The organism is Ruegeria sp. AN6 (assembly GCF_056540425.1).
Genome location: NZ_JBQFWR010000007.1, coordinates 170,541 through 219,386, shown reverse-complemented (window position 1 = coordinate 219,386; position 48,846 = coordinate 170,541). Strand labels below are relative to the sequence as shown.

Genomic DNA, 48,846 nt, shown 5'->3' with positions numbered 1-48,846 from the left:
CCGCCGCTCTTAGCGAGTGGCGTCAACTTTGTTCCGGATAGGTTCGCGGTTTCCGCGGCTAACTGAGACTGGTTCGAATTCGTCTGACAGCGCCACCCGATCAGCATGTCGGACTTTTTCTCGTTCGAGATCGAAAGTGAGCAGACAGTGTTCTACGCTGCTGAAGAACTGACCAAGAACGGCAAGGGCGGGCTGTCGCTGTGGCAGGTGGGATCAAACCTGCATGCGCGCGCGATGATGATCTTACAGGAGACCTATGATTTTGGCGCCGACACAGGGCGGGTGATGTATGGCCATGAGGTGGAAGAGGGCGGCGTCGTGATCTCGGGCCGGGTCGAGGTTACGGTGGGCGATCAACGCAAGGTTCTGGGGCCGGTCGATGCCTATTACTTCAACAGTCGCACGCTGCAACGGTTCCGGAAGGTCGGCCCCGTAGTCTGCCGGATCATCAGCGCCTGCACACCGCCAACTTTCTGAGCATTTGGAGTGAAAAATAAGCACTATGCATCATAGTGTTGCAGGCCCCGCCGGAATGAGCCACAGTATGATGCATAGTGCGGGAAATTCCTGCATGTCACTTAGGGCGACCGTCGCCCAATTCGGAGAGGACCGGAATGATGAAGAAGCCTGCCACTCTGCCCCGTGGCTATCGTACCTGCACCGCGTCGCTTGCCGTTGGTGACGTACCCGCAGCGCTGCAGTTCTACGAAAGCGCCTTTGGTGCGAAGGTTCAGGCCTGCGATGTGGAAGAGGCTCCGGGATTTGCCACCATCAAGATCGGCAATTCGATGCTGTTTGTCACCGCCGGTTGGGGTGCGCATGGTCCCGCCGTTTCGGGCACGGTCACACCGGTTGGACATCACATGTATGTCGAAGACACTGACGCGACCCTCGCGACCGCGCTGGAAAATGGCGCCCGCCTGATTGCCGAGGCGACCGATACCTATTGGGGTGAACGCTGCTCTACAATCGCCGATCCCTTCGGCCATGTCTGGACGCTTGCGACCCGTATCGAAAACCTCAAACCGGCGGAGATCAGTGAACGGCGCAAGGCGCTGCTCGACGCCGTACAGACCGAGGCTGCATGAGCGTCGCACCGTTCCCAACATTCACTATCCGTCAAAACGATCTGGCGATTCTTGCGGCTGAAAACCGCATCGGAGATTACCCTGTCGCCGTGCGCACGGCGCGCGAGGTGGTCAGCGGCGGCTTTGCCAACCACTCGACGCATCCCAACACCTGGACGGTGTATTTTCTGGTCGATGGCCAATGGGCGTTGGTCGAATCCACCCGCGGTCTTCGGCGGGAATGGTCCAGCCTGGACCGCCTTGAAAAATGGCTGCGCAGTTGTGGCTTTCGGTTCTTCTGGGTCCGCAACGATATCGACTTTGTGGAAACACTGACAGAGGATGCAGCCGAGGAAGAGGCTCAATGACGCCGGAATCTTCCAAAACAATTCGCCTGAGGACAGCAGGCTTGCGTGAATACACGATTTTGTGTTCCGATGAAGAGCGCCGGATCATAGCGGCGGTCGCAATCGGCGAGAAAATGAGAAGAAACGAAATATGACCCCCTTTGCAATAACCGGAATCCAGATGCATGTCGGCGCGCTGCAGTCGAATGTCGACGCTATGTTGCATCGGATCGACATCATGATGGCTCGGTTCCCCTGGACCCAGATGGCCTTGTTCAGCGAGCTGGCGCCTCATGGTCCGCTCGACCGGTTTGCCCAACCCTTTCCCAATGACGACCTGTCGCGCTTTCAGGACGCGGCGCGGCGTTACGGGATCTGGCTGATCCCTGGCTCGATGTTCGAGAAACGCGAGGATGGGCGGATTTGTAACACTTCCGTGGTGATCAACCCGGATGGTGAGATCGTTTCTAAATACTCCAAGATGTTCCCGTTCAAGCCTTATGAACAAAACATCGCCTCAGGCACCGAGTTCTGCATATTCGACGTGCCGGAAGTGGGCCGGTTTGGCCTGTCGATCTGCTATGATATCTGGTTTCCCGAAACAACTCGGCACCTGACTTCTCAGGGGGTTGAGGTTCTTTTGCATCCGGTCCTGACCGGCACAACCGACCGCGAGGCCGAGCTATCGATTGCCAAGGCGACCGCCGCGCAGTTCCAATGCTATGTGTTCGATGTGAACGGGCTGGCCGCTGGGGGCGTTGGCCGCTCGCTGGTCGTTGATCCTTCGGCCACTGTGTTGCACCAGTCAGCAGGGCAAGAAGATATCTTCCCCATCGAGATCGATCTCGATCAGGTGCGCCGCCAGCGCGAGGTTGGACTGAAAGGTCTGGGGCAGGTTCTCAAGAGTTTCCGTGACCGCAAGGCGGACTTCCCGGTTTATGACCGTACCAGCGGGGCGGATGCTTATCTGCATACGCTGGGCCCACTGCGTATTCCGCAAAAAGGCGACGTTGCAGGTGTCGCTGCATCCGACCCCAGAACGGCGCTGGGATATAACGAAGACGCCGCGACCAAGCCCGACAATCTGTATCTCTACAAAGGGCGCTCCGGCACAGACTGATACCAGCCCAACTTTTTGGTATCGGCAGAAAGGAAAAATTTCATGCACGGCATTTCCGATAGCGAAAAGCTCCACACTATCTCGGACTACTACAGCGCCTCACAGCTGAGAGCAGACCGATGGAGCGCGCTGCGGGAAACGGCCGAATCTCTGGATCAGGGCGGTAGCGAAAAAGATCGGGACCGGGCACGGCAATTGTTGCAGGCGCTGGCCCCGATCGAAGTGTATTTTGCGTTTCCGGGCGGTTCTGCATTCGATTATCTGCGCCGGTTGTTGGATCATGGCAACTTTGGCGATTTTTCAACCGCCGTGCGCCGGGTGTCGCGTGCGCTTACATCGGGGGCGTATCGTCGCCGCTCGATCCCCCTGATCGCGGATGAAACCGAAGGCGATGAGTTCGAGGACGAAGCGGCCCAAAGCCACGAGGCCCGTGCACTGGGTCGGCCTTACTTCGAAGTGATGATCGTCGATAATGTCAACGAACATCAAGAACGGTTCCTGCAATCCAGCCTGCAACGGATGCGCCGCAGCGAAGACCAGTTCATATATGAAACCGTCGTGGTTCCTAGTGTCGAGGACGCGTTGATCGGGGTTCTGTTCAACCAGAACGTTCAGGCTGTGATCGTCCGCCCGGGCCTGAGCCTGAAATCCAAGAACGAAACCAATGTTTTGGGCCGCTATATCAGCCTTTATGGCGAGGGCGCCGATCTAGATGCGCTGTCGCCCTCGGAATACGGACCAGAAACCTGCCGCCGGATCGGCATGCTTCGTCCCGAGTTGGATGCCTATTTGATCACCGACCGCTCGGCAGAAGATATCGCCGGTCTTGATCTCGGCCTGTGCCGGCGGGTGTTCTACAATCAGGAAGACTTTCTGGAACTGCACCTGAACATCCTGCGGGGGGTGCAAAGAAGGTACAAGACGCCGTTCTTCACAGCGCTCAAGGAATACTCCAAACAGCCCACAGGCGTGTTTCACGCAATGCCAATTAGCCGGGGTAAATCCATCAGCCGCAGCCATTGGATTCAGGACATGGGGGCGTTCTACGGATCGAACATCTTCATGGCTGAAACTTCTGCCACCTCGGGTGGGCTGGATTCGCTGCTGGAACCCAAAGGTCCGATAAAGGAGGCGCAAGAAGCCGCCGCTCGCGCCTTTGGATCTAAACAGACCTTCTTTGCCACCAACGGAACATCGACCTGCAACAAGATCGTGGTGCAGGCGCTGGTCCGGCCCGGTGACATCGTGCTGGTCGACCGTGACTGCCATAAATCACACCATTACGGTATGGTGCTGGCGGGGGCGAGCGTGGTCTACATGGACAGCTATCCGCTGCACGATTACTCAATGTACGGCGCGGTACCGATCCGTGAAATCAAACATAAACTGCTGGCCCTGCGCGCTGAAGGCAAACTGGACCGGGTGCGCATGGTGCTGCTGACCAACTGCACCTTTGACGGCATCGTCTATAACGTCCAGCGGGTGATGCAGGAATGTCTGGCGATCAAGAAAGACCTTGTGTTCCTGTGGGATGAGGCGTGGTTTGGTTACGCCCGCTTTGCGCCCAATACCCGCGTACGCACCGCGATGCGTTCGGCCAATATTCTGCGAGAAGAGTTCCGCACCACCGAACACGCCGAGGCCTATGCGGCACAGCAAAAGGAACTGGAGGGCAAGGGAGATGACGCGTGGCTCGATACGCGCCTGATCGCACCACCGGACGCAAGGGTAAGGGTCTATGCCACGCAATCAACGCATAAAACGCTGACCGCGCTACGGCAGGGCTCGATGATCCACGTCAATGACCAGCAGTTCAAAGGCGCTGTCGAAGAAGCCTTTCACGAGGCTTACATGACCCATACCTCGACCTCGCCCAACTACCAGATCATTGCATCGCTGGACGTGGGCCGCAGGCAGGTCGAGATCGAAGGGTATGAGTTCGTCCAGCGGCAGGTCGAAAGCGCCATGGCAATCCGCCGGGCGGTGACGACGCACCCATTGCTCAAGAAATACTTCCGGCTGGTCACCGCAGGCGACATGATCCCCGAGCAATATCGCGAAAGCGGCATGACCAGCTATTTCGACCCGGATCAGGGTTGGGCCGATGTCTGGGATTGCTGGGCAAAGGATGAGTTCGTTCTGGATGCCACGCGTATCACGCTCCATGTGGGCGCGACCGGCTGGGATGGCGATACCTTCAAGACCAAGATCCTGATGGACAAATACGGCATCCAGATCAACAAAACCTCGCGCAACACCGTGCTGTTCATGACCAATATCGGTACCACGCGCAGTTCGGTCGCCTATCTGATCGAAGTGCTGGTCGAGATCGCCAAGGAACTCGACGATCTGATGGACGATGCGTCCAAGATGGAAAAACGGGCCTTTGAGAAGCGCGTCAGGAACCTGAGCGAACACGTCCCGCCGCTGCCGGATTTCAGCCGGTTCCATGATGCTTTCCGCTGCGAAAAAGGTACCGAGGCGGGGGACATCCGTACCGCGTTCTTCCTGTCTTACGACGAAGACAATTGCGATTATGTGGAGCCGGACAAGGAGATGCTGGACCGGCTGGAGGCCGGGGAAGAAATGGTCTCAGCCACCTTCGTGATCCCTTATCCGCCGGGCTTTCCGATACTGGTGCCGGGGCAGGTGATCAGCCCCGAAATCCTAAAATTCATGCAGGAACTGGACGTCTCGGAAATCCATGGATTCCGCGCCGATCTGGGCCTGCGCATATTTACCGAAGACGCTTTGAAAACAATCAAGAAATCATAAGGGACTGGGAGGACCATATGCCAAAGAAGGTGCTGAAAAACATCTCGGAAATCCGCCGGTATTTTCATACCAACAAGGACCCGATCTACTTTGTATCGGCGACCAATTTCAACTTGTTGGGGCTGGATGAATGGGTGATGAACTTTACCTATATCTGCTACATGGATTGCTTTGACGGTCGACATCCGAACGTGTTCGTCCCTTCCGAGATGCCGCATGACGAATTCCAGTCGATCGAAGACATCAATAACTATCTGTTGCAGCACAAAGAGGTCATTGATCTGATCAAACGGCGCGGCGGCAAGCCCAAGTTTGTCTTCTTGATGTTTGACGAAACCACCGAGGCGCTGGTTAAGGAGTTGGGTGGCCAGCTATGGTTTCCTAAGGCAAAGCTGCGCACCAAATGCGACAACAAGATCGAAACAGTTCGCATCGGCAATAAAGCGGGTGTACCTTCGGTGCCAAACACCCTGAGTGTGGTCAAAAGCTACGATCACCTGCGGAAAATCTGCGACAAGGCGGGTCTGGGCCACGATCTGGTGCTGCAATCGGCCTTTGGCGACAGTGGCCACACGACTTTTTTCATCAAGTCCGAGACCGATTTCAAAAAGCATGAGCACGAGATCGTCGGGGAAGGCGAGATCAAGATCATGAAACGGATCGATTGTCGTGGTGCGGCGATCGAGGCCTGCGCGACGTCCGAAGGCACCATCGTCGGCCCGCTGATGACCGAGCTTGTGGGCTTCAAGGACCTCACCCCCTATCGCGGCGGCTGGTGCGGGAATGAGATTTTCTCGACCGCCTTCCCACCCAAGGCCCGCGAACAGGCGCGGCAGTTGACCTTCCAGTTCGGAGAAGAACTGCGCAAATCCGGTTATCGCGGGTATTTCGAGCTTGACTTCCTGATCGACAAGAAAACCGATGAGCTTTGGTTAGGCGAATTGAACCCCCGCATCACCGGCGCCAGTTCGATGACCAACCACGCAGCCTTTGCTCATGCCGATGCGCCACTGTTCCTGTTCCACCTGCTGGAGTTTTCGAAGAAACCGTTCGAACTGGATGTCGAGGAACTGAATGCCCGCTGGGCTGACCCGGACATGATCGACAGTTGGTCACAGATGGTGATCAAACATACCGATGATAGTGTCGACCGCATCACGCAGGCCCCGCAATCGGGGATCTACAAGATGCTGGAAGACGGGCGTGTGGTGTTTGACCGGTTCGACTATCACCGCCGCGCCGTGGGCGAAAATGAGGCGTTTTTCCTGCGCATCTCGAATGTTGGCGATTACCGCTATGAAGGGGCTGATCTGGGCATTCTGGTGACGCGCGGGCGGTCGATGACCAAAGGTTTCAAACTGACTGACAAGTCGAAAAAGTGGATCCACGGGATCACTTCGGCTTATACGGCTGAACCTCTGCCCGCGGCGCAACCGATGGAAGACCCCGCGTTCAAAATCATGTAGAAAGTCCTATGACGCTTGTTTTTCGTTCCATCGACGAGGCGCAGCCCGGTCCTAAGCTGGCCGGGCTGTTTGCCGAATACTGGCCCGCCTACCGCAAATGGTGGGCGCAAGAGGGGTATTCGGCCCGCCCCACTTATCGCGAATGTCTGCGCGCGCTGGAACGGCATATGCCCGAGATCATGCCGCTGTATGAAGAGGTGGTTGAACTGGTCGGCGGCAGCGACAGCCAAGCGCGGTTTCTCAGCTTTTACTGCCCGCCGAAATACCTGTCGGGGTGCAGTCAGGCGGTCTGGCGCGGCAAGACACCTATTCTGGTGCGAAACTATGATTACCACCCCAAGACCTTCGATGCCGCCTTGCTTAGAACCCGCTGGGGTGAGCGTGGCGTGATCGGGATGAGTGATGGCGTACTTGGCCTGCTCGACGGGATAAACGATACCGGTCTGACGGTGTCGCTGACGTTTGGCGGACGGCGCGAGGTGGGTGATGGGTTCGGCGTTCCACTGATCCTGCGCTATGTTCTGCAAACCTGCGAAACAACCGCTGAAGCGGTTGAATGCCTAAGTCGTATTCCCTGCCACATGAGCTATAACGTCACCGTTTTGGACGCAAAGTACAATCATGGCACGGTGTTTCTGGCCCCCGACCGGCATCCGCAAATCTCTGACGTGCCGGTGGCGACCAACCACCAGGGCCAGGTGGAATGGTCGAAACATGCACGCTTTACCGCAACGCTCGAGCGGGAACGGTTCCTGCTGAACCGTCTCAACCAGCACCCCGAAAGCGAAAAGCGGTTTATCGACGCTTTCCTGCGTCCGCCTCTCTATTCCACGGCATTCAGCTCGGGGTTCGGAACGCTCTATACTGCTGTCTACCGACCAGCAACAAAGCAATTGCAACTGGTATGGCCAGGGACGAGCTGGGATCTGTCGTTTAGTAACTTCAGCGAAGGAAAGGTCAGCCTGATGTTGCCGAAGGCGGAGGCTGAGGTCACATACTAGCCCGGGTCTTGTCAGAAGAACTTGGCTTGAGGCGGGCAGGGGTGTTGCGTAGCTTTTGCCCATGACCAGACCTGCCTCTTTCAAGTGTTTTAGTCCAGCCCCGAGATCTTCCGCCTTGCGGTGATGCTGTACATCTGTTTCCCGCTCTCGCTTCGAAATGTCGAAGATCTGTTGCATGAGCGAGGCATCGACGTGAGCCACGAAACTGTCCGGTATTGGTGGAACAGGTTTGGTCCGGTGTTTGCTTCCGAGAGCCGAAGAAAGCGTGTTCAACAGCTGAGCGCATTCTCCAAACGGAAGTGGTACGTGGATGAGGTACTTGTGAAGGTGAATGGCAAGAGGCACTACCTCTGGCGGGCCGTGGATCATGAGGGCGAAGTGTTGGAAGCAGTTGTCAACAAACGTCGAAACAAAGCTGCAGCACTGGGATTCCTCAGGAAATTGACGAAGCGATACGATAAAGCGGAAAACGTCGTCACGGACCGCTTCACCTCATACAGAGCCGTGCTCAGAGAGCTGGGCGCCAATGAAAAACAGCAGACCGGCAGGTGGTTCAAAAACCGCGTCGAGAATTCACATCTTCCTTTCCGACGGCGTGAACGCACGATGCTACGTTTCAAGCGCATGCGAAATCGGCAGAAGTTCGCTGCCGTTCATTCCTTTGTCTAGAACCACATCATTTAGGAAAGATCGCTGGTCAACGGGGGTGTATTCAAATTGACGGGCACGGTCGTTCATCCAGATCGCGCGATCTTCGCGTTTCTTAAAGGATAGCCCTATTGGTCTAGCTGAGGCTGGTTCGAATTTGGCTGACGCACCCGCATGCTTGCGGGACATGTCCACATTTTTGTTGACAGCAAGTCCTGTGCTCGGGCAGCGTTTTGGGCATGGAAAAGAGCAAGAGCGGCCAAACATGGCGCAAATCATGATTGCAAAACTGGGACGCCGGGAAACCGGCTGTGATCTGGTCGTCTAAACTAACGCTGGTAATGAACCGATTTGGCTTTTGCTGGACCGGGCGTCCTCATCTCTTCTGCCTCTCCTGATTTTCTGGTTTTTCTAGATGCACAACAAGAACGGGTTGCGCCTTGCCGTTGATATTGGCGGTACATTTACCGATACGGTTTTGGTCCATGGGCAAGGTCATATCCTTGCCACTGCCAAAACACCGACCACCCCGAAAAACCCGACACTTGGGGCGCTTGCGGGTGCTAAATACGTGTTGGTCAAATCCGGGGCGGACTGGCCTCAGATCAGCGGCTTTATCCATGGCACGACACTGGCCACCAATGCGTTGATCGAGCGCCGCGGGGCAGTTGTGGCGACTGTGACGAGCGAAGGGTTTCGTGACATTCTCGAGATCGCCTATGAGCGCCGCTACAACCAATATGAGATCAATCTTGTTAAGCCTGATCTGATCCTGCCGCGTGCGCGCGCTTTTACGATTAAAGGCCGAATGGACGCGCGCGGGCAGGAGTTGCAGCCGTTCGATGATGGGGCTGTTTCCCAACTGGCTGAAGAGCTTTCTGCTTGCGGCGCTGAGGCCGTGGCCATTTGCCTTATGCATGCCTATGCCAACCCGACACATGAGTTGCGGCTGCGAGAACTTCTGCAGGCGGCGCTACCCGATCTAACGATTTCGCTATCGCACGAGGTCAGCCCCGAGGCGCGCGAGTTCGACCGGCTCTCAACTACCATAGCCAACGCTTATATCCAGCCTCAGATGGAAAGCTACCTGGCCGATTTCCAAGCGCGGTTTAGCGATGAGGGGTTGCAATGCCCGATCCTGATGATGACTGCGGGTGGGGGCATGACCACGACGCAAACCGCCGCGCGCCTGCCGATACGACTTGTAGAATCCGGTCCTGCAGGGGGCGCCATTCTGGCTGCGCGCATCGCCGCCGAGACCGGCGAGCGCGAAGTGCTGAGTTTCGACATGGGCGGTACGACTGCCAAGCTGTGCCTGATCGACCAATATCGCCCGCAGACAGCCCGAAAATTCGAAATCGCGCGTGCGGCGCGTTTCATCAAGGGTTCGGGTATGCCTGTACGTATTCCGGTGATCGAAATGATCGAGATTGGAGCAGGTGGCGGTTCGATCGCGCATGTGGATCGGTTAGGCCGCTTGCAGGTCGGGCCCGAAAGTGCGGGATCCGAGCCCGGACCCGCCGCCTTTGCCAAGGGTGGAACCAATCCGACGGTAACAGATGCCGATGTGGTGCAGGGGCTGATTGAACCCGGGCGATTTGCTGAGGGACGGCTTGGGATCGATACGGACGCGGCTGAAACTGCGCTTGCGTCGGGGATCGGGCAGGCGCTGGAGCTAAACAGCGCACAGGTCGCCCATGGGGTCAGCGAGATCGTGGATGAGAACATGGCTGCCGCAGGGCGGATGCATGCGGTGGAATCTGGCAAGGATCTGGGCGCTCGGTTGATGATCGCTTTTGGTGGCAATGGCCCCCTGCACGCCACAAGGGTGGCGCGGCGTGCACAAGTCGATCGCATTCTGGTCCCGCGTGATCCAGGGGTAGGTTCGGCGGTGGGGTTCCTATTTGCTCCGGTCTCGTTTGAAATCATCCGCTCGCGCTATTGCACCCTTGAGGCGCTCGACCTTGAGGGGCTTAATGCCTTCTTCGACGCAATGATCAGTGAGGCTGAGGCCGTTGTGAGGGCTGGCGCACCAGAAGGGCAACTAACCCGGCAAAGGCAGGCTTTCATGCGCTATCACGGGCAAGGGCACGAGATTGAAATCACGCTACCTGACCGGGCCTTGAAAGAGGCGGACATTCCTGCACTTCGCAAGACGTTCGAGGAGGAATACAGCCGCCAATTCAGCCGCGCAGTGCCAGGCATGATTATCGAGGTTCTGAATTGGGCGCTGGAGGTAACATCAGAGCCACCCGCGCTGGAGCATTACCCTGAGACGCTTGAGAAAAATCCTGCGCGGCCAGATGGGCAGCGGCGCATCCTGTGTGATGTCACCGGTGAGTGGCGCGAGGCGGAGATCCACGAGCGCGCAGCGCTCAGGCCCGGCGACCAAGTGAGCGGGCCTGCCCTGATTATCGAGCCGCAGACCACGACATTCGTCAGCGCAGATTTCTCAGCCCATTTGGATGGCGGCAGTAACATTTGGCTCATGCGCAAACGGGAGGGCAACCGATGAGCACGTCGAATACTCGCCTGCAGGTCATGTGGAATCGGCTATTGGCCGTGGTAGAGGAACAAGGTCAGGCGCTGATACGCGCAGCTTTCAGCCCCATCGTGCGCGAATGCGGTGACATTTCCGCTGGCATATTCGATCTACAGGGCCGAATGCTGGCCCAGGCCGTGACCGGCACGCCCGGTCATATCAATACCATGGCTGAAGCAGTCAAAACACTGCGCAGCCGCTTCCAGCTTCAGGATATGAGGCCCGGCGACATTTACTTAACGAATGATCCATGGATAGCCTCTGGGCACCTGAACGATTTCCTGTTGATGATGCCGGTGTTTTTTCGGGATCAGGTGGTCGGGTTTACCTCCTGCACCTCGCATTTAGTCGATCTGGGCGGGCTGGGAATGGGGCCAGAGGGCGCTGACATCTTTGACGAGGGGCTGCTCATTCCTCCTTGTAAGCTAGTGGATACGGGCAATCTAAACACACTTCTGATGGAGATAGTCAAAGCCAACTCTCGCGAACCCGTCGCCAATGAAGGCGATATCTATGCGCTGATCGCGTGTTGCGAGACTGGTGCCGCGCGACTTGCCGGCATGATGGATGAGTTCGGTATCGACCATCTGGACGAGCTGGCCGACTACATCATCGACACTTCATATCGTGGCACCGTTGAGGCCATTGCCCAGCTTCCCGAGGGGACGTGGCACACTGTGCTGAAGGTAGACGGGTATGAGCAGGAGATTGATCTTCATGCGACCCTGACCATCGGTGAAGATTACGTTAATCTGGATTTCAGCGGCACTTCCGGCCTGTCAAAAAAGGGTATCAACGTGCCGCTCAATTATGCCACCGCATATTCGGTGTTTGCCCTTCGCTGTATTATCGGGCCGGACATTCCCAACAATGCGGGCTCGCTTGAGCCATTCCACGTTACGGGGCCAAAGAACTGTATTCTGAACGCCCAGGCACCCGCACCGGTCGCCATGCGCCATACACTGGGGCAGATGACACCCGATTTGGTCTATGGCTGCCTGTCGCAGGCGCTGCCGGATTCCGTTCCGGCCGAGGGGGCATCATGCATGTATGACCTGCCGCTGCGCCATACACCCGAGGCGGTGTCTCGCGGGGATGAGCAGTTTGCGCTGGAGCTTGTATTCAGCGGTGGAACCGGGGCGCGGCCTGATCTGGATGGGCTCTCGGCTACCGCCTTTCCGTCGGGTGTCTGGGGAAGTCAGGTGGAAACGACCGAAGCGGTCGCGCCTGTCCTGATCACACGGCGCGAGCTCATTCCGGACAGCGGCGGACCCGGGCGAACACGCGGCGGCTTAGGTCAACATATTGAAGTACGCTCGTCGCAGGACGAAGAATTCATGGTGTTTCTTTCGGTCGAGCGTGTCTTAAACCCTGCGCGCGGGCGTCAGGGAGGAGGTCCTGGCGCACCGGGGCGCATCCGCATCGGCCATGACGGACCAGATCTGCCTGGAAAAGGAGAGGTTCGGGTGAAGGCAGGAGAAACCTTGCTTTTCGAAACACCGGGTGGTGGCGGTTTTGGAGATCCGCATGAGCGTAGTTGGAACGACGTTCGATGCGATCTCGACGAAGGCCTGATCAGTCAAGAGGCTGCGCGCGATATCTATGGGTACAAACCATGATCCGTTCGGTTGGGCATATATCCGCGATGTCACCTTATGCGCTGGCTCAGCTTGATGCACCGAAGGGGAAGCCCCTGATTTCGCTCTCTCAAAATGAAAGCCTACGCCCTCCCAGTCCCCTCGCGATTGACGCGGCTGCAAAAGCGCTGGAAGCCGGAAATCTCTACCCCGACCCAGACTGGGGGGAGCTTCGCGCAGCGTTGTCGAGGCTCCATGGTATCCCTGCCGATGGCATCCTGTGTGGCTGTGGCTCGATGGAGCTGATCTCATGCATCACACAAGCGTTTGCGGATGAGCACAATTCGGTGCTGGCCCCGGCGCATGCCTACCCGTTTTTCCGAACTGCCGCGCAGATAGCACGAGCGCGCTATGACGACGCCCCGGAAGAAGACAAGCGCGTTTCAGTCGATGCGTTGCTTGCAGCTATCCGGGACGACACCCGTATCGTCTTCGTTGCCAATCCCGGCAATCCTACTGGCACCCGCATCCCGCGCGCCGAACTGGTACGTCTGCGCGAAGGCTTGCCGCGCGATACCCTACTGGTGGTCGACGAAGCATATGCCGAGTTCACAGATCATATAAGAGAGCCCGTGTTCGATCTGGTCGAACGCGGCGATACGGTGGTTCTGCGTACCTTCTCTAAGGCGTATGGTCTGGCCGGGATGCGCGTAGGTTGGGGCTTGTTTCCACTTGAAATCGCCCGAGAGCTTCGCAAGGTGATGAACCCCAACAACATCACGATAGCCGGCCAGGCGGCTGCAAAAGCTGCGCTCTTGGATCAAGGCTACATGCGCGAAACCTGTCGGGAAACGGCGAGATTGCGCGACGGATTGCGCCAACGGCTGCTTCAGGCCGGGCTAAACGTGCCTGAAAGTTTTACCAATTTCGTCCTGATCCATTTGGAAAGCCCTGAAGCGGCGCACCACGCCGATCATGCCCTTCGCGCAGAGGGCGTGTTTTTGCGCCCGCAAGCCGGAGCTGGGCTTGCCGATTGCCTACGTGTAACCATCAGTTTCGCGGATCAAATCGAAATTGCAGCGAGCCTTCTGGAGCGCCTGGTAAAGGAGGGATTATCATGACGAATTCTCGTGGGCGTGCCCGATTTGGTGTTCTGGTGCCTTTCACCAATACAAATCTCGAACCCGACATGACACTGTTGCGCCCCGATGGCGTGTCGATGCATTTCGCCCGTATGGGGGGCTATGATCAGGACAAGGTCCCCGATGCAGACCAGATGCACGGGCTGGGCGCAGCGGATTTGGACGAGTCGCTGCATCTGTTGCAGGGTGTACGTCCGGATGTGATCCTTTATGGCTGTACTTCGGCTACGCTTACGCACGGCCCGGTATTTGACCGAGGGCTTGCTGAACGGATCAAAGCCACGAGTGGCGCCCAAACTGTGACAGCAGCAGGCGCTTTGGTACATGCGCTGACCACACTGGGGGTGGGGCGTATCGGCTTTGCCTCGCCCTATGTGCCTGCGATCAATGACATGGCCGTCGGATTTTTAGCACAAATGGGTGTTGAAACCTTGATCCGCTCAGAGGTGGACAGTGATTTGGACAACTACGGACAGGGCGAACTGGACCCGCAGGCGGTGTTCGATCTGGGCCTTGCCGCCAACCATCCCGAGGCCGATGCGATTGTGCTGTCCTGCACTGATATGCGCAGCGTCGAGATCATCGCCCATTTAGAGCAAGCAGTGGGCAAACCAGTAATCACGTCTAATCAAGCAATGGCTTTTCGAGCGATGCAGCTTGCTGGAATCGGCGAATCCTTGCCGGGGTTCGGTCAGCTTTTGGAAAGAGAGCGGCTATGAGTTTCGATCGGGTCGCTGAGCTCTCGCTCGCATGCCAGGACATGCTGCGAGGTGCTCTCAACTTGGGCGTAGCGCTGCTGATCGACACGGTTCGCATGGTAGCCGCTGCAACAGGTGTGATGGCAGGGCGAGTCACTGTGGATTGTGCCTTTGGCACTCGCGGCACCGCGAAAGATGCCAGGGCGGTTGATGCGGCCTGAGACCAAATTTAGTGAAATGGAACAGCATGTCCGTGCTCCCGTGGAGGAAAACCATGTCTGACACCCCGCGTATCATTCTGCACAACAGCGACACGGCACCGCTTGCCGAAAGCTTGTGCGCCGCATTCCCAAAAGCAGATTATCGTGAATGCAACAGCTATGAGGGTCTTCCTACGCTGATCGACAGCTATAAGCCCGAGGTCGTCTATTCGGTTCGTTTCGCGGGCACGCCTGGCTATCCGCGCGACGCGCTGTTTGGCCCGCAAGGCCCAAGTTGGATTGCCAATGGTGGGGCGGGTACTGATCATTACGGCCAGTGGGACCCTCAAAGGACTATCGTGACCAATGCTGCGGGTGTGGCCGCTGGGATGATGGCGGAATATATCTTTGGCGGGTTTTTGCATTTTACCCTGGATGTGCCTGGTCTGCAGAAAGACAAGGCTGCGCGGCACTGGAACGCGCGTACGGTCAGGCCGTTGGCGGGCAAAACACTCCTGATCATCGGGCTGGGTCATACCGGTCAGGCGGTGGCGGCGCGCGCCAAGGCCTTTGGAATGAAAGTCTTGGGAACCCGTGCCCGCCCCAAGCCGATGAAAAATGTCGATGAGGTGCACGCAGCGGATGAACTGCATGACCTTCTGCCATTTGCGGATTTCATTGCAGTCTCGACCCCACTAATTCCAGCGACACGTGGCTTGATCGGTGCGCGAGAGATTGCGGCGATGAAGCAAGGCGTCATCCTCGCGGATGTTTCACGCGGCGGTGTAGTGGATCAAGCTGCCCTTCACGTAGCACTGAGTGCAGGTCATGTGGCGGCGGCGGTACTGGACGTGTTCGAAACCGAGCCTCTTCCCGAAACAAGCCCGCTCTGGGCTCTTGAGAACGTGGTCATCTCACCGCATTGCTCATCGGTTTATGCCGAATGGGAACAGGCTTCTTTTGAGCTGTTTATTCAGAACCTGGATCGCTGGATACGCGGCGAGAGATTGGTCAATATCGTGAACCCTGTGCGTGGATACTAAAGAAAATGACCTGACCTGTAGCCTGTTTGGTTCGGAGCGCATGTTTTCTTCCGGATCAAATTTCAAGCCAAGCTAAATAGCGGCTCTTGCCAAGCGGCGCGGTTTCTGCACGGCACAAGGGACAATCATCGGAACCGGTCTGGCAGCTTCAACATAAGTGATTGTTATGCTGCCAGCTGTTTCGGCTGGGTGATACGGTGTCTGGCTTGGATTGCAGGCGTCACATCATCAACGCTTTTTCAACAAGCGCCTGTTTGTCCGGATACAGGGACACGTCCACACCGTGCTCAGCCAGCGCGTCGCTTAGCTCTTGCGTGCTCAAGTTTTCGATTGCTGCGGTCGTCATTCTCAGGAAGTTTATCCGGCGCTTTAGCTGTCCGTTCGTTTCACCAAAAATGTGCCGATCCTGGAAAGCGAATTCTTCGGCGTATTTTGTCATGAAGTATGACAGGAACGTGTTGAGGCTAATCCGCACGCGTGGATCATCTGTGAGCAGGTCCGCAGAGGCATCCAACGTCTGTCTCATCAGGTTGGCCCAGCGTTCTGCCCCCTTGTCATTCATCAGAGCAATAGCGTTATGCTCGTGATGAAAGTTCAACCGAAACTCAGCGCCGTGGTAATAGGGGCCACCCCCCATGACATCGATCCACATGGATGCCTGGGTCGCAACATGGTGGTGCAATCCCCCAACCCTTACGAAGACGGATGTGAACCAAGGCTCATCGGCAAACACGCGTTCATAGAATCTGGTGACTACGCCAACAATTGCATCTTGTCCCAAGACAGAGAATAGCTGCCAGAACTGAATCGGCTTTGAGGTGTCGCCCGGTGCAGTTAGCGAAACAACCTCTGCCATGCGGTGGGCGTCAGCGGGCAGCAGTCCATTTTCGATCGCAGCTGTGATATATGCCTGCTGAACGCGCTCACTCATATACCCGTGGCTCGTTGGAAATTTCGGAAGGTCGACACGTGTCATCAGTTTATGTCCTGGCAGTCTCTTGTCGGGAGGTGAATTGTGGGGCATTCAGCCCATCCTATCGCCCGAACGCCTTGCGATACTTCGAAATAAAAAGGTCTTTTCCCTTCAGTTGGCGCGTGACCCAATCGCCAACAGTCGCAAATAGCCAGCTGTTCCCGATTTTGGGACCAAGGGGCAGTAAGATCGGGGCTTTTTTCCATGGCACATATGGCTTTAGATCCTCGATCGCCTGGCCTTTCAGTGCTTGTTTCAAGGTTTTGATTAGCCACGGATTCTGTCGGGATATTGCCACAATGGTCATACCGTCACCGATATCGGCAATGTCCCCTGCGATGAAGACGTTCGGGTGCTTGGAAGGACGTAACCATTTGTCGGTTTGTATCCGGCCAGAAGGTGCCGTGGCGACCCCGGAAAGCGTTTGCGCCAAAGCCGTATTTGGCCGGGATCCGATCACAGGAAACACCAGATCAGCACTAATCACCCGGCCATCGGTCAATTTGACCGACCCGGCATAGGGTCTGTCCAAGCGTAGCAAGTTTTCCGCTCTTTGGCCCAGAACGATGTTCACGCCTGCGCGTTCCAGCTTGCGTTTCAACTGCGCGCCCAACTTTGCCGGGTACATTGGAAACAAAGTGTTATCTGAAGAAACCAATGTTATGTCCTTGTCGGGTTGAGCTGCGGCGATTTCCCCTGCCAACTCGGTGCCGACCGCACCTGCTCCGATGATGACAACCGACTTTGCTGACGCCAATTGCAAACTAACCTCAGCACTCGCCTCGCGAAAATCCTTAATGCTGTTGCCTTCAGGTTTGAAAGGCGCAGCATAGGACGAACCTGTTGCCAGGACGATGTAATCGGCGGGATAGATGGTTCCGTCTTCTAACGTAATTTCGGATTGTGTAACCCTTGAGGCCCGACCGCGAATGACGCGTCCGCGCATCAGTAAACGATCATAGGGCAGAATGATCTGATCCAACAATTCGGGCTGCAAAAGTGCACGAATGGTCGCTGGCGGCTGCACAAAGGCTTCGCGTTGCTCGATCAGCGTGACATCAGCGTATCCATCCAGTGCTTTGGCGACCTCAAAGCCAACATATCCACCGCCGACAATCACAACTTTCTTCTGGGTCATCTTCTTCCTCGTTGCGTTCCGTAAGCCTGAGGCGTAGTTAAAAATACAAGATCAAAACGACAAGTACGGTCACATAGGATACCGCTATGGGAACGCTCGAACCAGATGAAAACTGTCTGATTGAGCCACTGATCGAGGCGATCTCGGGTAAGTGGAAACTCTTGATCATCTATTGGCTGGCGCAGGAAACCTCACGGTTCAATCAGCTTCAGCGCAACCTCGGTAGCATCACCCACCGCACGCTTACCCGACAACTTGTTGAGCTGCAGGATGCTGGCTTTGTGTCCCGCAAGGACTTTCGGACTATCCCTCCACATGTGGAGTACAGTCTGACATCATTGGGGCAAAGCCTGATCCCTTTGTTGCAGGTCATGCATGAATGGGCGGCCGCAAACGCGGGCAAAATGGCACATCCGAAAGACAGCAAGGAGCGCATTTAGTTGCGTACGTTCCTGCAGTAATTGCATCCTTCCAACAGTTGCTTTCGGGACACTGAAGCCCGGTATCGAACGGGTCGGCCAATGTCTGGTCTGGACCACTTGCCTCAACAACGTTTTGTAGAGTTGCGAACAACGAGTTGTGTGAACAGCTCTTCGGATTTGGGCGCCTGATGAGATGTGATCCAGTTGGCAAGCGCGTCCGCTGCGCGTTCACCCATCTGAGAAACCGGTAAATGTACGCTTGTCAGTGGCGGAACGGTTACAGACGAAGTTGGAAGATCGTCAACCCCGACCATGGAAATTTGGTCCGGGACGATGATATTTTGTGCCTGAAGACCAAGCAAAACCCCCAGGGCGACGACGTCGGATAGACATAGAATTGCCGTTGGCTTGGTGCTTAGATTGCCCAAGTGTTTTGCAGCGTCTGCGCCGCCCTGATGGCTGATCTCGGTCTCGAAGGTTGAGAGCTTTCCGTCGAAGGGAAAGGCTTTGAGGCCGGTTAGGCGCGCTCGGGTACGGTCATTATCGTTAACGGGGCCATGCACGACCGCAATGTCTTGGTGTCCGAGTTCAACAAGGTGTTTTAGGGCAAGTTGCGCCGCAGCCGCGTTATCATACCCGATGGTCGGCAGCGGATTTTCCGGATTAAAGAAAGACGTGACGATCGTTGGCAACGACGCCCGTTCGATCAGTTCGTGAAACGCCGGGCTGTGGGTAATGCCAGTGATGATCAGTCCTTCTGCCCCGATATCCAGCAGGCTTTTGGCTTTCTCGGCTTCAATCTCTAGGCTCGCCTCGGTTGTCGCAACGATCAGAGACAACTGATGGTCTGATAGCTTACGCTCCAGAGCAGCAAGGAATCGGGCAAAGATCGCATTGTCCAGCGTAGGGACCAAAGCCCCAACAAAGCGGGTGCGACCAGAATTGATTGCCCTGGCAGCCGCGCTAGGAACGAATTTTAGGTCGGAAATAGCGGTCTGAACTTTTTCGAGCGTTTCCTTCTTCACCACGGTCGGTTCATTCAGCACCCTGGACACCGTTGCGACGGACACGCCCGCTGCTTTTGCTACATCTCTGAGATTTGAGCGTTTTTTAGGCTCGGGGGTTTTCTGCGTCACTGATTTTAGGGCCCGTCTTGCCGATTTCTAAGTAAAGAGTTGACATATGTAACTGGTTTCATCAAGCTCTGTAACTAGTTACATTTAGGGAATCTGGCTGCGCCATGCACGGATCTACGGTTTTACATACTTTTACTAACACGGGGTACGACGGCCCCGGTCGCCGGTTCCCGGGCTTCCCAAATGCCCTTGACGCACGCACGCATGTCCTGTCTCCGCGCGAGGCGGTGAAGCTGTCGATCAAACCCGGAGATTTGCTGTCAGTAGAAGGGGCTGGTTCACTGCAGCCATTGGATCTTGCTGCTTTGGCAGAGGGTGGGCAGCCGATGCTTGCGGCACTTGGGCTGAGCCAAACCGGGTTGGTTGAATGGGACGGTTTTGACAGTGCCCAGTTCTCGGGTTGGATAGCAGCGCGGGATGGGGATCAGCGGGTTCCCTGTTACAGATTTGATCAATCATCCGAGCCAGTGATTATACGTGCCAGTCAGACGATGACGGTCTGGTTGATCCGACCCGTCGGAGTTGCCGGGCTAATCGAAGGCTCAGGCGCCGGAAATGTGACGGTTCTGCACAAACCCGCAGCCAAACGTGATGTGCAATTGCCCCCTTTGCTGGGTGATATACGAGACGAATTCACCGTCCCTCGCGGCAGCGCCATGGCGTATGAGCTTAAAGCTGGCGAATTCGTTCAAATCATCGATGTTGAAGGCCAGCAATGTTCCGATTTCATGGCGTTGCGGGCTGATGGCCTGGATCGTGGCGAGGAATGGATGATCGACTCCACTGCCACTCGGTCCATGGTTAGACGGGCTTTTCCCGGTCCCGGTTTGCTGGATAAATTCTTTGATCGCGATATGCGCCCGTTACTGAATGTGGTTCAGGACACTTGTGGTCAACACGATACATTCGGTCTGGCGTGCACAGCTCGTGGTTACGAAGAGAGAGGCTTTCCCGGCCATCTAAACTGTTCCGACAACATGACCAATGCTCTAGTGCCCTACGGTGTCAAAAAGCGGACCGCTTGGCCCGCAATCAATTTCTTCTGGAGCACGTGGGTTGACCCGGCTTCGCATCATATCCTGACTGAAGAATCCCGTTCGCGACCCGGTGATTATGTTGCCATGCGAGCGTTGGAGGATCTGGTCTGCACCTCGACCGCCTGTCCAGACGACATTGATCCGATCAACGGCTGGAACCCGACGGATGTGCATGTACGTATCTACCGCCCTGAAACACCGATCCGCCGTGCGGTTGCCTATCGCGAAAAGGAAGACGCCCTCATGTCGATCAGCCAGGAGTCCGCTTTTCATGACCGTCTGGCCCCGTTGACCCAGCATTTTGCGCCAGCGCGTGATCTATGGGCACCGGTCAGTTACCCGGCCCATGGTACTTTGGGTGAATATTGGGCCTGCCGCGAAGCTGTGACAGTGCAGGACATGAGCGGTCTGCGCAAATTCGACATCGTCGGCCCGGATGCCGAGGCGCTGCTGCAACTGGCCACCACTCGAAACGTGGCGAAACTGCCGGTTTGGCGTGGATCTTACACGCCGATGTGCGACGAAAGTGGATCGGTCATTGACGATGGCACCTTGTTCCGTCTGGCGCCCGAGATTTTCCGTTGGTGCTGTGGGTCCGAGGAAAGCGGGCGGGTGTTGCAGGAACTGGCAGACGCGCGCGGCTTGCAAGTGCGGGTCCACGCATTGCGCGGAACGATGCCAAACCTGGCTATTCAAGGGCCGAAATCGCGCGACTTGCTACGCAAGATCGCTTTTACCCAACCGCATGTACCCAGCCTGGATCATCTAAAATGGTTCGGTGTCACCGTCGCACGGCTGAACGATCGCGAAGGTGCGCCGTTCATGCTGTCGCGATCGGGCTATACCGGCGAATTAGGGTATGAAGTTTTCTGCTCAAAATCCGATGCTGTCGCGATCTGGGATGCGGTAATGGCAGCCGGCGAAGAGTTCGGGATCGCCCCAATGGGTTCAGCCGCACTAGACATCATCCGGATTGAGGCAGGTCTGGCCGCCGCAAACGCCGAATTCGTACCGGGCGTCGATGCGTTCGAGGCTGGATTGGGCTTTGCGGTCGATCTGACCAAGTCTGACTTCACCGGCAAGTCGGCTCTGCAACGCAACGCACGCGACCCGCGCCGGGTGCTCAAAGGGCTGCTGATCGGTTGCGATGACGTGCCAGCCCGCGGTGCCCCGGTCTACGCGGGAGAACGGCAGGTGGGTGTGGTGACCTCGGCTATACGTTCACCGATGCTGGAGCATGCGATTGCGATGGCCCGATTGTCGGTCGAGCAGGCGGAAAACGGCACTCAATTGGAGATCGGACAGCTCGACGGACGGATGAAACGCCTGTGCGCGACGGTCTCGGACATTCCATTCATAGACCCGCAACGCAAGCGGGCGCGCGCCTGATGGCGCATGCAACTCAACGAAACGGGAGAATTAATATGAAAAAAGGAATGCTAACAGCAGCATTGACCCTGACTTTGGGCGCGACAACCGCGATCGCGCAGGACAAAGTGATGGTCGGTGAACCCAGCTGGCCCGGTGCCAAGATTATGAGCCGCGTCATTGGTCAGGTTGTCGAAACACGTCTAGGCGGCGAGGTTGGCTATGCGCCTGGCGCCAATGCGGTGATCTTTGCAGCGATGGATGGCGGGCGTGGAGATATCGACGTGCACCCGGATGTCTGGCTGCCGAACCAGTCGTCATTCACCGACGAGTATGTCGATCAGAAGGGCACCGTCGCGCTGTCTTCTGGCAGCTACGAGGGGCGCGCCGGCATCTGCGTGCCGAACTATATGGTTGAGGATCACAACATTCGTTCAATCTACGATCTGGCCACCCCGATGGCGCAAGAGCTCTTCGACTCGGATGGTGACGGCATGGGTGAGGTTTGGGTTGGTGCTTCGGGCTGGGCTTCAACCAACACATTCAAAGTGCGGGTGCGGGACTATGGGATCGAGACCTTCCTGACACCAACGACCGAGGATGAAACCGTGTTCTATTCACGCTTGAAGGACCAGGTTGACCAACAGAAGGGTGCGGCTTTCTACTGCTATGCGCCGCATTACGTGCATGCTTTGTATGATGTGACAATTCTGGAAGAACCCGATCATGATGCGACCACCTACAAGATGGTGCAGCCCGATCAGGACGCGGATTGGTTCAACAAGTCCCATATCAGCACCGGTGAACCGGTCAAGACCGTGACCGTCGCCCATTCCAAATCGCTTGAGCAGCGCAACCCTGCAGCGGCGTCCTTTTTGGCCAATATCGACATGGATGCCGGTGAACTAAGCGGCCTGACTTACGAGGTCGTCGTCAAAGGGCGTGACACAGACGAGGTCGTGGCCGAGTGGATCGCCGCCAATGGCGATACCGTCGACAGCTGGCTTGGTTTGACCACCAACTAAAACCTGTGCGCCCCCGATGATTTCGGGGGCGTTGCTCGATTCATGCAACTGCGGTGGGGTCAGTATGACAGCGGATATCGCAATCGACGCAAAAGGCGTTTGGAAGGTTTTTGGTGCGCGGTCGCAGGAAGCTTTGCAAGCCATCCACAGCGAGGGGCTGAGCAAGGCCGAAGTGCTGGAGCGCTTCAACTGCGTTGTCGGCGTCGCCGATGCAAGTTTCGAAATCGAGCGGGGTGAGTTGTTCTGCGTCATGGGCTTATCGGGTTCGGGCAAGTCGACCCTTGTGCGCCATGTGAATCGCCTGTTGGAGCCCACTGACGGCCATATCTATCTGGATGGCGAGGACGTGATGGGCCTGAATGATGAGGGCCTGCGCGACCTGCGCAACCGGCGCGTCGCTATGGTGTTCCAGAACTTCGGCCTGATGCCCCACCGTACTGTCCGTGACAACGTAGCGATGCCGCTGGAAATCCGAGGCACCGGCAAGGCGCGCCGCTGGGAAGAAGCGGACCGGGTGCTGGAACTAGTCGAGCTCAACGGTTGGGAAGACAAATATGCGCATGAGCTGTCGGGCGGTATGCAGCAACGTGTGGGTCTGGCCCGTGCCATCGCCGCCGACCCCGAGATATTGCTGATGGACGAGCCGTTCTCGGCCCTCGACCCGCTGATCCGAAAGCAGTTGCAGGACCAGTTCATGGATCTCAGCCACAAGCTGAACAAAACCACGATGTTCATCACCCACGATCTAGATGAAGCGATCCGCATCGGCCATCGTATCGCGATCATGAAGGATGGGCGCATTGTGCAGATCGGTACGCCGGAAGAGATCATCCTCAACCCCGCCGATGACTATGTGGCCGACTTTGTGGCAGGGATTTCCAAACTCAACATGATCTTCGCCCATGCGGTGATGAAATCGGTCGAAGAGTTCGAGGCGCATCACGGCGAAGTGCCCGAAGATGCCAAAGAGGCGCATCCGGACATGGATTTGTCCGATCTGATGGACCTCTGCGTTGATGGTCATGGAGTTGTAGTCGTCACTCAGGATGGCAAGACCGTGGGTGTTATCAACCGAGCGGGTCTGATCCGCGCGATTCAGGACAGTCAAGCCTAAGGGGACCGCTATGAAACATGTTGATACACAACAGATCCAACCGGAAACCGCCGACCGCCTGAATGGCTTGATCGGAGATTTCGTGGGACAGGGGCAGTCCTATTACCAAAAGACCTTTGCCTACATGATGCAGGCCCCCGGCTACCGCTTTACGCTGAACAAGGCCGCTGCAATTTTGGGTCCGATATGGTTCGGGGCGCGGGGGCTGTGGTCGTGGTTCCTTGGGTTTTTGGTGCTGGAAACGCTTGCCTATATCCAAATCGGTCTGGGCTTGTTCGGTGATCTGGGCCGTGAGTTTCGGGAACGCGCGGAACAGATTGAGCAGACATTGGAGCTGCGCCGCCAGCAAATTGCAGCGGCAGAGCAATCCGGTTCAACCACTTTGGAGTCATTGAAGCGCGCCGCGGAATCGCTTGAGGGTGCTTTGGCAGGCGCGCAGGAGGCCGCACGTTCGGCGGATTCGACAGGATTCACCTATCTGGTTATCGGGATCGTCCTTTTACTGGCGTTTAAGTTCCTGGCCGCCTCGTTGGCCAACTGGACGCTTGAAGGGCAGTTCGCGCGCTGGCGTTCGGACCCGAGCGTAGCGCATGGCTGGTCGCTGCCTCGAGTAGTCGTCGCGACGGCGCTGACTGCCGTGGTAGTAATTTTGTCGATGATCAAGTTTGCGCAACCCGATGCGCTAGCAGTACTCAAAACTTTCCCAACCAACCGGGACTGGCGTTTGAACGTCGGCGATGGCGTACAAGCAGTGTTTGAATGGACCAAAACCGCCGGGCGCGGCTTCTTCGATGGGCTGACCTATGGGATGCGCACCCTGTTGGACTGGATTGAGGTAGTACTGGTCGATACGCCGTGGCCGGTCGTGGCACTGGTGATTATCATGCTGGCCTATCTCTCTGCCGGACCGCGCGTGGCAATCTTCACCGGTGCGGCGCTGGCCTATCTGGGCCTGTTGGATTTCTGGGAAAAAGCGATGACCACGATTGCCCTGCTGGGCGCTGCGGCGTTGATCTCGATCACGCTAGGTATCCCGCTGGGCATCTATTGTGCGCGCCGCCCGCGGGCGTTTGCAATCGTGCGACCGATTTTGGATTTCATGCAGTCGATGCCGTCCTTCGTCTACTTGATCCCGGTCGTGGCCTTTATCGGATCAGGCAAGCCAGCGGGCGTGGTCGCAACAATGATCTTTGGCAGCCCCCCGGTGATCCGTTTTACCGTTCTTGGCCTGCAGCAAGTCCCCGAAACCGTGCGGGAGGCCGCCTTGGCCTTCGGAGCGACGCCCCGGTATCTGCTATGGAGGGTAGATCTGCCCCTGGCGCACAAGACTATCATGGCGGGTGTGAATCAGACTATCCTGATGTCTCTTGCGATGGTGGTCGTCGCCTCGCTGATCGGTGCAAAAGGCTTGGGCGAGGACGTGCTGGAGGCACTTCAATATGCCGCTGCAGGACAAGGAATTTTGGCTGGATTGGCGATCCTGTTCTGCGCGCTCATCCTGGATCGGATTGTGGCTGGAAGAAAATGACGAATACGTCAAGCGCACGATCACTCGACAGTATTTCGAGGTGGGCGATGCAGATTTGTTCGCAGATGTCACGGTCTCGTTTGAACCCTTAGTTTGAGCAAGCTCACTGGCCCGGGCATGTGGGTGGCGCAGGCACCTACAAGGTGACAGGCTATGTTGTTCTACTAATCTGATTGAAGCTGGTTCGAATTGTTTTCCAACCCGGTGGCAGCGCAGATCCAGTGCCGCATATGTAGGATTGATGTTTGAACCCAGATCGCCGGACTATTAATCGCATTCGCCACCCAGTAAGGCTTCATTCAATTAGTAGGCTGATCCGGTCGCGTGCAGTCACTTCGTTTATCACGAGGTCAACGCACGTCAGGCCGTGTTTGTCGTAGCGCCATGAACGAGGGTTTTCGAACTTGATCTTGCTCGGCTCAGTTGGGATCGAACCCAACTGATCCTTCTGGTACAACAATCGTGTGCTCGGGTTTCCAGCTCAGCCATATTTCGCCACCTTCGGGCAAATCCGGGATGTCCTGATCGCGCGCAATGACTTTGAAGGTGTTGTCGTTGTGTTTCAGGACGCAGGTCGCCATCGCTCCGGCGAAGATGCGACGGACCAGCGTGGCGGGGAGTTTTGAGGTCTCGTCGCCGTCAGGCTCTGAGATAGATATGCTCATGTTCTCGGGTCTGACGGCCAGGGTCGACTGCGGTGTCGCTCCGTGTGGTAATTTGATATCCGCACCGCCAGAATTCAGAGCCAAGCCGCTTTGACCTGTCAGAATATTGGCTTCGCCCAGGAATTCGGCGGTAAAGACGTCGACGGGATTGTTGTAGACTTCGCGTGGCGGGCCAGCCTGTATCATCGTTCCCTGTCTGAGGATGCCGATCTTGTCTGACAAAGTAAGGGCTTCTTCCTGATCATGGGTCACAAAGATCGTTGTAATGCCAATCTCACGCTGAATACGCTTCAATTCTATCTGCATGTCGACGCGCAAGGATTTGTCCAAGGCCGACAGCGGCTCGTCCAATAGAAGCACCTTTGGATTAGTGACAATAGCCCGTGCCAATGCCACGCGCTGTCGTTGACCACCAGACAATTGATGAGGCTTGCGGTCGCCCAGTTGCCCAAGCTGTACCAATTCTAGCGCTTCACTCACGCGGCGGCGTTCCTCGGCGGCACCTACTTTGCGTACACGCAAGCCAAAACCCACATTGTCGGCGACGGTCATATTGGGAAACAGAGCATAGTTCTGGAACATCATTCCGATGTCACGCTTTTCGACGGGAATGTGCTCGACCGACTGATCACCGATATGGATCGAACCACTGTCCGCAAAGATGAATCCGGCAATGGCACGCAGCAACGTCGTCTTACCGCTGCCTGATGGACCGAGCAGGGCAAAAAAACCGCCATCCGAAAAGTGCATGGTGACGTCATTCAAAGCCTTGAGTGACCCGAATGTTTTGGTGACGTTTTGGACAGAAACATCGGCCATCAGCGTTCTCCTCCGAAATTTGAGAACCGGGCTGCAAACAGCATCACGGCCATCGAGATTACGATAATGATTGTCGAGATTGCATTGATTTCCGGCGTGAAGCCTTTGCGGATCGAGGTGTAGATCAAAACCGGCAGCGTGCTGTCTCCGGGTTCGGAGAGGAAGTACGACACAACGAACTGGTCAAAGCTGACCGCAAAAGCGAACAGAGCACCGGCAATGATCCCCGAAGCGATCCAGGGCAGGGTAACGCGGCGGGTCACGGTCCAGCTGTCGGCGCCCATGGACCTTGCGGCCTCTTCCAGTGTGGGATCAAATGTCGCCAAGCGGGCGCTGACGACGACGATCACGTAAGGCAGGGCCAGGGCGACATGGCCGATCAGAACCGACGGTGTGCCGCGGCCAAGACCGACGCCATAGAAAAAGATCAGCATCGCCGTGCCGGTGATCAGCCATGGAATTGCGATCGGCGGGAACAGCATCACCTGCAGGAAGCGCTTGCCACGGAACTCGAACCGGAACAGGGCCAGCGAGGCGGCTGTGCCCAAGACGGTGGCAATCACTGTTGTGGCCAGCGCGATCAGAATTGAGCGGGTCGCGGCATTCAGAATTTCAGTATTCTGGCCCAGTTTTTCGTACCATTTTAGCGAAAACTCGAAGGGCAGTTGATAATACTGTGACGCGTTGAAGGACATGAATGCCATGACGATGATCGGGGCGTAAAGAAAGAACAGGATCAGGCCAAGCCAAGCCTTACCTGCCCAGACCAGATAGGTATTCCTCATGTCTGTGCCCTCCGCAATGCCGGGCTGGCGGTTGCCAGGATCACCAAAACCACCGCAAGCAGGATAAAGGACAAGGCAGCCCCTAAGGGCCAATTGAACACGGCCACGAACTGATCCTCGATCACAGTGCCAAAATAAGTTCCAACACGACCACCTAATATGCGTGGTTCCATGAAAGAGCCGACGACAGGGACAAAAATCAATACCGCACCGGCCAGCAGCCCGGGCAAGGACAAAGGCAGGATGACGCGCCAGAGGATGGTCAGTTTGTTCGCCCCCATTGACCGCGCGGCGTCGATCAGATTGTCGTCGATGGCCTGTAAGGCCAGATACGAAGTCAAGATCACGTAAGGCAGGTAAGAGTGGACCAGGCCGATAACGATCGCAGAGGTCGAGAACATCAGGTTCACATCGACCTCGAACGGCAGGATCGCGTTGAGGCCGAGCTCTAGCACTCCATTTCCGCGCAGAACGATGGCCCAGGAAAATATCCGGACCAGAGAATTCGACCAGAAGGGCAGGATGACTAGAAGGAATAGTGCTTCGCGCGACTTACCCTTAATCGCCTTAGCCAGAACATAGGCGCAGGGAAAGCCAACCAGCACCGAAATCACCGTCACAGTCAAGCCGAGCTTTATGGATTTCCAAAGCAGCGTTGCGTAAGTCGAGGTCTGGAAGAAGGCCTGATAGTTTTCAGACGTATAGTGCCATTCGGCATCGCCAAAAGGCACATCGGACAAAAAGCTAAAATACAGCATCGCCGACAGCGGCAAAAATATTGCCACCGTCAGCCAAATATAAGCCGGAGAAAGCAGGCTGACGATCTTGAGCCTGTCTTGTCGGGCGAGAACCGTTGACATGTCTGCTTTCTCCTTCGCGTGCCTGGGCTTATTGGGCGGCTTTCAACCCTTGCCAGAGCTCAAGGTATTTCTCGCGGTTTTCATCCGAGACCGGACGCTGGAACTGGACGCGTGCCACGACTGCGGGATCCCCAAGAACGCGCTTGTTGAAGGCGTCATCAGGCAACGCAGCAGCGGCTTTGGCATTGGCCGAAGCCGGGGCACCGCTTTCGGCCCACTTGACGTAGAACTCTGGGTCGATCATCCAATTGATAAAGGCGTGCGCAGCCTCTTTCTTGGTCGATGAGGTTGGGATGGACAGACCATCCAACCAGCCGATTGCACCCTCGTCTGGAACGATGAACTGTACCGGCAAACCGGACGCCATCGAGCGGCTGGCAGAACCGGACCAGAAGGTTGCCACATCCAGATCACCCGCGGCCATGAACTGGTTCCAGTCGTTCTCCGACCCCCAATAGGTTTTGATCTGAGGCATCAGCTCGGCAAGTTTGGCCTCAATGGCATCAAGATCCTGAATGTCGTTGATGTTCTGACCTGTTGCGATAGCTGCGAATTGTACGGCTTCCAACGCGTCATCGCGGATCGAGACTTTGCCTACGTGCGCCGTGTCCCAAAATACCTCAATCGACGTTGGCATCTCATTGAATTCATTGGTGTTCACAGCAAAGGATGTCAGGCCCCAGGTCCAAGGCATTCCATGCAGCGCACCTCCGGCGTTGAGGTCCGGATTGGCGGCCAGATTTTCAGGCACGTCACTAAAATTCGCGACCATCGAGCTGTCCACTGGCCCTATCAAACCCTCGGCCTGCGCCTGCGGAGTAAAGGCCGCGTTGATCAGCACGACATCATAGGCACCGGGGTTGGTCCGAAGCTTGGTCAACATCTCTTGTTCAGAATTGAAGTATTCATGAACGACGGTGTGGCCCGTTGCCTCGGTAAAGGCAGAAATGGCCCAGTCTTCGTCGGTTCCATACCCTTGCCAATTGAGAACTCGGATCTCATCGGCCAGAACGGCCGCGCCCGTTGTTGTCAAAGCAACTGTGGTTGCTAATAGGATACGTTTGTTCATTGTGATCTCCCGGTTGAATGGTCTTTAGCTTTGGTTCTCGATCAACCCGCCTCTTTCTTGTTTAGGGCGTCCGCCACGACCGCTTGGGTCGGCGCCGTTGCGGGCCCTTGTTGTGTGGTTGACAACGCCGCAGCGACATTTGCGTAAATGGCTGCTTCCTTTGGGGTATCACCGCGCGCCATTCGCGCGATGAAACTGCCAACATGGGTGTCACCAGCGCCGTTGGTGTCCACCGCTTGAACGCGGTAAGGTGGGATATGGTGAAGAGCATCGGGCCGAGCCAGAATGCAGCCGTCTTCCCCCAGTCGCACAACAGTTCCACCGTCATCAGGGCGGGTTTCAGCAAGTGCTCTGGCAGCAGCAACAGGGTCCGTGTGACCAGTCAGAACCGCAGCTTCGCGCGCATTTGCACTGATCCATGTGGCCCGTCTCAACGCCGTCTGCAGCACTTCATGTGGGAGAGAAGCGATGATGGGCGAAGGATCGAACACCAGGTTATTGATGCGGGCATCCGAAGATAACCTCTGGTGCAGCGCATCACGCGAGCCCGTGTAGTGCAGAGCGTAGCCAGACAAAAGGGTCCAGTCGAATTCGGCAAAGCTGATCTGCGTTAAGTCCTCGGCAGTCACGTGCCCCTCAGCACCGTCGCTTGCCACAAAGGTCCGCTCACCCTGAGGGTCGATCATCACGGTACAGCAGCCCTGATCGCGCGTTAGGTCTTGTGCCCGCAGGAACGGGACACCTTCGGTGTTAAGACCTTCGCGAATAATCTTGGCAAATGGGCCAGATCCGATAGAGCCTCCATAGAACACCATCATACCTGCGCGTTTCGCGGCCACCATGGCGTTGAACCCGCCACCAGGTGCGATGGAGAAACCCTTGACGATAGCTTCTTCACCAACCGCTGGAACAGCTTCGACCTGATAGAGCAGATCGGCCACAACACCTGACATCTGAAGAAGACGATTGGTCATCTTGTGGCCTCCGTCTTTGCGTCAGACGTATTGCGAAGAGAAAGCAACTGTTCCGCTATTGCTTCGATGGGTAGGTTGTTGGCAGCACGAACTGGGTCGAGTACAGCGGGTGCGATGGCTTCAATTCCGGCGCATGCCCCGGCCATCGCTCCGGCAATAGCGCCGATTGTATCTGTGTCGTCCCCGATATTCGCAGCAATCCGGGTGGCCTTCCAGACATCACCCGACGCCATCCTCACGATGCCAAAGGCCGCCGGGACAGATTCAAACGAAGAGACAGAAGTTCCGACGAATTGCGCGAATTCGACGTCGGTCATGCCCTGATCCGCGAGATCAAGTGCGTTTGAAATCCGACGACGCATGTTTGCTTCGCCAAACCGATGGCCGCGTTTCTGCCCTTGCTCTGTGGCGTCTAGCGCGGTGTCGAGCGCTGAGTCGAAATCAAGACCATCCACACCACAGCTGACGACAGTGGCAACAGCAGCAGCAGCGGCAATGGCTTCGCCCGTGTTGTGCGTCATACGGCAGGCCAGTTCCACGCGGTCCAAGAAGTTCTGCGTTGGCGAGAAATGCGTGGCGATCCCAACTGGTGCAATTCGCATCGCAGCGCCGTTTGTTGTTCCGTTGCGCCCCGTTTCGCTTGCTGGTTCTCCGTTCAGCATCGCTGCAAGAGCCGCTTTGGAAGATGGACCCAGCAGGTCGCGCAACCCGCGGGTACGAACGTCACGTTCCCAATCCAGTAGATCTTGTGCCCACAGCGTTTCGTCAAACCCTTCGCCATCTTTCACGAGACGTTGAGCCAACAGAAATGCCTGTTCGGTGTCATCCGTCACCTGCGCCGCCTGTAGGCCATGAGAGACCGGATGGTCGGGGTAGGGGGCGACATAAGTTGTGATCTCGCCATAATGTTGCGCTATTTCTGAGCGCGACAGCGTTTGTGAGGGCATACCCAACGCATCCCCGATGGCCATTCCGGCAAGAGCGCCGCAAGCGCGACTGAAAGCCAGTTCTCCAGTGGCCATAGCCGTCAAAACTCCATGTGCAGACCAAACAGGTCTGGGTCCAGAATGCTCTCGACAAATTCCAGGGAGTCCCCGTCGGCTGAACGGGTCAACCGGCACAGCCGCAACATCGGTTCTCCTGACACGCGCCCCATGACAGCCGCGTCTTCCGCGCTGAGCGCGGGCAAAACACGCGCCCATTCGCTACCACCGTTGACTGCCAACCCGCGACTGCGAAGCGTTTCCGTCAAAGAGCCGTTTTCCAGACCGGTCTCAATTATCTCGGAAAACTCCGAACGCCATGGGACACGGCTGCGTTCCAGCGACACTCCCTGACCGGTGTTCACACGAAAACGTAAACGATCGACCATCAGGACATCGGTGCCGACACTTTCAGGTGCGTCTGCTAAATCCATTTTACCGCGTGTCAGGCGAAGAATCCGCGTCGCAAGTTCGGTTTCACCCGAGGATAATGCAACGCTCCATCCCTTGCGGTCGTCGATCGTTTTTCCCCCGAAGGTTACAAATGATCCGATGCCGCGCCGGGTCGTGATCAGACCCTTGCGGCTGAGGATATCGAGGCTTTTGCGTATCGTGTTTCGACTGACCGAGAACCGTTTGACCAGCGCGTTCTCACTGGCCAGCGGTGCGCCTGTATCCAACCCACCTGACCGGATCTCTTCCTCGAGCATGAGTGCGATCCTGACAGATTTCGGTGCTCCGATCCGATCAGTGCTTGTTGATTCTTGTTCAGACATGTTCATGCTTGTACCTTATCCGGATTCGATTATCTGTCAACTTGGGTATACGGAGGCCCACTTGGCTCAAACTGCAGCCCATGTTTGATTGGATGTGTTCTCAGGACAGTTCTGTTGACTCTGGCAAACGTCCACACTTATCATTAGTGTGCTAATGAAAGTGGATATGTGCATGGCCTACTCACAACCAAGCTTGTTGCCTGATGCGTTGGGCATTCTTAAGCAGGCTGGAGTCCGCGTTGTCGCAGGTGGGACAGATTTCTATCCGGCGTTGAAAGCAGGCCAGCATCCCGAAAATCTGTTAGATGTAACAAGAATAGATGGGTTTTCGGACATCACGCAATCTGAAGGGGGCACAAGTATTGGTGCCGCCGTCACATGGTCGGATGTTGTTAGAACTGATCTTCCTCGGGCCTTTGATGCCTTGAAGCAGGCGGCGCGCGAGGTCGGAAGCCTGCAAATTCAAAATGCAGGTACGGTTGTCGGAAACATTTGCAACGCCTCTCCCGCCGCCGATGGTGTTCCACCTCTGCTTGCATTGAATGCTGAGGTTGAGCTGGCCAGTGCAGCAAAGGGAAAGCGTGTTCTTCCCCTCGAGGCATTTATCAGGGGTGTGCGGCAAACAGCGTTGATGGATGACGAGCTGGTGACAGCGATCATCGTGCCGAAACCCCATGCTGGCATGACGTCTGGTTTTGAAAAATTAGGGAGCCGTCGCTATTTGGTCATTTCTATTGCCATGACAGCGGCAAATGTTCTTTTGGATACACAGGGAAGAATAGCCGAGGCTCGCATCGCAGTAGGGTCCTGTTCCGCCGTAGCGCAACGGCTTAAGGCGGTAGAGGCGAGCCTGATCGGTCAGGATCCCGCTGATGTCAGGATTTCTCCGATTGATGTCGCAGCATTAGCGCCGATCGATGATGTCCGAGGGACAAGTTCGTATCGGCTTGATGCAGTGCGTCATCAAATTCAGCGTGCAATTCACAAGGCGGTTTCGTGATGAACAAAGCGCTTTCAGGCACCCCGACCCCATTTCGTTTGAATGGACGTGAAGCGGCCCCATTGCTTTTCCCTGGCCAACGACTGTCCGAAGCTCTGCGCGAGGGTTTGGGGCAACGCGATGTGAAGATTGGCTGCGATGCGGGGGATTGCGGCGCGTGTACTGTGCTGATTGAGGGCGAGCCCGTTTGCGCCTGTCTGACCCCAGCACATCAGGTTGCGGGGCGCGAGGTCGAAACTGTGCAAGGATTACATGCCAATGACCCCGTGGCAGCCAAGCTGGCGCAGAGCTTTCTGGATCATGGCGCAGCGCAATGCGGGATCTGTACGCCTGGCATGATGGTATCTGCCGTTGCGCTACTGCGGGACGTGCCTGAGCCCACCGAGGTGCAAGTGAAGGATGCGTTAGGGGGTGTGCTATGTCGCTGTACAGGTTATCGCAAAATCATCAACGCGGTGATGGGTGCGCCCTCGGTTGCTATTGCGAAAGCGGGTAAGGTGGGCGATGCGGTTCAGCATTTGGATGGGATCGAAAAAGTTTCGGCTACCGTCAAGTACGGCGATGATATTGCACCCGTGGGGTGCCTTGAGATTTTGGTCATTCGCTCCCCCCATGCCCGGGCGGTTTTTGAAATTGGTGACCTCGAAGGATTCGCGCAGGCGGCTGGACTGGACGCGGTTCTGATTGCGGAAGACGTGAAGGGCCAGAACAACTTTGGCGTGATACCCGGATTTGAAGACCAGCCCGTCTTTGCCGAGCGGGAAACGCGTTTCAGGGGAGAGGCTGTCGCGGCCCTGATTGGTGCTCGGGATGTGCTTCGCGCGATCGATCCGGAAATGGTACCGATTACTTGGACCGAACTGCCTGCCTTACAAGACATGGACGCAGCCCAAGGTGAAAGAGCCGATCAACTACATGATGGCCGGGACAACAATGTGATGTGTGCTGGTTTTGTGACTTGTGGCGATCCGAATGCGGCCCTGGCACGCGCGCATGTAATTGTGGAAGGCCGGTTTGAAAGCGGCTTTGTCGAGCATGCATATATCGAACCTGAAGCGGGTTTCGCCGAAGTCGTGAACGGTCGCGTTGAGGTGCATGCCTGCACGCAAGCCCCGGTTATGGATCTCGAAGGGCTCGAGCGTGTTCTGGGGCTTGAACGCTCGGACATACGTGTTGTGCCAACGGCCACCGGGGGCGGTTTCGGTTCCAAGTTGGATATGAGCGTACAGCCCTACCTGGCACTCGCGGCGCTGAAGACGGGCAAACCTGTGCGGCTTTGCTACACGCGTATTGAATCCATGCAATGTTCGACCAAACGGCACCCCTCAGACATCACGCTTAGGATCGGTGCTGATAAGACGGGCAAGCTCTGTGGCTTTGACTTTCGTGGCCGCTTTGACACGGGGGCTTATGCCAGTTGGGGACCGACGGTGGCGAACAGGGTGCCAGTCCATGCTTCGGGACCGTACCGCGTGGCGGACTACATCGCGCAGGCCAAGGGTGTGCATACCAACAACCCGCCATCGGGGGCGTTTCGCGGCTTTGGTGTGCCTCAGGCAGCCATTGCACAAGAATGTCTTTTCGACGATCTGGCCGAGAAGCTGGGAATGGATGCGCTGGAGTTCCGTATTCTCAACGCATTGGATAATGGTGTGCCGACCGTGTGCGGACAGGTGTTCGACCGGGGGGTCGGGATCAAGGCCTGCCTTGAGGCATTGCGGTTGGCCTGGACGGAAGAGCGTGCAGGTGTTGAGGCATTCAATGCACAAAATGACACTGTAAAACGCGGTGTGGGTATCGCCAGCGGATGGTATGGGTGTGGCAACACGTCTTTGCCCAACCCATCGGCCATCAAATGCGGCATTCGCGCTGATGGCACGGTGGTGCTGCATCAAGGCGCGATGGATATTGGTCAGGGGGCCAATACCGTCATCACCCAGATTTTTGCTACCGCACTTGGGGCCGAGGTGGGTCAGATTACGCTTGTAGGAGCGGATACGGATGTGACACCGGATGCGGGCAAAACCTCGGCCTCGCGCCAGACTTTTGTCTCGGGCAATGCGGCGCGGCTCTCGGGTGAGGCATTGCGGGCCATGATACTGGAACGTCTGAACGTTGCCGAAGATGCTGCCTTGGAGTTCAGCGCCGGGGAAATTCAGGCGACTGATGCCGGGGGGGCTCGTGTGCTGGATCTTTCGGCTCTAGAAGCGGACTCGGATGGGTATGTTCTTCGCGCTGAAGAAAGCTATGATCCGCCGACAAAGCCCTTGGATAAAAATGGGCAGGGGCATCCTTACGCCCAATTCGGTTATGCCGCGCATCTGGCTGTTGTCGAAGTGGATACCGCGCTGGGCACAGTCACGCCAGTGAAATTCATTGCGGCTCATGATGTCGGTCAGGCCATCAACCCGATGCTAGTCGAAGGGCAGGTCCATGGCGGCATTGCTCAGGGTCTGGGGATGGCGCTAATGGAGGAATACATCCCGGGACTGACCGAGAACCTGCATGACTATCTGATCCCGACAATCGGTGACATCCCCCCGATTGAGACCATTATCATCGAAGAAACCGACGCGCATGGCCCGTATGGCGCCAAGGGACTGGGAGAGCATGTGTTGATCCCAACGGCACCGGCGATCCTGAACGCAATCAAACATGCAACAGGGGTACGACTGTTCAAGGGACCGGCAATCCCCAGCGTCGTCCATGCAGCCCTCAAGAAGAGTGTAACGTGATGACGGATGTTGCGAAGCCAGAAAAGATCCGCTGCGACGCCTGCCCGGTGATGTGCTATATCGCCGAGGGCAATTCGGGCGCCTGCGACCGTTATGCCAACCACGGTGGCGAGCTGGTTCGGCTTGATCCGTTGACCATCATCCAAAGTGGCCAAGACCTCGTTCCGTTCATGGGCGAGGGCGCGACAGAGGAATGGGATGGCGATATATTCAAAGGTGAGCGTCAGTTTGTGACGGCTGTAGGAGCGGGAACCACTTATCCCGACTACAAACCTGCACCCTTTATCGCAAGCCAAGAGGTCGAAGGCGTCGATATGGTCACGGTCGTGACCGAGGGCATCTTTAGCTATTGCGGTGTGAAGGTGAAGATCGACACTGACCGTCATATCGGCCATGAGCGTGACGTGGTGCGCGTCGACGGGGAACCGATCGGCCATGTCATGACTTCGGAATACGGCTCGAAAATGCTGTCTTTGGGTGGTGTCGAGCACCTCACGGGTGGTAGCAAGAAAGAAGGCCGCGTAACCTGTGACGCCCTGCTGCGGCTTTGCAACCGAGAACCAGTGACGATGGTGATCGGCGAAGAAGATCACGCCACCGAAGTTGTGGTCGAGGCCGGTAAGCCACCGATCATCAACGGCGTGACAGAAAGCTTGATGCGCGTAGGCTGCGGTTCTGCCACGATAGGCATGTTCCCGAAACAGTGGATCGGTCATGTCGACGACGTCGTTGTGGTGGATGACCACATCACCGGAGTGCTCAGCGAGCACGAGACCGGCAAGCAGCTTGATGTCCCAGCAACGGGGATCAAGATCAAAGGACGGCGCTCGACGCCTGGGCGATACTTCCAAGTGGCAGAGCCCGGCACCGGTTGGGGCGGCACAGATATCGAGGACCCTCTTGCGATCCTTGGCCCCTTTAACCCCAAAACAGCATGGGAAGGCCTGCGGCTGTTTATGGTGTCCACAACGGGTGAGCAGTTTTCATACTATGAACTCGACGCCGATCTTGCCCCGCAACTGCAGGACGTACCCGCGAAACTGGCGGCTTCAGCTGCGCTAATTGCGGAAAACTGCGAACCTTCGGTTTGTTCAGTGCTGTTCATGGGTGGGGCAGGTGGATCGCTGCGCGCAGGCGTTACTGAGAACCCCGTGCGCCTGACCAAATCGGTCAAGGACGCGCTGACCCATGTGTCTTGTGGTGGTGCAGATGCCTATGTGTGGCCCGGAGGCGGGATCACTGTGATGGTAGATGTGTTGGATATGCCCACGAACTCTTTTGGCTATGTTCCAACTCCCGCGCTTGTCGCCCCCATCGAATTTACCTTGCGTGTTAGAGATTACGCTGCCCTGGGCGGACATGTGGACCACATGCGCCGCGTCAGTGACATCAATTCGGATCAGGCTCGCCACGTACGACAAAAACCTAATGCCGGGGATCCGATGGATCTTGGAAACTACAATTGGAAGGCGGACGCAGAATGAGGCCGCGCGCGCGCCTTTTGCCCGATGGCCAACGGCTGCATCTGCAGCATGGTCCCAGTGATCTGATTGTTTGGGTGGAAGGGGATCGGGATCAGGCGTATCGGACCGCAGCAAAGCGGTTCGAAACGATCATCGCCGAAATTGTACAGGAACTGTCGGACCTTAGGGGGATGCTGTCTCCGCTAACAAAACGTCCCAACGGCACAGTTGCGCGTCGAATGCATGACGCGTGTCTGCAGTTGACTGATGTGGGGTACGTCACACGGATGGCCGCCGTGGCCGGAAGCATCGCGGATGAGGTGCTTGCGGCAATGACCCAAAGCGCGAATATCACGCGCGCTTATGTCAACAACGGTGGAGATATTGCTCTATATCTGACCCCGGGAACGAGCTTCAATACCTCGATCCAAGCCCATGACGGCGGCGAATTGGGTCGGATTGAAGTTACGGACAAGGATCGTATCGGGGGTATTGCGACCTCTGGTCGCCACGGGCGCAGCCTGTCTCTGGGCATCGCGGACAGCGTGACGGTGCTCGCCTCATCGGCCGCTGAGGCTGACGTTGCGGCAACACTCATCGCTAATGCGGTGGACCTGCCGGGTCATCCATCGATCACACGTCGCGCCGCTTGCGATATCGACGAGAACAGTGATTTGGGGGAGTTGCCGGTCACTGTTAGCTGTGGTGCTTTGTCAGCCGAGGACTGTGAACGCGCTTTGGCCCGAGGTCTCAACCGCGCGACATCGTTTCAGGCCCTGGGACGGATCGCGTCTGCGGGTTTGTTCCTCCAGGGCCGATCTGTCACAACCGGTGCACACGCATTTTCGTTCCAACAAGAGATACAACATGTCCCAGCTTAATGTCCGGAAAACAGCCTATTCTGTCGAAGAGATTTTCCACGAAGGTGGTCCGGCCCCGGCGAGCCCCCTGCGTCGGGCGGCGGCGATTGCGATCATCGAGAACCCATTTGCCGGGCGTTACGAGCCTGATATTCAGTGGTTTATGGAGGACCTCAAGCCACTTGGTTTGCAGATGGCGAAGCGATTGGTCGAGATGCTGGATGGGGCGGACAAGATTGAAGGCTATGGCAAAGGCGCATTGATAGGTGAGGCGGGTGAGCTGGAACATGGCGCCCTGTGGCACGCTCCGGGAGGTTACGCAATGCGCGAACTTCTCAATGATTCCAACGCGATCGTACCCTCTACCAAGAAAGTCACGGGCGTTGGCGGGCGGCTCGATGTGCCGATCACCCATATAAATGCCTCTTACGTTCGAAGCCACTTTGACAGTATGGAGGTCGGCCTGAACGACGCGCCCAAAGCTCATGAAATGGCCGTCATTCTGGTCATGAGCACAGGACCACGCATCCACGACCGCGCTGGCGGCCTGGCAGCCAAGGATATCAAAGGAGAGGACGGCCTGAGATGAGCGCTAAGATTCGTAAGATCGCTGTAAACATCGAAGAAACGCATTCCGAAATCGGACGAAAGATCGACCCGGCCACCCGCAAGGCCGTCGCCGTTGCAGTAATCGAAAACCCGTTTGCGGGCACCTATACTCAGGACTTAAGCGCATTGATGGAGATCGGTGCAGAGCTGGGCACGCTGTTGGGCCGCAAATGTGTCGAAGCCCTTGGTATCATGCCGGAGCAGGCAGAGAGCTATGGTAAGTCGGCCATGGTCGGCGAAAATGGCGAGTTGGAACATGCCGCTGCGATCCTCCATCCCAAGTTGGGCGCGCCGTTGCGTAAAGAAGTGGAAAAAGGGGCCGCCTTGGTGCCGTCTTCGAAAAAGATGGGTTCGCCCGGTCAGGTGCTTGACGTGCCGCTTGGGCACAAGGACGCAGCCTATGTACGCAGCCACTTTGACGGCATCGAAGTACGGCTGAACGATGCGCCGCGTGCAAATGAAATTATGGTGGCCGTGGCTGTGACCGACAGCGGGCGGCCATTACCCCGTGTTGGTGGCTTGACCCACGATGAAGCAGAAGGCAAAGACGGGCTTCGTTAGGAGCACTTATGTCAAACAGCGTCGATCCCTACCATCTTGAAGACCAGGTCGGATATCTTTTGCGGCTGGCCAGTCAGCGCCATTCGATCATTTTTCAGAACCGAATTTCCAAAGATCTGACGCCGACGCAGTTTGCCACGCTGATCCGGGTGGCCGAGAAGAAAGAGGTGTCGCAAAATCAGCTGGGCCGACTTGCAGCAATGGATATTGCGACGATCAAAGGGGTGGTTGACCGTCTGAAAGCTAAGGGGCTTTTGCGCGCGACCGCCGATCCCGGTGACAAGCGCCGATCTATCATCTCATTGACCGAGGCGGGCGCTGAGTTAATGGAACAGCTTTACGCTGACGGGTTTGGGATTTCGCATGAAACCCTCGCACCTCTCAAGAAGTCCGAGCAAAAGACGCTTCTGGCATTGCTCAAAAAGATAACCTGACCTTCAAAGATCGCGTTGCCCGCATATTGCGCCAAACAACCCAAGTCACCGAAAATCGAGCTTACAAAATACGTTCCGGCAGGCGTTGTGCGGGCGGTGTGTTGCGAGAACGTTCCGAGCAGATCTCGCCGTCAATGATCGTCATGCCAACACCCGGCAGGTTCCCCTGCGCGACGCTTTCAAGCATGTTTTTTCCGGGCGCGTGCTGCGCTTGGTCCAGAAGGACGAAATCGGCGCAACGACCCTTTTCAATAAGACCCACATCCAGATCTCGCTGCCGTGCCGTGTTTCCGTTTCCAAAGCAGAAAGCGATCTCAGCAGGGACGTTGCCAAAGGCCGACAGCATGGCGATCATCCTTAGGATGCCAAGGGGCTGTACGCCTGACCCTGCCGGCCCGTCGGTGCCCAAGATCACCTGATCCAGTTTGCCTAATTCGCGCGCGGTGTTCACCGTAAGCACCGCGGCGCGCTCATTGCCGTTATGAACGATTTCAAAGGCTTGCTTGGTGCAGATCTCACAAAGGCAGATGATCTGATCATCCGGCAGCGCCGAATGACCTCCGTTGATGTGCCCGATCACGTCGGTACCTGTCTCGATCACCATATCCGCGTCGATGAGGCCGGACCCGGGGATGGATGGGCCACCCGTGTGGATCGTGGACTGAATCCCATATTTTCTGGCCCATTCGACCATCTGGTTTGCGGTTTTGCCGTCCTTGACCGAACCCAAGCCGACTTCGCCCAGATATTTCACTCCGGCGTTGGCCAGTTCGGCGAAATCCTCCTCGACCATGCCATGTTCGATGACAGGGGCGCCGGCATGGACCTTGACACCGGAGGGGCGAAAATTTTCATACCAGCGTTGTGCCGCGATCGACATCGCCTTGAGGCCGATCACATCTTTGGGTCGCCCCGGCATATGAACCTCTCCGGCCGAGATCATTGTGGTCACCCCGCCGTTCAGAGTGGAGTCGATCCAGTGGAGTTGTTGCTGACGGGGCGTGTAGTCACCTACCACCGGGTGCACATGGCTGTCGATCAGACCGGGGGCAAGCGTCACACCATGGGCGTCTACGATGCTGGTTGCGTCGTCGGTATCGAGGTCCTTTTCATTGCCCCATGCGTCTATCTTACCATCTATGGCAATCAGACAATCGCCATCAAAAATCGGTTCTTCCATTTTTCCTGACAGGATCATGCCGATGTTCTTTATGACAAGTTTTTCCATAAGATCCTCCCACTATTCATTAGTATACGAATATAATTAGCAGGCATGCGTCAAGATAATTCTGGGGCGAGAGGCATTCTTCACAAATCAATTGACAGGATATTCCATTACCTCATAATCATTAGCATACTAATGAAATGAATGGCCTGATCTAGGTGACTTATAAAGAATACCTAAGGGTGAGGCATCTAGCCGCTTTCTTGGTGGCAACAGGAGGTGATCTGATGGCGCTCGATTCCAAAGAGACAAAGTTCCCGATCCCGGCGGGTGTATTTGCCCAGACCGTAACTGAAGTGCAGCACTATACTGATCGGCTGTTTCGGTTCCGTATGACGCGGCCTGCATCTTTCCGCTTCCGGTCCGGTGAATTTGTGATGATTGGCCTGCCAAATGCCGAGAAGCCTGTGTTCCGGGCCTACTCTGTGGCGTCTCCCAGTTGGGATGAGGAGTTGGAGTTTTATTCGATCAAAGTTCCGGATGGCCCGCTCACCGAGCATCTGCAAAATATCAAGGAAGGTGACACAATATTAATGCGCAGAAAACCAACGGGCACCTTGGTGAACGATGCGTTGTTGCCTGGCAAACGGCTTTGGATGTTTTCTACAGGTACGGGATTCGCGCCCTTTGCCAGTTTGATCCGAGACCCCGAGACCTATGAGAAGTTTGATGAAATCATCGTCACCCACACCTGCCGCGAAGTTGCTGAACTCACCTATAGCAAGAACCTGGTTGCGTCTGTGAAGGACGATCCGTTGTGCGGAGAGTTTGCGCATGGCCTGCGCCTTTATGCCACCACCACACGCGAAGACTATCCATTCATGGGTCGCACTACCGATCTAATGACCAATGGCAAACTGTTTGAAAACCTAGGAGTTCCGCCTATTTCGCCAGATACCGATCGGGGCATGATCTGCGGCTCAATGGATATGCTCAAAGATACCAAGGCTCTACTCGAGGGGTTTGGTCTGGTCGAGGGGTCGAACAGTAAGCCAGACACGTTTGTTGTTGAGCGTGCTTTTGTCGATTAATAACAACTGCTTGTGTTCTGCTTTTCTGTGATTCACTGAAGGCTTGTCACTTGCCAAAGGCAATCCGCATCATAGTGTAAATCTATAGGTTACCGAGATGGGTGCGCCATTGGACATGTAAGGGCGGTGGTCGTTAGAGTTCAGCGCAACAGTTAATTCATAATCGCCGGGCTTCAGCGCTCCGACCTGAAAGCTGTTTTCGTAAAGTCGGCCAAGCTTCAGGCCGTTCAGATAGATGTGGGCGTGACCCTGACCGTCGATATGCGGTGTGCCGTCCTCGACAAGGACAAATTCGAAGTTTTTGACGCTGATTTGAACGGCAAATCCGTTAGTACTGACCTGCGGATCCTGAACCAGCGCGATCGTCGGGCTAGGTGAGATTTCGATGCCGTTGGCTTTGCTATGGTCCATTGACGTCATACTGCCGGTTGCCTCTGGGTTCAGGATGCGAGTCACTACCTCGCTGCCATCGTCAAACGTGAGCGCCAGCGAATGATAAGTGCCTTCGGGAAAGCTTCCGTCGGGCACTTGCAACATGATATGGGCCCCGTCCATTGCCAGTTGCGCCGGATCGCCGCCAGGCACTACAAGTGGTTTGTCATGGCCAGGGTTCATTAATGACGTGTGGGCTCCAGATGGCGACGTGACGCTTTGAAGAATGCGAGGGTCACCGTCATTTTGCAGCTTGAGAGTGACCATGAACAGCGATCCCGACGTCCCCATCGGCGCGGCGCGCCCGTCGCTGACCTTTACAGAAGATTGCGGCGTACCTGCGAATATGTAGGCGAAACCCAACGCGGCCGCGATACCTGCCACAGCGAACCAGCGTTTGCTCATCTGACTTGCCTCCTTGCAAGGATTTGTGTGTATGCTAACGAAGTGAAGTTGATTGTGAAGTCATTTCTAGCGTTAATTTGCGCCACTATGGTTGCGGGACCAGCCTTTGCCCATGCTGCCGATCAGGGTTTTGTGCTTCTTTTGCCCACCACCGCCTACATCACTGGTGGTACTGCGACTGTGGCTGCGACAATCCTGCTGCTTGTTTGCCTGAGACCAGGGCAGATTGAGGTTATACTGCGGCCCATTACATTGCCTCTCAAGCGCGGTCGAGGCCGATGGTGCAACTGGGGTCAGATCGCAGCCTCCCTTTGTCTGATGTTGTTGATCCTGATTGGTCTAAGGGGCCCAACGGACCCGCAAGCGAACCTCATGCCTTTGGTGCTGTGGACCATATGGTGGATGTTGCTTTTCATGGTGCAAGCGCTGATCTTCGATGTCTGGAAATGGGTTAATCCCTGGCCGGGCTTGCACCGTCTGTTGGCCCCAGATCACAAAGCACCTCTGACACTTGCAAAAAAACTTTCGATTTGGCCGGCTGTTGTTCTTATGGCGGCGTTTCAGGGCTTTGTTCTTGCCGATGCAGCACCAAACGATCCGGGCAGGCTTGCGAGTTTCGCGCTTGGATACTGGGGTTTTACAGTACTGGGTATGACCCTTTTTGGGCGCAAATCCTGGCTTGGTCAGGTCGAGTGCTTTTCGGTCTTGTTCGCACTGATCGGCACAATCAGATCGGTGCGCGGGGCGGCATTTGGCGTGCCGGGATGGCAAGTCTTTCACGGTAATCAGTTTGATCTAAGCCATGCGGTCTTTGTAATAGTTATTCTCGCATCCGGCAGTTTCGATGGCCTCTACGAGACCTTCTGGTGGCTGGATCAGTTAGGGGTCAATCCCTTGGAGTATCCGGGGCGAACCGCGATGATCTGGCCGACGACGCTTGGCCTCTACACCAGTATGCTACTGCTGACGTGTATTTTTGCGCTCGCCGTTTACTTGGGAACGGTACTGGTGAACGAGACCGCTTCCTTCAAAATAGCCTTCATCCGCTTTTCCATCACCTTGCTGCCGATTGCGATCGGCTATCATTTTGCCCACTATTTCGTGACATTTCTGGTTCAAATTCAGGTTGTAGTCGCAACACTGGCCGATCCTTTTGCGCTTGGCTGGAATCTGTTCGGACTAGGCAGCCGCCCCGTCAGGGTCGGGTTTCTGACGGTTCCAGACTCTGTGAAGACCATCTGGCTCACCCAGGCCGGTGTCGTTGTATTGTCGCATGTTTTGGCCGTCATCTTGTGCCACAGGACAGCTGAGGCTCTTTGCACATTCCGCCGGGACATTCTGCTGTTGCAATTGGGTCTGTCTATCTTGATGATTTTCTATACGATTTTCGGGCTGTGGCTGCTTTCCAGCCCGCGCGGAGCCTAAAAAATGTAGACAACTCGTTAGTATACATACAAACTGATCAAAAAAGAGAGGCGAAACATCGCCCTAAAAACAACAGAGGAGATGAACGCCATGACAAAGACTTCAAAGATCAGTCGCCGTAGTACACTGCTTGGTCTCGGGGCCGGTGCAAGTGCTCTGGCCGCGGGTGGGGTGTTGCCTGGTTCTCTTGGTTTTGCGCAAGCGCAAAGTTCGGCGCCGATCAAAATCGGATTCCAAAAGCACGCGACTGGCATTGGCGCTGCATATGGCCGCTGGTATGACGTGGCAACTAACGCCGCTGCTGCGCGCATCAACGAAATGGGCGGCATCAATGGTCGCCCGGTCGAGATCATCACTGAAGACGACGCAACCGATCCCGGGCGTGGGGCTGAAGTGCTTGAGAAATTTGCCAACCAACACGAGGTAGACGTCGCTTTCGGTACCTTGTTCAGCCATGTGGTAATTGGCTCTGCGCCCCGCGCGGGCGAGTTGAAACTGCCTTATTTTGTTGTCTCCGAAGGTCACCATGTCGCCAGCGGCATGCTGAATCGCTATACGCTGCAACCAGGTATCACTGATGTGAAAAGTCAGGTTATTTCGATGGCACCCTTCGTCGCCGACAATCTGGGTAAGAAGGTCACGATGATTTATCCTGACTTTGCTTTCGGCCATGATCATCGCGACTTTTTCTCGCAAGCGATTGAGGCGCAGGGGGGCGAAGTTGTTGCGAAGATTGCGATCCCGCCCACCGAGACAACCTTCACCCGCTATTTCCCAAGCATCCCGCGCGAAACCGAAGTGATCTATCATGTGATGGTGGGCCCGGCAGTGCTGACATTCGTCAAAGAAATGGGCGAGTTCTTCGGGCCCAGCCGACCCGAGATTTTTGGTTTTATCGACAGCCTTGAAGCGGTTGATATACAAAGCCCCGGGCTTGAGTTCCTCGAAGGCACGTATTTCTGGGAAGGCATGCCGCGCTATAAGCAGGCCAACGAATCGGAGGCGGCCTCAGCCTATCGTGCGGCAGTTGGCGTGAATGACAGTGGCGCTGCGATCAATGACCCGGCCAATGTTGCCACTTACGCTCATATGTTCGGGTGTTGGGAAACGATGCATATCATTAAAGCTGGTATGGAAGCAGCGGACTACCAAGGGCCTGCAGATCGCTCCAAACTGATCGAAGCGGTCGAGGCGATGACTGACATGCCGGAATCCATCGAACATCCGCAGGGTGAAAAGGTCTTTAACGGCAAGACCCATCAGACCTTTGGCAAACAGTATATCTCAAAGGTTGGTGATGGCCGTCTTGATGTGGTGCATACCGCGTCAATCGAGGATGGCCTTTATGAAGATGAGGTGGATTACACCACGCAATCCTTCTGATCCCGACATTAGGCAAAAGCGAGACTGGGTATGGACTTCGGGCCTCACCTGATGCTCGCCTCCATCGAGGGGGCGGTCATTTCGGCTATTCTTGTGCTGACGGCAATGGGGCTCAGCATTGTGTTCGGCGTCATGCGCGTTGTGAATGTCGCCCATGGCGAGTTCTTCATGCTGGGTGCGGTATTTGCCTGGGCGGTAAGCACGATGATCGGCGGCCATGCTGGTTTCGGTTTCGTGGCTGCCCTGCTTATAGTGCCGGTTTTGGTCGGCTGCATTGCGGCGGGGGTCGATCAGCTGATCCTAAAGCGGATCGACTATGACGTGGACCGGACCATCGTAGCCACGATTGGCGTACTTTATATTGTGCAGCAATCGACGCTGATGCTGTATGGACCCGAGGCGCGGCCCGTCGCGCCACCGTTCAACACTCGCTTGGCACTGCCCTGGTTCGAATTTGGTGCAGATGGATTCCAAATGATCTGGCCCTGGGGGCTAAGCGTGACGACCTACAAGCTGTTCGTGATAGTTGCGGCGATTTCCGTGTTGGGGGTGCTTTGGTTTGTGCTGACGCGCACCAAGATCGGATTGATCATGCGTGCAACGCAGCAGGATCGCGAGATGGCTCAGGCCTTTGGGGTGCCGGTCAATCGTGTGTACTCCTGGGTGTTTGGCCTGGGTGCAGGGCTGGCAGCACTAGGTGCTGTGTTAGTGGTTCCAATTCAGCAGGCCCATTATCTGATGGGCGGAGATCCATTGTTGCTGGCGTTTATAGTGGTAATCATTGGCGGTCTCGGAAGTTTGCCCGGCACTGTGATTGCAGCGGTGCTGATCGGAATGAGCGATGGCATTATCTCGGTCTTTTTCTCGCCGACTCTGGCCAAAATCATCGCGACCTTCCTTGTCGCAATGGTGCTTGTGTTTAAGCCGCAAGGCTTGATGGGGCGGGTGGCAGCCTGATGACGGTGTCCAGAACAACCGCTTTACATATCGGCACCTTACTTGTGCTTATCGCATTGTTCTTCGTGCTGCCCGCATATCACGTCGGAGCCTTCTCGCGGATCATGGTGCTTGCGATTTATGCGATCGGGTTCAATCTGCTGTTTGGCTATACCGGCCTGCTGAGCCTTGGCCATGCCATGTTCTTTGCCGCCGGAATGTACGGGTTTGGACTGAGCATGAATTTCGGCGGACTGACAGTGCTGCCAGCTTTTGCAGTTGGCGTCCTTGCTGCCGGGTTCTTGGCTCTGGGTGTTGGTTTTCTGGCGCTGCGCACTATCGGTGTCGCGTTCATGATCGTGACGCTGATGTTTGCTCAAACTTTCTATCTCGTGATCCTGTATTTCGGAGAATACACGCGCGGTGACGAAGGCTTCATCATTCAACAGGCCCAACGCAACCTCGCTGGGATTGACCTGACAACGGAAACGGCGCGTTACTTCGCTGCATTTACCCTTTTCGCCATCTGCTTTCTCGCCATGGCGCGTTTGGTGCAAAGCCCATTTGGAAAGCGACTGGTTGCCATACGGGAAAACGAAGAGCGAGCCCGGATGTTGGGATATGACGTAGGGCGGCTCAAACTTGCTGCGCTAGTTGTATCTGGCCTGTTTTCAGGCGTCGCAGGCGCCGCCTACGCGATGCTGTTCGGCTATGTCGGTGCAAGCTTTGCTGCGGTGCATTATTCCATCTTCCCGCTGCTGTGGGTTTTGCTGGGAGGGGCCGGAACCACGATCGGCCCCCTCATCGGCGTTATCTTTATGTTCTATCTGATCGACATTTCTAGCAGTTTCACCAACGCATATATGCTTGTTGCCGGTGTTGCTTTGGTTCTGCTGACCCTGTTCGCCCCCCAAGGTATTGCGGGCACAATACGCAAGAGGGCTGTGTCATGGTTGCCGTAAATATCCTTGAGACCAAAGGCCTGACTAAGATCTATGGCGGGCTCCAGGCCAATACTGACATAGATTTCTCTCTGCGAAGGAATGCAATTACAGCGTTGATAGGGCCAAACGGCGCGGGCAAGTCGACATTTGTTGGAATGGTTAGCGGGCGGACTGCACCAACCCGCGGCAGTGTTTCATTCGAAGGTCGGGACATCAGCCAACTGCCCGCACATAAACGCATGCAACTCGGCATGGCCTATACGTTCCAAATCACTTCGATCTTTCCCGGACTGACGGTTGAAGACAACGTCGCCCTTGCTGCCGGCCGCAGGCTTGCGCATGACAAAGTAGCCCATGCTGAAAAGACGGCTGCTGTGCTGGATAGAATTGGATTGAAGGATCGCGCTGGCCAGGTCGCCTCGGACCTCAGTTATGGTCACCAAAGGGTGTTGGAAATTGCCATGGGTCTGGCGCAGGATCCCAAGCTTTTCATCCTTGACGAGCCGACCCAAGGTCTGGCCGAAGGTGAAGTTGAAGCGTTTGTGGCGCTCATGCGGACGATGGCCGAAGAGACTACGATCCTGCTGATCGAGCACAATATGCGGGTGGTTGCCGAAACCGCTGATCATGTTGCGGTGCTGGATCAGGGGCGCCTTCTGGCATCAGGTACCTTTGACGAAATTCGCGCGAACGCTGCCGTGCAATCCGCCTATTTGGGGGCGCCCGCCGATGTTTGAGGTCCAGAATATCCACACCGGCTATGGCAAGGTAAAAGTGCTGTTTGGCGTATCGTTGACCGTCAGTGCAGGGGAAATTCATTGCCTGATGGGCCGCAACGGGGCGGGTAAAACGACATTGCTGAAAGCAATCATGGGGCAACTACCCCTGAGCCAAGGTGAGGTCATCTTGGATGGCGAACGCCTCAGCGGCCTGCCTGCACACCTCGTGCCACAACGTGGGATCGGCTATATCCCGCAGGGACGGCGGCTTTTTCCTGAGCTTACGGTTTCAGAGAACATCGAAATGGGCCTTTTGGCGCGGGGTGAAGGTGCAGATACACGAGATTGGGTGCTTGAACTCTTTCCCCGGCTCAAGGAACGTCTGA

45 protein-coding genes and 1 pseudogene (1 of these 46 cut by a window edge) are annotated in these 48,846 nt (G+C 56.2%); 34 read left to right on the top strand and 12 right to left on the bottom strand.

Translation table 11 applies throughout. The annotated features are described in order from the left end of the window. The first annotated feature begins 105 nt into the window (after positions 1–105). The 15 genes and pseudogenes from ACR0MQ_RS13350 (at position 106) to ACR0MQ_RS13280 (ending at position 15,626) form a co-directional block, all read left to right on the top strand. Positions 106–477 carry a cupin domain-containing protein gene (locus tag ACR0MQ_RS13350; RefSeq protein WP_170775446.1) on the top strand — a complete coding sequence of 124 codons (372 nt, stop codon included), beginning with the start codon at positions 106–108 and terminating at the stop codon, positions 475–477. A gap of 137 nt (positions 478–614) precedes the next feature. Continuing rightward, positions 615–1,088 carry a VOC family protein gene (locus ACR0MQ_RS13345; protein ID WP_480608701.1) on the top strand — a complete coding sequence of 158 codons (474 nt, stop codon included), beginning with the start codon at positions 615–617 and terminating at the stop codon, positions 1,086–1,088. After that, a complete protein-coding gene (locus tag ACR0MQ_RS13340) occupies positions 1,085–1,435 on the top strand; it encodes a hypothetical protein (protein WP_170775444.1) in 351 nt (116 codons plus the stop codon). The genes ACR0MQ_RS13345 and ACR0MQ_RS13340 overlap by 4 nt, the downstream gene beginning before the upstream one ends. Beyond that, complete coding sequence (locus ACR0MQ_RS13335) at positions 1,432–1,569, top strand: hypothetical protein (RefSeq protein WP_170776847.1); 138 nt, start codon at positions 1,432–1,434, stop codon at positions 1,567–1,569. The genes ACR0MQ_RS13340 and ACR0MQ_RS13335 overlap by 4 nt, the downstream gene beginning before the upstream one ends. Further along, positions 1,566–2,534, top strand: coding sequence for a carbon-nitrogen hydrolase family protein (locus ACR0MQ_RS13330; protein ID WP_480608698.1), 969 nt, complete (start codon positions 1,566–1,568; stop codon positions 2,532–2,534). The genes ACR0MQ_RS13335 and ACR0MQ_RS13330 overlap by 4 nt, the downstream gene beginning before the upstream one ends. Before the next feature lie 42 nt (positions 2,535–2,576). Further along, positions 2,577–5,309: an aminotransferase class I/II-fold pyridoxal phosphate-dependent enzyme gene (locus ACR0MQ_RS13325; protein ID WP_170775440.1), complete on the top strand. Its 2,733-nt coding sequence runs from the start codon at positions 2,577–2,579 to the stop codon at positions 5,307–5,309. Between the two features lie 17 nt (positions 5,310–5,326). Next, positions 5,327–6,775: a biotin carboxylase gene (locus ACR0MQ_RS13320; protein WP_480608695.1), complete on the top strand. Its 1,449-nt coding sequence runs from the start codon at positions 5,327–5,329 to the stop codon at positions 6,773–6,775. A gap of 8 nt (positions 6,776–6,783) precedes the next feature. Continuing rightward, entirely contained in the window at positions 6,784–7,776 is a 993-nt protein-coding gene (locus ACR0MQ_RS13315) for a C45 family autoproteolytic acyltransferase/hydrolase (RefSeq protein ID WP_170775436.1), read from the top strand. 61 nt (positions 7,777–7,837) lie between these two features. After that, positions 7,838–8,442, top strand: a pseudogene (locus ACR0MQ_RS13310) (IS6 family transposase); the annotation flags it as partial. 397 nt (positions 8,443–8,839) lie between these two features. Continuing rightward, a complete protein-coding gene (locus ACR0MQ_RS13305) occupies positions 8,840–10,939 on the top strand; it encodes a hydantoinase/oxoprolinase family protein (protein ID WP_480608693.1) in 2,100 nt (699 codons plus the stop codon). Beyond that, positions 10,936–12,585 (top strand): hydantoinase B/oxoprolinase family protein, encoded by a 1,650-nt coding sequence (locus ACR0MQ_RS13300; protein ID WP_170775432.1) that lies wholly within the window; start codon positions 10,936–10,938, stop codon positions 12,583–12,585. Before ACR0MQ_RS13305 ends, ACR0MQ_RS13300 begins: the two co-directional genes overlap by 4 nt. Further along, positions 12,582–13,664 (top strand): pyridoxal phosphate-dependent aminotransferase, encoded by a 1,083-nt coding sequence (locus tag ACR0MQ_RS13295; RefSeq protein WP_480608690.1) that lies wholly within the window; start codon positions 12,582–12,584, stop codon positions 13,662–13,664. Before ACR0MQ_RS13300 ends, ACR0MQ_RS13295 begins: the two co-directional genes overlap by 4 nt. Further along, complete coding sequence (locus tag ACR0MQ_RS13290) at positions 13,661–14,404, top strand: maleate cis-trans isomerase family protein (protein WP_480608688.1); 744 nt, start codon at positions 13,661–13,663, stop codon at positions 14,402–14,404. Before ACR0MQ_RS13295 ends, ACR0MQ_RS13290 begins: the two co-directional genes overlap by 4 nt. Further along, entirely contained in the window at positions 14,401–14,604 is a 204-nt protein-coding gene (locus ACR0MQ_RS13285) for a hypothetical protein (protein ID WP_480608686.1), read from the top strand. The genes ACR0MQ_RS13290 and ACR0MQ_RS13285 overlap by 4 nt, the downstream gene beginning before the upstream one ends. 53 nt (positions 14,605–14,657) lie before the next feature. Next, positions 14,658–15,626, top strand: a complete 969-nt coding sequence (locus ACR0MQ_RS13280) for a D-2-hydroxyacid dehydrogenase (RefSeq protein WP_480608684.1) — start codon at positions 14,658–14,660, stop codon at positions 15,624–15,626. A 220-nt stretch (positions 15,627–15,846) separates the two neighbouring features. Here ACR0MQ_RS13280 and ACR0MQ_RS13275 read toward each other — a convergent pair whose 3' ends face one another. Both ACR0MQ_RS13275 and ACR0MQ_RS13270 read right to left on the bottom strand, forming a co-directional pair. Beyond that, entirely contained in the window at positions 15,847–16,602 is a 756-nt protein-coding gene (locus ACR0MQ_RS13275; RefSeq protein ID WP_480608682.1) for a globin domain-containing protein, read from the bottom strand. 58 nt (positions 16,603–16,660) lie between these two features. After that, complete coding sequence (locus tag ACR0MQ_RS13270; protein WP_480608706.1) at positions 16,661–17,782, bottom strand: NAD(P)/FAD-dependent oxidoreductase; 1,122 nt, start codon at positions 17,780–17,782, stop codon at positions 16,661–16,663. 41 nt (positions 17,783–17,823) lie between these two features. On the opposite strand from ACR0MQ_RS13270, the gene ACR0MQ_RS13265 reads away from it, so the two are divergent. Further along, on the top strand, positions 17,824–18,177 hold the full coding sequence (locus ACR0MQ_RS13265) for a winged helix-turn-helix transcriptional regulator (protein WP_170775420.1): 354 nt from the start codon (positions 17,824–17,826) through the stop codon (positions 18,175–18,177). A gap of 104 nt (positions 18,178–18,281) precedes the next feature. On the opposite strand, the gene ACR0MQ_RS13260 is transcribed toward ACR0MQ_RS13265, so the two are convergent. Further along, positions 18,282–19,295, bottom strand: coding sequence for a LacI family DNA-binding transcriptional regulator (locus ACR0MQ_RS13260; protein WP_480608680.1), 1,014 nt, complete (start codon positions 19,293–19,295; stop codon positions 18,282–18,284). Positions 19,296–19,399: 104 nt separating this feature from the next. Here ACR0MQ_RS13260 and ACR0MQ_RS13255 point away from each other — a divergent pair, with 104 nt between their 5' ends. The 4 genes from ACR0MQ_RS13255 (at position 19,400) to ACR0MQ_RS13240 (ending at position 25,367) form a co-directional block, all read left to right on the top strand. Next, on the top strand, positions 19,400–21,721 hold the full coding sequence (locus ACR0MQ_RS13255) for a DUF1989 domain-containing protein (RefSeq protein WP_480608678.1): 2,322 nt from the start codon (positions 19,400–19,402) through the stop codon (positions 21,719–21,721). A gap of 35 nt (positions 21,722–21,756) precedes the next feature. After that, entirely contained in the window at positions 21,757–22,725 is a 969-nt protein-coding gene (locus tag ACR0MQ_RS13250; protein WP_480608676.1) for an ABC transporter substrate-binding protein, read from the top strand. A 64-nt stretch (positions 22,726–22,789) separates the two neighbouring features. Further along, positions 22,790–23,839 carry a quaternary amine ABC transporter ATP-binding protein gene (locus ACR0MQ_RS13245; RefSeq protein WP_480608674.1) on the top strand — a complete coding sequence of 350 codons (1,050 nt, stop codon included), beginning with the start codon at positions 22,790–22,792 and terminating at the stop codon, positions 23,837–23,839. A gap of 10 nt (positions 23,840–23,849) precedes the next feature. Further along, a complete protein-coding gene (locus tag ACR0MQ_RS13240; protein ID WP_480608672.1) occupies positions 23,850–25,367 on the top strand; it encodes an ABC transporter permease in 1,518 nt (505 codons plus the stop codon). A gap of 419 nt (positions 25,368–25,786) precedes the next feature. Here ACR0MQ_RS13240 and ACR0MQ_RS13235 read toward each other — a convergent pair whose 3' ends face one another. From ACR0MQ_RS13235 to ACR0MQ_RS13205, 7 genes are read right to left on the bottom strand one after another with little or no spacing between them, the layout of a single operon-like run. After that, entirely contained in the window at positions 25,787–26,851 is a 1,065-nt protein-coding gene (locus tag ACR0MQ_RS13235) for an ABC transporter ATP-binding protein (RefSeq protein WP_170775408.1), read from the bottom strand. Beyond that, complete coding sequence (locus ACR0MQ_RS13230; protein ID WP_170775407.1) at positions 26,851–27,636, bottom strand: ABC transporter permease; 786 nt, start codon at positions 27,634–27,636, stop codon at positions 26,851–26,853. Before ACR0MQ_RS13230 ends, ACR0MQ_RS13235 begins: the two co-directional genes overlap by 1 nt. Further along, positions 27,633–28,496 (bottom strand): ABC transporter permease, encoded by an 864-nt coding sequence (locus ACR0MQ_RS13225; RefSeq protein WP_480608670.1) that lies wholly within the window; start codon positions 28,494–28,496, stop codon positions 27,633–27,635. The genes ACR0MQ_RS13230 and ACR0MQ_RS13225 overlap by 4 nt, the downstream gene beginning before the upstream one ends. Before the next feature lie 28 nt (positions 28,497–28,524). Further along, positions 28,525–29,565 carry an extracellular solute-binding protein gene (locus tag ACR0MQ_RS13220; RefSeq protein WP_170775403.1) on the bottom strand — a complete coding sequence of 347 codons (1,041 nt, stop codon included), beginning with the start codon at positions 29,563–29,565 and terminating at the stop codon, positions 28,525–28,527. A 41-nt stretch (positions 29,566–29,606) separates the two neighbouring features. After that, on the bottom strand, positions 29,607–30,539 hold the full coding sequence (locus ACR0MQ_RS13215) for a PfkB family carbohydrate kinase (RefSeq protein WP_170775402.1): 933 nt from the start codon (positions 30,537–30,539) through the stop codon (positions 29,607–29,609). After that, the gene (locus ACR0MQ_RS13210) at positions 30,536–31,561 is read right to left on the bottom strand and encodes an ADP-ribosylglycohydrolase family protein (RefSeq protein ID WP_170775401.1); all 1,026 of its coding nucleotides are present in this window, start codon (positions 31,559–31,561) and stop codon (positions 30,536–30,538) included. The genes ACR0MQ_RS13215 and ACR0MQ_RS13210 overlap by 4 nt, the downstream gene beginning before the upstream one ends. 5 nt (positions 31,562–31,566) lie before the next feature. Further along, entirely contained in the window at positions 31,567–32,298 is a 732-nt protein-coding gene (locus tag ACR0MQ_RS13205; RefSeq protein WP_170543534.1) for a GntR family transcriptional regulator, read from the bottom strand. Positions 32,299–32,470: 172 nt separating this feature from the next. Between ACR0MQ_RS13205 and ACR0MQ_RS13200 the strand changes: the two genes are divergently transcribed. From ACR0MQ_RS13200 to ACR0MQ_RS13170, 7 genes are read left to right on the top strand one after another with little or no spacing between them, the layout of a single operon-like run. Next, a complete protein-coding gene (locus ACR0MQ_RS13200; protein WP_480608667.1) occupies positions 32,471–33,298 on the top strand; it encodes an FAD binding domain-containing protein in 828 nt (275 codons plus the stop codon). Beyond that, a complete protein-coding gene (locus tag ACR0MQ_RS13195; protein ID WP_480608665.1) occupies positions 33,298–36,033 on the top strand; it encodes a molybdopterin-dependent oxidoreductase in 2,736 nt (911 codons plus the stop codon). The genes ACR0MQ_RS13200 and ACR0MQ_RS13195 overlap by 1 nt, the downstream gene beginning before the upstream one ends. Further along, positions 36,033–37,517, top strand: coding sequence for a 6-hydroxynicotinate reductase (locus ACR0MQ_RS13190; RefSeq protein ID WP_480608663.1), 1,485 nt, complete (start codon positions 36,033–36,035; stop codon positions 37,515–37,517). The genes ACR0MQ_RS13195 and ACR0MQ_RS13190 overlap by 1 nt, the downstream gene beginning before the upstream one ends. Then, complete coding sequence (locus ACR0MQ_RS13185; protein ID WP_480608661.1) at positions 37,514–38,377, top strand: UPF0280 family protein; 864 nt, start codon at positions 37,514–37,516, stop codon at positions 38,375–38,377. The genes ACR0MQ_RS13190 and ACR0MQ_RS13185 overlap by 4 nt, the downstream gene beginning before the upstream one ends. Beyond that, complete coding sequence (locus ACR0MQ_RS13180) at positions 38,364–38,945, top strand: amino acid synthesis family protein (RefSeq protein WP_170775397.1); 582 nt, start codon at positions 38,364–38,366, stop codon at positions 38,943–38,945. The genes ACR0MQ_RS13185 and ACR0MQ_RS13180 overlap by 14 nt, the downstream gene beginning before the upstream one ends. After that, a complete protein-coding gene (locus ACR0MQ_RS13175) occupies positions 38,942–39,526 on the top strand; it encodes an amino acid synthesis family protein (protein WP_480608658.1) in 585 nt (194 codons plus the stop codon). Before ACR0MQ_RS13180 ends, ACR0MQ_RS13175 begins: the two co-directional genes overlap by 4 nt. A gap of 8 nt (positions 39,527–39,534) precedes the next feature. Next, complete coding sequence (locus ACR0MQ_RS13170; RefSeq protein WP_170477091.1) at positions 39,535–39,960, top strand: MarR family transcriptional regulator; 426 nt, start codon at positions 39,535–39,537, stop codon at positions 39,958–39,960. A 61-nt stretch (positions 39,961–40,021) separates the two neighbouring features. Here ACR0MQ_RS13170 and ACR0MQ_RS13165 read toward each other — a convergent pair whose 3' ends face one another. Further along, complete coding sequence (locus tag ACR0MQ_RS13165) at positions 40,022–41,188, bottom strand: amidohydrolase family protein (protein WP_480608656.1); 1,167 nt, start codon at positions 41,186–41,188, stop codon at positions 40,022–40,024. A 224-nt stretch (positions 41,189–41,412) separates the two neighbouring features. On the opposite strand from ACR0MQ_RS13165, the gene ACR0MQ_RS13160 reads away from it, so the two are divergent. Continuing rightward, positions 41,413–42,216 carry a ferredoxin--NADP reductase gene (locus ACR0MQ_RS13160; RefSeq protein WP_480608654.1) on the top strand — a complete coding sequence of 268 codons (804 nt, stop codon included), beginning with the start codon at positions 41,413–41,415 and terminating at the stop codon, positions 42,214–42,216. A 69-nt stretch (positions 42,217–42,285) separates the two neighbouring features. Here the strand turns inward: ACR0MQ_RS13160 and ACR0MQ_RS13155 are convergent, their stop codons facing one another. Then, positions 42,286–43,053 (bottom strand): copper chaperone PCu(A)C, encoded by a 768-nt coding sequence (locus tag ACR0MQ_RS13155; RefSeq protein WP_480608652.1) that lies wholly within the window; start codon positions 43,051–43,053, stop codon positions 42,286–42,288. Between the two features lie 54 nt (positions 43,054–43,107). Here ACR0MQ_RS13155 and ACR0MQ_RS13150 point away from each other — a divergent pair, with 54 nt between their 5' ends. The 6 genes from ACR0MQ_RS13150 to ACR0MQ_RS13125 form a co-directional block, all read left to right on the top strand. Beyond that, positions 43,108–44,478 (top strand): hypothetical protein, encoded by a 1,371-nt coding sequence (locus ACR0MQ_RS13150; protein WP_480608650.1) that lies wholly within the window; start codon positions 43,108–43,110, stop codon positions 44,476–44,478. Positions 44,479–44,568: 90 nt separating this feature from the next. Further along, positions 44,569–45,861: an ABC transporter substrate-binding protein gene (locus ACR0MQ_RS13145; protein WP_480608648.1), complete on the top strand. Its 1,293-nt coding sequence runs from the start codon at positions 44,569–44,571 to the stop codon at positions 45,859–45,861. Between the two features lie 30 nt (positions 45,862–45,891). Further along, positions 45,892–46,818 (top strand): branched-chain amino acid ABC transporter permease, encoded by a 927-nt coding sequence (locus tag ACR0MQ_RS13140; protein ID WP_170775385.1) that lies wholly within the window; start codon positions 45,892–45,894, stop codon positions 46,816–46,818. Then, the gene (locus ACR0MQ_RS13135; RefSeq protein WP_170775383.1) at positions 46,818–47,759 is read left to right on the top strand and encodes a branched-chain amino acid ABC transporter permease; all 942 of its coding nucleotides are present in this window, start codon (positions 46,818–46,820) and stop codon (positions 47,757–47,759) included. Before ACR0MQ_RS13140 ends, ACR0MQ_RS13135 begins: the two co-directional genes overlap by 1 nt. Beyond that, complete coding sequence (locus ACR0MQ_RS13130; RefSeq protein WP_170775381.1) at positions 47,747–48,478, top strand: ABC transporter ATP-binding protein; 732 nt, start codon at positions 47,747–47,749, stop codon at positions 48,476–48,478. The genes ACR0MQ_RS13135 and ACR0MQ_RS13130 overlap by 13 nt, the downstream gene beginning before the upstream one ends. Then, positions 48,471–48,846, top strand: the 5' portion of a protein-coding gene (locus tag ACR0MQ_RS13125; protein WP_170543561.1) for an ABC transporter ATP-binding protein. Its footprint extends 320 nt past the window's final position; 376 of the gene's 696 nt are visible here — the first part of the coding sequence; its start codon is at positions 48,471–48,473; its stop codon lies beyond the right edge, outside the window. Before ACR0MQ_RS13130 ends, ACR0MQ_RS13125 begins: the two co-directional genes overlap by 8 nt.

Coding starts and splice junctions, on each gene's coding strand:
- ACR0MQ_RS13350 (WP_170775446.1), top strand. CDS start 106: ATGTCGGACTTTTTCTCGTTCGAGATCGAAAGTGAGCAGACAGTGTTC.
- ACR0MQ_RS13345 (WP_480608701.1), top strand. CDS start 615: ATGATGAAGAAGCCTGCCACTCTGCCCCGTGGCTATCGTACCTGCACC.
- ACR0MQ_RS13340 (WP_170775444.1), top strand. CDS start 1,085: ATGAGCGTCGCACCGTTCCCAACATTCACTATCCGTCAAAACGATCTG.
- ACR0MQ_RS13335 (WP_170776847.1), top strand. CDS start 1,432: ATGACGCCGGAATCTTCCAAAACAATTCGCCTGAGGACAGCAGGCTTG.
- ACR0MQ_RS13330 (WP_480608698.1), top strand. CDS start 1,566: ATGACCCCCTTTGCAATAACCGGAATCCAGATGCATGTCGGCGCGCTG.
- ACR0MQ_RS13325 (WP_170775440.1), top strand. CDS start 2,577: ATGCACGGCATTTCCGATAGCGAAAAGCTCCACACTATCTCGGACTAC.
- ACR0MQ_RS13320 (WP_480608695.1), top strand. CDS start 5,327: ATGCCAAAGAAGGTGCTGAAAAACATCTCGGAAATCCGCCGGTATTTT.
- ACR0MQ_RS13315 (WP_170775436.1), top strand. CDS start 6,784: ATGACGCTTGTTTTTCGTTCCATCGACGAGGCGCAGCCCGGTCCTAAG.
- ACR0MQ_RS13305 (WP_480608693.1), top strand. CDS start 8,840: ATGCACAACAAGAACGGGTTGCGCCTTGCCGTTGATATTGGCGGTACA.
- ACR0MQ_RS13300 (WP_170775432.1), top strand. CDS start 10,936: ATGAGCACGTCGAATACTCGCCTGCAGGTCATGTGGAATCGGCTATTG.
- ACR0MQ_RS13295 (WP_480608690.1), top strand. CDS start 12,582: ATGATCCGTTCGGTTGGGCATATATCCGCGATGTCACCTTATGCGCTG.
- ACR0MQ_RS13290 (WP_480608688.1), top strand. CDS start 13,661: ATGACGAATTCTCGTGGGCGTGCCCGATTTGGTGTTCTGGTGCCTTTC.
- ACR0MQ_RS13285 (WP_480608686.1), top strand. CDS start 14,401: ATGAGTTTCGATCGGGTCGCTGAGCTCTCGCTCGCATGCCAGGACATG.
- ACR0MQ_RS13280 (WP_480608684.1), top strand. CDS start 14,658: ATGTCTGACACCCCGCGTATCATTCTGCACAACAGCGACACGGCACCG.
- ACR0MQ_RS13275 (WP_480608682.1), bottom strand. CDS start 16,602: ATGACACGTGTCGACCTTCCGAAATTTCCAACGAGCCACGGGTATATG.
- ACR0MQ_RS13265 (WP_170775420.1), top strand. CDS start 17,824: ATGGGAACGCTCGAACCAGATGAAAACTGTCTGATTGAGCCACTGATC.
- ACR0MQ_RS13255 (WP_480608678.1), top strand. CDS start 19,400: ATGCACGGATCTACGGTTTTACATACTTTTACTAACACGGGGTACGAC.
- ACR0MQ_RS13250 (WP_480608676.1), top strand. CDS start 21,757: ATGAAAAAAGGAATGCTAACAGCAGCATTGACCCTGACTTTGGGCGCG.
- ACR0MQ_RS13245 (WP_480608674.1), top strand. CDS start 22,790: ATGACAGCGGATATCGCAATCGACGCAAAAGGCGTTTGGAAGGTTTTT.
- ACR0MQ_RS13240 (WP_480608672.1), top strand. CDS start 23,850: ATGAAACATGTTGATACACAACAGATCCAACCGGAAACCGCCGACCGC.
- ACR0MQ_RS13235 (WP_170775408.1), bottom strand. CDS start 26,851: ATGGCCGATGTTTCTGTCCAAAACGTCACCAAAACATTCGGGTCACTC.
- ACR0MQ_RS13230 (WP_170775407.1), bottom strand. CDS start 27,636: ATGAGGAATACCTATCTGGTCTGGGCAGGTAAGGCTTGGCTTGGCCTG.
- ACR0MQ_RS13225 (WP_480608670.1), bottom strand. CDS start 28,496: ATGTCAACGGTTCTCGCCCGACAAGACAGGCTCAAGATCGTCAGCCTG.
- ACR0MQ_RS13220 (WP_170775403.1), bottom strand. CDS start 29,565: ATGAACAAACGTATCCTATTAGCAACCACAGTTGCTTTGACAACAACG.
- ACR0MQ_RS13215 (WP_170775402.1), bottom strand. CDS start 30,539: ATGACCAATCGTCTTCTTCAGATGTCAGGTGTTGTGGCCGATCTGCTC.
- ACR0MQ_RS13210 (WP_170775401.1), bottom strand. CDS start 31,561: ATGGCCACTGGAGAACTGGCTTTCAGTCGCGCTTGCGGCGCTCTTGCC.
- ACR0MQ_RS13205 (WP_170543534.1), bottom strand. CDS start 32,298: ATGTCTGAACAAGAATCAACAAGCACTGATCGGATCGGAGCACCGAAA.
- ACR0MQ_RS13200 (WP_480608667.1), top strand. CDS start 32,471: ATGGCCTACTCACAACCAAGCTTGTTGCCTGATGCGTTGGGCATTCTT.
- ACR0MQ_RS13195 (WP_480608665.1), top strand. CDS start 33,298: ATGAACAAAGCGCTTTCAGGCACCCCGACCCCATTTCGTTTGAATGGA.
- ACR0MQ_RS13190 (WP_480608663.1), top strand. CDS start 36,033: ATGACGGATGTTGCGAAGCCAGAAAAGATCCGCTGCGACGCCTGCCCG.
- ACR0MQ_RS13185 (WP_480608661.1), top strand. CDS start 37,514: ATGAGGCCGCGCGCGCGCCTTTTGCCCGATGGCCAACGGCTGCATCTG.
- ACR0MQ_RS13180 (WP_170775397.1), top strand. CDS start 38,364: ATGTCCCAGCTTAATGTCCGGAAAACAGCCTATTCTGTCGAAGAGATT.
- ACR0MQ_RS13175 (WP_480608658.1), top strand. CDS start 38,942: ATGAGCGCTAAGATTCGTAAGATCGCTGTAAACATCGAAGAAACGCAT.
- ACR0MQ_RS13170 (WP_170477091.1), top strand. CDS start 39,535: ATGTCAAACAGCGTCGATCCCTACCATCTTGAAGACCAGGTCGGATAT.
- ACR0MQ_RS13165 (WP_480608656.1), bottom strand. CDS start 41,188: ATGGAAAAACTTGTCATAAAGAACATCGGCATGATCCTGTCAGGAAAA.
- ACR0MQ_RS13160 (WP_480608654.1), top strand. CDS start 41,413: ATGGCGCTCGATTCCAAAGAGACAAAGTTCCCGATCCCGGCGGGTGTA.
- ACR0MQ_RS13155 (WP_480608652.1), bottom strand. CDS start 43,053: ATGAGCAAACGCTGGTTCGCTGTGGCAGGTATCGCGGCCGCGTTGGGT.
- ACR0MQ_RS13145 (WP_480608648.1), top strand. CDS start 44,569: ATGACAAAGACTTCAAAGATCAGTCGCCGTAGTACACTGCTTGGTCTC.
- ACR0MQ_RS13140 (WP_170775385.1), top strand. CDS start 45,892: ATGGACTTCGGGCCTCACCTGATGCTCGCCTCCATCGAGGGGGCGGTC.
- ACR0MQ_RS13135 (WP_170775383.1), top strand. CDS start 46,818: ATGACGGTGTCCAGAACAACCGCTTTACATATCGGCACCTTACTTGTG.
- ACR0MQ_RS13130 (WP_170775381.1), top strand. CDS start 47,747: ATGGTTGCCGTAAATATCCTTGAGACCAAAGGCCTGACTAAGATCTAT.